Annotated in this window: 48 protein-coding genes (2 of these 48 cut by a window edge); 21 read left to right on the top strand and 27 right to left on the bottom strand. The window is 42.5% G+C overall.

Features of this window, described 5'->3' with window-relative positions; all coding sequences use genetic code 11:
- The 3 genes in view from DDR33_RS01640 to DDR33_RS01630 are tightly spaced (at most 11 nt apart) and all read left to right on the top strand, a layout consistent with a single transcriptional unit that may run on beyond the window.
- Positions 1 to 2,592: the 3' portion of a SusC/RagA family TonB-linked outer membrane protein gene (locus DDR33_RS01640; RefSeq protein WP_109414009.1), read on the top strand. The gene continues 540 nt to the left of window position 1, outside the view; the window shows 2,592 of its 3,132 coding nt (coding positions 541–3,132); its start codon lies off the left edge, out of view; the stop codon is at positions 2,590 to 2,592.
- Positions 2,593 to 2,603: 11 nt separating this feature from the next.
- The gene (locus DDR33_RS01635) at positions 2,604 to 4,655 is read left to right on the top strand and encodes a RagB/SusD family nutrient uptake outer membrane protein (RefSeq protein ID WP_109414008.1); all 2,052 of its coding nucleotides are present in this window, start codon (positions 2,604 to 2,606) and stop codon (positions 4,653 to 4,655) included.
- Positions 4,656 to 4,666: 11 nt separating this feature from the next.
- Complete coding sequence (locus DDR33_RS01630; protein ID WP_109414007.1) at positions 4,667 to 5,650, top strand: DUF4973 domain-containing protein; 984 nt, start codon at positions 4,667 to 4,669, stop codon at positions 5,648 to 5,650.
- A gap of 113 nt (positions 5,651 to 5,763) precedes the next feature.
- Here the strand turns inward: DDR33_RS01630 and DDR33_RS01625 are convergent, their stop codons facing one another.
- The 3 genes from DDR33_RS01625 to DDR33_RS01615 all read right to left on the bottom strand — a co-directional run bounded on the left by DDR33_RS01625 (position 5,764) and on the right by DDR33_RS01615 (position 9,779).
- Positions 5,764 to 7,035: a Na+/H+ antiporter gene (locus tag DDR33_RS01625; RefSeq protein ID WP_109414006.1), complete on the bottom strand. Its 1,272-nt coding sequence runs from the start codon at positions 7,033 to 7,035 to the stop codon at positions 5,764 to 5,766.
- 111 nt (positions 7,036 to 7,146) lie between these two features.
- Positions 7,147 to 8,964: a mechanosensitive ion channel family protein gene (locus DDR33_RS01620; RefSeq protein WP_109414005.1), complete on the bottom strand. Its 1,818-nt coding sequence runs from the start codon at positions 8,962 to 8,964 to the stop codon at positions 7,147 to 7,149.
- Between the two features lie 119 nt (positions 8,965 to 9,083).
- Complete coding sequence (locus DDR33_RS01615; RefSeq protein WP_109414004.1) at positions 9,084 to 9,779, bottom strand: GNAT family N-acetyltransferase; 696 nt, start codon at positions 9,777 to 9,779, stop codon at positions 9,084 to 9,086.
- 161 nt (positions 9,780 to 9,940) lie between these two features.
- Here DDR33_RS01615 and DDR33_RS01610 point away from each other — a divergent pair, with 161 nt between their 5' ends.
- Positions 9,941 to 12,379 (top strand): TonB-dependent receptor domain-containing protein, encoded by a 2,439-nt coding sequence (locus DDR33_RS01610; RefSeq protein ID WP_109414003.1) that lies wholly within the window; start codon positions 9,941 to 9,943, stop codon positions 12,377 to 12,379.
- An 83-nt stretch (positions 12,380 to 12,462) separates the two neighbouring features.
- Positions 12,463 to 13,224 carry an N-acetyltransferase gene (locus tag DDR33_RS01605; protein ID WP_158280607.1) on the top strand — a complete coding sequence of 254 codons (762 nt, stop codon included), beginning with the start codon at positions 12,463 to 12,465 and terminating at the stop codon, positions 13,222 to 13,224.
- A 23-nt stretch (positions 13,225 to 13,247) separates the two neighbouring features.
- On the opposite strand, the gene DDR33_RS01600 is transcribed toward DDR33_RS01605, so the two are convergent.
- From DDR33_RS01600 to DDR33_RS01580, 5 genes are all read right to left on the bottom strand, one after another.
- Positions 13,248 to 14,180 (bottom strand): hypothetical protein, encoded by a 933-nt coding sequence (locus DDR33_RS01600; RefSeq protein WP_109414001.1) that lies wholly within the window; start codon positions 14,178 to 14,180, stop codon positions 13,248 to 13,250.
- A gap of 69 nt (positions 14,181 to 14,249) precedes the next feature.
- The gene (locus tag DDR33_RS01595; RefSeq protein ID WP_109414000.1) at positions 14,250 to 14,783 is read right to left on the bottom strand and encodes a lipocalin family protein; all 534 of its coding nucleotides are present in this window, start codon (positions 14,781 to 14,783) and stop codon (positions 14,250 to 14,252) included.
- A 100-nt stretch (positions 14,784 to 14,883) separates the two neighbouring features.
- Positions 14,884 to 15,228 (bottom strand): MmcQ/YjbR family DNA-binding protein, encoded by a 345-nt coding sequence (locus tag DDR33_RS01590; RefSeq protein ID WP_109413999.1) that lies wholly within the window; start codon positions 15,226 to 15,228, stop codon positions 14,884 to 14,886.
- 31 nt (positions 15,229 to 15,259) lie between these two features.
- Entirely contained in the window at positions 15,260 to 16,978 is a 1,719-nt protein-coding gene (locus DDR33_RS01585; RefSeq protein WP_109413998.1) for a S41 family peptidase, read from the bottom strand.
- A gap of 158 nt (positions 16,979 to 17,136) precedes the next feature.
- Positions 17,137 to 17,352, bottom strand: a complete 216-nt coding sequence (locus DDR33_RS01580; protein ID WP_109413997.1) for a hypothetical protein — start codon at positions 17,350 to 17,352, stop codon at positions 17,137 to 17,139.
- 213 nt (positions 17,353 to 17,565) lie between these two features.
- Here DDR33_RS01580 and DDR33_RS01575 point away from each other — a divergent pair, with 213 nt between their 5' ends.
- Positions 17,566 to 18,165 carry a porin family protein gene (locus tag DDR33_RS01575; protein WP_109413996.1) on the top strand — a complete coding sequence of 200 codons (600 nt, stop codon included), beginning with the start codon at positions 17,566 to 17,568 and terminating at the stop codon, positions 18,163 to 18,165.
- Positions 18,166 to 18,229: 64 nt separating this feature from the next.
- Here the strand turns inward: DDR33_RS01575 and DDR33_RS01570 are convergent, their stop codons facing one another.
- The gene (locus tag DDR33_RS01570; RefSeq protein ID WP_109414182.1) at positions 18,230 to 19,408 is read right to left on the bottom strand and encodes an anhydro-N-acetylmuramic acid kinase; all 1,179 of its coding nucleotides are present in this window, start codon (positions 19,406 to 19,408) and stop codon (positions 18,230 to 18,232) included.
- A 175-nt stretch (positions 19,409 to 19,583) separates the two neighbouring features.
- Between DDR33_RS01570 and DDR33_RS01565 the strand changes: the two genes are divergently transcribed.
- A complete protein-coding gene (locus DDR33_RS01565) occupies positions 19,584 to 22,424 on the top strand; it encodes a M16 family metallopeptidase (protein WP_109413995.1) in 2,841 nt (946 codons plus the stop codon).
- A gap of 57 nt (positions 22,425 to 22,481) precedes the next feature.
- Here DDR33_RS01565 and DDR33_RS01560 read toward each other — a convergent pair whose 3' ends face one another.
- Entirely contained in the window at positions 22,482 to 24,020 is a 1,539-nt protein-coding gene (locus DDR33_RS01560) for a glycoside hydrolase family 10 protein (RefSeq protein WP_109413994.1), read from the bottom strand.
- Positions 24,021 to 24,327: 307 nt separating this feature from the next.
- On the opposite strand from DDR33_RS01560, the gene DDR33_RS01555 reads away from it, so the two are divergent.
- Complete coding sequence (locus DDR33_RS01555) at positions 24,328 to 25,245, top strand: coiled-coil domain-containing protein (RefSeq protein WP_109413993.1); 918 nt, start codon at positions 24,328 to 24,330, stop codon at positions 25,243 to 25,245.
- A 4-nt stretch (positions 25,246 to 25,249) separates the two neighbouring features.
- Here the strand turns inward: DDR33_RS01555 and DDR33_RS01550 are convergent, their stop codons facing one another.
- The 4 genes from DDR33_RS01550 to DDR33_RS01535 all read right to left on the bottom strand — a co-directional run bounded on the left by DDR33_RS01550 (position 25,250) and on the right by DDR33_RS01535 (position 31,022).
- Positions 25,250 to 28,945, bottom strand: a complete 3,696-nt coding sequence (locus tag DDR33_RS01550; RefSeq protein WP_109413992.1) for a sensor histidine kinase — start codon at positions 28,943 to 28,945, stop codon at positions 25,250 to 25,252.
- Between the two features lie 80 nt (positions 28,946 to 29,025).
- A complete protein-coding gene (fabD, locus tag DDR33_RS01545; protein WP_109413991.1) occupies positions 29,026 to 29,910 on the bottom strand; it encodes an ACP S-malonyltransferase in 885 nt (294 codons plus the stop codon).
- A gap of 36 nt (positions 29,911 to 29,946) precedes the next feature.
- Complete coding sequence (folE, locus tag DDR33_RS01540) at positions 29,947 to 30,588, bottom strand: GTP cyclohydrolase I FolE (RefSeq protein ID WP_238387617.1); 642 nt, start codon at positions 30,586 to 30,588, stop codon at positions 29,947 to 29,949.
- Positions 30,589 to 30,596: 8 nt separating this feature from the next.
- The gene (locus DDR33_RS01535; protein ID WP_109413990.1) at positions 30,597 to 31,022 is read right to left on the bottom strand and encodes a 6-pyruvoyl trahydropterin synthase family protein; all 426 of its coding nucleotides are present in this window, start codon (positions 31,020 to 31,022) and stop codon (positions 30,597 to 30,599) included.
- An 81-nt stretch (positions 31,023 to 31,103) separates the two neighbouring features.
- On the opposite strand from DDR33_RS01535, the gene mqnB reads away from it, so the two are divergent.
- From mqnB to rfaD, 3 genes are read left to right on the top strand one after another with little or no spacing between them, the layout of a single operon-like run.
- Positions 31,104 to 31,748 carry a futalosine hydrolase gene (gene mqnB, locus DDR33_RS01530; RefSeq protein WP_109413989.1) on the top strand — a complete coding sequence of 215 codons (645 nt, stop codon included), beginning with the start codon at positions 31,104 to 31,106 and terminating at the stop codon, positions 31,746 to 31,748.
- Positions 31,745 to 32,611 (top strand): menaquinone biosynthesis family protein, encoded by an 867-nt coding sequence (locus DDR33_RS01525; RefSeq protein ID WP_109413988.1) that lies wholly within the window; start codon positions 31,745 to 31,747, stop codon positions 32,609 to 32,611. The genes mqnB and DDR33_RS01525 overlap by 4 nt, the downstream gene beginning before the upstream one ends.
- Before the next feature lie 50 nt (positions 32,612 to 32,661).
- Entirely contained in the window at positions 32,662 to 33,627 is a 966-nt protein-coding gene (gene rfaD, locus DDR33_RS01520) for an ADP-glyceromanno-heptose 6-epimerase (RefSeq protein ID WP_109413987.1), read from the top strand.
- Here the strand turns inward: rfaD and DDR33_RS01515 are convergent.
- From DDR33_RS01515 to DDR33_RS01490, 6 genes are all read right to left on the bottom strand, one after another.
- A complete protein-coding gene (locus DDR33_RS01515) occupies positions 33,622 to 34,848 on the bottom strand; it encodes an FtsX-like permease family protein (protein WP_109413986.1) in 1,227 nt (408 codons plus the stop codon). The genes rfaD and DDR33_RS01515 overlap by 6 nt on opposite strands.
- Positions 34,849 to 34,903: 55 nt before the next feature.
- Positions 34,904 to 35,542: an MBL fold metallo-hydrolase gene (locus tag DDR33_RS01510; protein ID WP_109413985.1), complete on the bottom strand. Its 639-nt coding sequence runs from the start codon at positions 35,540 to 35,542 to the stop codon at positions 34,904 to 34,906.
- Between the two features lie 64 nt (positions 35,543 to 35,606).
- Positions 35,607 to 36,209, bottom strand: a complete 603-nt coding sequence (gene gldD, locus DDR33_RS01505; protein WP_109413984.1) for a gliding motility lipoprotein GldD — start codon at positions 36,207 to 36,209, stop codon at positions 35,607 to 35,609.
- Positions 36,185 to 36,967: a shikimate dehydrogenase family protein gene (locus tag DDR33_RS01500; RefSeq protein WP_109413983.1), complete on the bottom strand. Its 783-nt coding sequence runs from the start codon at positions 36,965 to 36,967 to the stop codon at positions 36,185 to 36,187. Before DDR33_RS01500 ends, gldD begins: the two co-directional genes overlap by 25 nt.
- A 23-nt stretch (positions 36,968 to 36,990) precedes the next feature.
- Positions 36,991 to 37,755 carry a phosphosulfolactate synthase gene (locus DDR33_RS01495; protein WP_109414180.1) on the bottom strand — a complete coding sequence of 255 codons (765 nt, stop codon included), beginning with the start codon at positions 37,753 to 37,755 and terminating at the stop codon, positions 36,991 to 36,993.
- Between the two features lie 80 nt (positions 37,756 to 37,835).
- On the bottom strand, positions 37,836 to 39,239 hold the full coding sequence (locus DDR33_RS01490; protein WP_109413982.1) for a tetratricopeptide repeat protein: 1,404 nt from the start codon (positions 39,237 to 39,239) through the stop codon (positions 37,836 to 37,838).
- A gap of 334 nt (positions 39,240 to 39,573) precedes the next feature.
- On the opposite strand from DDR33_RS01490, the gene DDR33_RS01485 reads away from it, so the two are divergent.
- The 3 genes from DDR33_RS01485 to DDR33_RS01475 all read left to right on the top strand — a co-directional run bounded on the left by DDR33_RS01485 (position 39,574) and on the right by DDR33_RS01475 (position 41,593).
- Positions 39,574 to 39,921, top strand: coding sequence for a hypothetical protein (locus tag DDR33_RS01485; protein ID WP_109413981.1), 348 nt, complete (start codon positions 39,574 to 39,576; stop codon positions 39,919 to 39,921).
- Positions 39,922 to 40,007: 86 nt separating this feature from the next.
- Positions 40,008 to 40,718, top strand: a complete 711-nt coding sequence (locus DDR33_RS01480) for a peptidylprolyl isomerase (RefSeq protein ID WP_109414179.1) — start codon at positions 40,008 to 40,010, stop codon at positions 40,716 to 40,718.
- Between the two features lie 107 nt (positions 40,719 to 40,825).
- The gene (locus DDR33_RS01475) at positions 40,826 to 41,593 is read left to right on the top strand and encodes an exodeoxyribonuclease III (protein ID WP_109413980.1); all 768 of its coding nucleotides are present in this window, start codon (positions 40,826 to 40,828) and stop codon (positions 41,591 to 41,593) included.
- On the opposite strand, the gene DDR33_RS01470 is transcribed toward DDR33_RS01475, so the two are convergent.
- The 6 genes from DDR33_RS01470 to DDR33_RS01445 all read right to left on the bottom strand — a co-directional run bounded on the left by DDR33_RS01470 (position 41,590) and on the right by DDR33_RS01445 (position 47,463).
- Positions 41,590 to 42,159, bottom strand: a complete 570-nt coding sequence (locus DDR33_RS01470; protein WP_109413979.1) for a 5-formyltetrahydrofolate cyclo-ligase — start codon at positions 42,157 to 42,159, stop codon at positions 41,590 to 41,592. The genes DDR33_RS01475 and DDR33_RS01470 overlap by 4 nt on opposite strands.
- Before the next feature lie 72 nt (positions 42,160 to 42,231).
- Positions 42,232 to 42,792: an elongation factor P gene (gene efp, locus DDR33_RS01465; protein ID WP_109413978.1), complete on the bottom strand. Its 561-nt coding sequence runs from the start codon at positions 42,790 to 42,792 to the stop codon at positions 42,232 to 42,234.
- Between the two features lie 114 nt (positions 42,793 to 42,906).
- A complete protein-coding gene (lpxA, locus tag DDR33_RS01460; protein ID WP_109413977.1) occupies positions 42,907 to 43,689 on the bottom strand; it encodes an acyl-ACP--UDP-N-acetylglucosamine O-acyltransferase in 783 nt (260 codons plus the stop codon).
- Positions 43,686 to 45,095, bottom strand: a complete 1,410-nt coding sequence (locus DDR33_RS01455; RefSeq protein ID WP_109414178.1) for a bifunctional UDP-3-O-[3-hydroxymyristoyl] N-acetylglucosamine deacetylase/3-hydroxyacyl-ACP dehydratase — start codon at positions 45,093 to 45,095, stop codon at positions 43,686 to 43,688. The genes lpxA and DDR33_RS01455 overlap by 4 nt, the downstream gene beginning before the upstream one ends.
- A gap of 26 nt (positions 45,096 to 45,121) precedes the next feature.
- On the bottom strand, positions 45,122 to 46,153 hold the full coding sequence (lpxD, locus tag DDR33_RS01450; protein WP_109413976.1) for a UDP-3-O-(3-hydroxymyristoyl)glucosamine N-acyltransferase: 1,032 nt from the start codon (positions 46,151 to 46,153) through the stop codon (positions 45,122 to 45,124).
- A 77-nt stretch (positions 46,154 to 46,230) separates the two neighbouring features.
- A complete protein-coding gene (locus tag DDR33_RS01445; RefSeq protein WP_109413975.1) occupies positions 46,231 to 47,463 on the bottom strand; it encodes an HD domain-containing protein in 1,233 nt (410 codons plus the stop codon).
- A 104-nt stretch (positions 47,464 to 47,567) separates the two neighbouring features.
- On the opposite strand from DDR33_RS01445, the gene porX reads away from it, so the two are divergent.
- From porX to DDR33_RS01420, 5 genes are all read left to right on the top strand, one after another.
- Entirely contained in the window at positions 47,568 to 49,121 is a 1,554-nt protein-coding gene (porX, locus tag DDR33_RS01440; RefSeq protein ID WP_109413974.1) for a T9SS response regulator signal transducer PorX, read from the top strand.
- An 85-nt stretch (positions 49,122 to 49,206) separates the two neighbouring features.
- Positions 49,207 to 49,623 carry a tRNA (adenosine(37)-N6)-threonylcarbamoyltransferase complex ATPase subunit type 1 TsaE gene (tsaE, locus tag DDR33_RS01435; protein ID WP_109413973.1) on the top strand — a complete coding sequence of 139 codons (417 nt, stop codon included), beginning with the start codon at positions 49,207 to 49,209 and terminating at the stop codon, positions 49,621 to 49,623.
- Positions 49,624 to 49,684: 61 nt separating this feature from the next.
- A complete protein-coding gene (locus DDR33_RS01430) occupies positions 49,685 to 50,899 on the top strand; it encodes an alanine dehydrogenase (RefSeq protein ID WP_202913624.1) in 1,215 nt (404 codons plus the stop codon).
- A 16-nt stretch (positions 50,900 to 50,915) separates the two neighbouring features.
- Entirely contained in the window at positions 50,916 to 54,662 is a 3,747-nt protein-coding gene (locus tag DDR33_RS01425; protein ID WP_109413972.1) for a transglutaminase domain-containing protein, read from the top strand.
- A 91-nt stretch (positions 54,663 to 54,753) separates the two neighbouring features.
- A complete protein-coding gene (locus DDR33_RS01420; protein WP_109413971.1) occupies positions 54,754 to 55,743 on the top strand; it encodes a YihY/virulence factor BrkB family protein in 990 nt (329 codons plus the stop codon).
- Between the two features lie 18 nt (positions 55,744 to 55,761).
- Here DDR33_RS01420 and DDR33_RS01415 read toward each other — a convergent pair whose 3' ends face one another.
- Positions 55,762 to 56,490 (bottom strand): DUF4197 domain-containing protein, encoded by a 729-nt coding sequence (locus DDR33_RS01415; protein ID WP_109414176.1) that lies wholly within the window; start codon positions 56,488 to 56,490, stop codon positions 55,762 to 55,764.
- A 283-nt stretch (positions 56,491 to 56,773) separates the two neighbouring features.
- Between DDR33_RS01415 and DDR33_RS01410 the strand changes: the two genes are divergently transcribed.
- Both DDR33_RS01410 and DDR33_RS01405 read left to right on the top strand, forming a co-directional pair.
- Positions 56,774 to 57,355: an RNA polymerase sigma factor gene (locus DDR33_RS01410; protein ID WP_109413970.1), complete on the top strand. Its 582-nt coding sequence runs from the start codon at positions 56,774 to 56,776 to the stop codon at positions 57,353 to 57,355.
- Positions 57,342 to 57,671: the start of a carboxypeptidase-like regulatory domain-containing protein gene (locus tag DDR33_RS01405; RefSeq protein WP_109413969.1), read on the top strand. It continues 900 nt past the right edge of the window; only the first 330 of its 1,230 coding nucleotides appear in the window; it begins with the start codon at positions 57,342 to 57,344; the stop codon falls past the right edge of the window. The genes DDR33_RS01410 and DDR33_RS01405 overlap by 14 nt, the downstream gene beginning before the upstream one ends.

The following is a 57,671-nucleotide window of genomic DNA, read 5'->3' as shown; positions in this document are numbered from 1 at the left end:
TTAGTTCTGGTAGACAATATCGAGCGGAGTATCAATGAAATTAATATCGAGGATATAGAGTCTTTTTCTGTATTGAAAGATGCAGCTGTTACAGCGATTTATGGATCAAGAGGAGCAAACGGCGTTATTCTGATCACTACCAAACGTGGCAAGCAAGGTAAGATCAGTATTACTTTCAAAGATGAGAATATCTACAATACGCGCACTATTACACCGGAATTCGAAGATGGCCCTACTTATGCCAGCTTGTTAAATGAATCACGTATCACCCGAAATCAGGCGCCAGTTTACAAGCCGGAAGAATTGGAGATTCTGCGTTTGGGTTTGGACCCGGATTTATACCCCAATGTGGACTGGAAAAGTCTGTTGCTAAGGGATGGGGCAATGACTTACCGGGCCAACTTGAATTTGAACGGAGGAGGAGCCACGGCCCGCTACTTTGTTTCGGGTAGTTATGTGGATGAAGGGGGAATGTACAAAATTGATGAAACGCTAAAGAACGATTACAATACCAATGCAAATTACAAGCGCTGGAACTATCGTTTGAACACTGATATTGATATCACAAAAACAACGGTAGCGAAAGCGAGTGTAGCTGGTTCTCTCGGGAAACGAAACAGCCCGGGGCTTGGTGACAATGATTTCTGGGGTGCTCTTTTCGGATATTCCCCTGTGAGTATGCCTATTCTGTATTCTAATGGTCGTGTACCTGCATTTGGAGCCGGAGGTCAGACAAACCCTTGGGTTGTGGCCACCCAAACCGGATATAATGAAAACTGGACTAATCAGGTACAGACTGACATTACCCTTGAGCAGAATTTTGACTTTATTACAAAAGGTTTGCGTTTCAGAGGGATTATCGGCTTCGACATAAATAACTACAATGATATATTGCGTCGTAAATGGCCTGAACAATGGCATGCCCAGCGTTCCCGTACTGAGACAGGGGAAATTGTATGGGACCATGTTTCCGATCCCCGAGAATTATACCAGTCGAGCAGTGCCGGTGGTGTGAGAAGAGAGTTCTTCGATGGGATGTTTAATTATGATCGCGGTTTCGGGAATCATAATTTTGGAGCAGTAGTTAAGTTCACCCGTGATGCGCTTGTACAAACTGTTTCTCTTGGCGACGACATTAAGAATGGAATAGCCAGAAGAAATCTTGCTTTGGCTGGACGCGCCACCTATAACTGGAAGTCCCGTTATTTTGCTGATTTTACTTTCGGCTACACGGGCTCTGAGAACTTTGCTCTGGGAGAACAATACGGATTTTTCCCTGCTGTCTCTTTTGCTTGGAATCTTTCTGAAGAGCCTTTTATTAAAAATAACCTGCAATGGATGAATCTGTTCAAAATTCGCTACTCTCATGGTAGGGTAGGGAATGATCAATTAAACGGACAGCGTTTCCCATACTTATATACAACGGAAGAGATCTTCCGAAGGGACGGAAACGGAAATTTAGTACTTGATAATGGAAACAGGATACCGGATGGCGGATATCAGTGGGCTGATTTCGGTTTAAACAGGTACTATGGAGGCTTGAGGTATTCTCAGGTGGCTTCTCCCTATGTTACATGGGAAGTTGCAGTGAAGAAGAATCTGGGCTTTGACCTTTCTCTTTTCAGAGACAAGATCGGTGCCAACCTTGATTTCTTTGATGAGAGAAGAACAGGTATTTACATGCCTCGGTATTTTCTGCCGGAAATAGTTGGATTAGAGAGCACTCCCAGTGCGAATGTTGGAGCCGTAAAGTCACGAGGGTTTGATGGCCGATTCGAATACAAACAGAAACTGGGAGAGTTCAATGTAGTTGCAAGAGGCAATATAACATACAGCAAGAATGAGATTCTTGAAAGAGATGAAGAGAATAACGTTTATTCCTATTTGAATCAGGAGAACTACCGCGTAGATCAGGCGAGGGGATTGATTGCATTAGGAATGTTTAAGGACTACGATGACATCCGGAATAGTCCGAGACAAACATTTGGAGACTACCAGCCGGGGGATCTTAAATACAAGGACGTGAATGCCGATGGTGTGGTTGACGATCTTGATCGCGTGGCCATTGGAGCTACGAGAAGACCGAATCTCATTTACGGATTGGGTGCTTCTGTCAGTTGGAAGGGGCTGGATGTTAACGTTCACTTCCAGGGGGCTGGCAAATCTACATTTTTTACCTATGGAAAAACCGTTTATGCCTTCAGTGAAGGCGAGTGGGGCCAGGTAATGAAGGGTGTGATGGGTGATAACCGCTGGATTTCTGCCGATATTTCCGGAGATCCTTCTACAGAAAATCCGAATGCATCCTATCCGCGTCTGAGTTTCGGCGGGAACGCAAACAACTACAGGGAGTCGACTTTCTGGCTGCGGAACGGTCAGTATCTGCGTTTGAAAACTGTAGATATTGGTTATACGCTTCCTAAGCAATTGGCGAACAGAATAAAAACCAATAACATTCGTATTTTCATGGTGGGTACCAACCTGGTTACCTGGTCCAAATTCAAACTTTGGGATCCGGAACTTGCCAGCCCGAGAGGAGAAGACTATCCCTTACCTAAATCCATTACTTTAGGCCTAAGTGTTAATTTGTAAATAGAGAAGAGATGCAAAAGAAGATATATTTTGTGCTATTGCTTGTGATCGGAACCTGCGTGCTTTTTTCCTGTAAAGACGCATTGAAATCCGATCAATATTTCAAAGACCGGCTTACCACAGATAAAGTGTTTAAAAGCAAGGTGTATACGGAAGAGTGGCTTGCCCATGTATTCAACGAGTTCAGAGACATCAATGCCGATGTGGCGAGTAAGGGCTTCACGCCGCATTGTTTTGCCGACGATATGTTTTACGGCGACAGGGACAAGGATTTTGATCCTTCAAAGAATGAAATTTCGTATAACATGTTTAAAATGGGGCAATATACTGAAGGCGACAAACAAGGTACCTGGACGCAGTGCTACCGCGGGATACGTAACGCCTCTACTTTCATTCAAAATGTGTATATGAACACGGAAATGAAGCCGGCTGAAATAGAAGATTACAGGGGGCAGGCCCGTTTTGCAAGAGCTTATCTGTATTGGCTGCTGTTGCGTAAATACGGTCCTATTCCTTTGTTGCCTGACGAAGGAATTGACTATACGGACAGTTATGATGAGATAGCCACACCCCGCAGTACGTATGAGGAATGTGCGGAATATATAGCCAACGAAATGTTGCAGGCTGCGAAAGAAATGCAGACTTTGGGCATGAAACGCGGTCAGGATGGGTCGGCCCGTCCTACATGCGGAGCTGCCCTGGCTACCCGCGCCAAAGTTTTACTTTATGCAGCAAGTCCTCTCGCAAATGGAAATAAATCAGGTTTTGCTGCCAGGCTGACTAATGATACTGGCAAACGCCTGCTTTCTGAGGAATACAACGAAGAAAAATGGGCAAAAGCAGCTGCAGCGGCAAGGGATGTGATCGAATTGGGAGTATATAGCCTTTATACGGCTCCCTTTCAAACGACGGGAACAGATGCTACCGTAGTACCCCCGAAAGACAATAATTTTTCTGAAAAAAACTGGCCGGAAGGTTGGGCCAATATTGATCCTGCAAAGTCTTATGCCCAGGTATTTGATGGTACGCTTCAGGCTTCAGGAAACCCTGAACTCATATTTACCAGAGGAAATAATCAGGGTGGAGAAAGTGTTGCTGCTATGGTTATCCATCAGTTGCCCCGTTCTGCTACGGGGTGGAACACACATGGCTTAACGCAGAAGTTGATTGATGCCTATTCGATGAATGATGGAACGGACGCTCCTGGAAAGGATAAGGAAATCGGACGTGGCAATGGCTCAGAACGTGTCAGTGGGTATGTTACTCAGCAGGATTACGATCAGGGCAGGTACAAACCTTTGAGGCCGGGTGTTTCTTTACAATATGCCAACCGTGAACCCCGATTCTATGCCTCTGTAGCATACAACGGCAGCTTCTGGACCCTGCTTAACGAGACGCGACCGGAGAACCGAAATCAGCAAGTATTCTATTATGTTGATGATAACAAGGGAAACGGAATGAACTCGGCCAATGCGTATTGGCTGCGTACAGGTTTTGGAGTTAAGAAATTTGTTCATCCGAATGATACCTATGAGGGCGGAAATAACAGCCGCGTCGTGCCGAAAACCGAACCCGCTATCCGCTATGCAGATATTTTACTTGCATATGCAGAGGCCTTGAATGAAATTGACGGTTCTTATAATATACCATCCTGGCGTGGTGAAACCTATACCATCCGCCGCGACATCATGCAAATGCAAAGAGGCATTCACCCTGTACGCATTCGCGCTGGTGTACCTGACTATCCGCTTAGTGTGTACAATAATAAGAATGAAATGCGAAAAGCATTGAAACGGGAACGTTTCATAGAACTCATGGGTGAAGGGCAGCGCTATTACGATTTGCGGCGGTGGATGGATGCACCGGCAGAAGAATCTTTACCGATCTATGGATGTAATGTTATGATGGGCAGCCAGGAGAGAGATCTTTTTCACAAGCCTGTAGCCGTATGGACGTTGAAGACCACTTTTGCCGACAAGATGTGGTTCTGGCCTATCAGTCTTAGTGAACTTAAGCGTAACAACCGGCTCACACAAAACCCAGGATGGAACTATAACGATTAAAAAAAGAAAATATGAAAAAGTCATATATACAGATCTTTCTACTTTCGTTGCTAATAATCTGCGGCTCCTGCAACGACGAATGGAAGGATGAGCAGTACAGAAGATATATTGGTTTTAAAGCTCCGTTGTCAAATGAGGGGGTGACTAATATTTTTGTACGATACAAAGACGATGAGAAGACCACTTTTTTGCAGCCCTTGATAGTCAGTGGATCAACTGTGAATGATAAAGACATCACAGTGCATATTGGATTAGATCCGGATACCCTGAAAGTACTAAACTTTGAACGTTTTCAAAGCCGGACAGACTTTTACTACAAGGAACTGAATAGTAACTATTTCTCTATGCCTCAGACGGTAGATATTAAGGCTGGAGAGAATACGGCGTTACTGCCGATAGATTTTACATTTAAAGATATTGATCTCGTAGATAAGTGGGTGCTTCCCTTAACAATTCAGGATGATCGCTCTTATGGCTATACGGCGCATCCCAGGAAAAATTACCGTAAAGCACTTTTGCGTGTTAATCCATTCAATGACTATTCGGGATCTTACAGTGGAACAGCTTTGAAAACTGCTATGGTTGGTCATGAGAACGAAACAGCACTTGTTAAAAATGAGATCCGCACCTATGTTGCCGATGAAAATACCATTTTCCTTTATGCCGGAAATATAGACGAGGAACGGCAGGATCGCCACAACTATAAGATCTTTTTTACTTTTAGTCCTACCGGAACGGTATCTCTGCGGGCAGATAATCCTGCCATTAAGTTTAAAATTAATAAGGATGCCAGTTATACTATATCTGAACAGATGGATGCAGTGCGCCCCTATCTGAAGCATCGCTACATAACGATCAATAATATTGATTACAATTATACTGATTATACAAGGATTGCCGGCGTTCCTATTGAATTCCATGTTGCCGGTTCCCTCATCCTTGAACGGAAACTAAATACTCAGATTCCAGACGAGGATCAGGCTATAGAATGGTAATCTTCAAATAGCAAAGCTCATAATAGAAGGGGGTATTCCTGATATTATGAGCTTTGCTATCACATATTTTTCCTTAAAGCTCTTTCGCTGCTATACCATTTTTTCCTAATTTTCTACAAATCTCCACTGCTCTTATTCAGCTTCTTTATCAAAAACGGCAACAATAAGCCTTGTCCCACAATAGACACCAGCACAGCTACCGTTGTAATATAGATTATTTCACTGCGCATGGGAAATGGGGTTCCGTCTTCCAGAACGTGGGGAAGTCCTATTGCCACAGCCAGGGATACAATCCCACGCATTCCTGACAGACTTATGATCAGGCTTTCTCTGGTTGTAAAGAGAACGGAGGCTGGAATTTCTCTTCTTGTATTTTTAAATTTCGGATGATTAAAGGCCCGTTGCAGAGAATTTTTCTTTAGGAATACACGGAGGGTTCGGATTAAAACCGCCACAAGGGTGATCAGGAAGGCATAAGCGCTATATTGAAGAAGGGGGCTTGCGGGAATGCTTTTTATTACAGCCGGGAGCTCGAGGCCGATTAGAATGAAGATTAGTCCATTAAGTAAAAAAACGACTATTTCCCATATTGTCCTGGATTGCTGACGAAGCGATTCCGGAAACTTTAGGCTACTTAAACGGGAGATCCCAAAGCCAAGGACTACAACCGCAATTACCCCGGAACAATGGAGCTCTTCTGCTATAAGATACGTTATGAAAGGGGCCAGAAGAGTAAAGCTAAGTACTGCCATGGTGTGGCCTCTGACAAATCTTAAGAGAAACTGAAGTGTTTTAGCCATCACTACTCCTACCAGAAAACCGCCTGCCATTAATATCAGGAATGTTAAGGACGCTTTCCATAAAACAAATGCGGTGCCGGTCACCGCAGCTACGGCGAAGCGGTAAGCAACCAGGGCAGAGGCATCGTTAATCAGGCTTTCTCCTTCCAGAATGGTTGTCGTGGTATGTGAAAGCTTTAATCCCTTCGTAATGCCTATCGCCGCTACAGCGTCTGTTGATGCCAGGATTGCCCCAAGAACGAACGCAAGCGGCCAGTCTATACCGGGAATGAGGAACCGTGCGAATACCGCTATACCGGCAGTTGTCAGGAAGACGAGTCCGATAGCCAGGGAACTTATTGTACCGAGGTGCTCCTTAAAGGCTTTAAAAGAGATATTAAATGAGGCGTCATAGAGTAACGGCGGCAGGAATAGTAAGAAAATGATTTCAGGATTGATTGAAAGAGGGGGAATGTCCGGTATAAATCCGAGCCCTACTCCTCCCAGAACAAGGAAGATCGGGGAGGAGATCTTTACTCTGTCTGAGATCACGTGAAGGATTATCATAATCCCAAGCAGGGTCAAAATGGCGGTGTAGTTTTCCATTGCCGTCGTATATTAAAGAAACCGGTCAGATGCTCGATCTGCCAAATCTAGTATTTCTGAAAAATTATGCAAGATCTAATAGCTAGATAGTTTGTACTTATCAGGCTCATTTCAGGACTTCCCTGCCTGTTTAGCATTTTTTGCCGCTACTGAGCCTTCCGGCGGATAGGGGATGGAATTTTTGAGTTCTCCAATCCTTTCGGGACTAAAATAGGGGATAGGCATTTCACCTGCTTCCTTCCATTTGCGCACCTGCTCTGCGGCTTCTGAGGCCTTCTCTTCTGATATACCTTTATCTCTGCTAAGGTATACAGTTTGTGAGGGCATTGCCAGGCTTGTCCCGCTTTTTTCTATGACGTCCATCATCCGCAGATAAATATCTTCCTGAATCTCGAGAAATCTGTCAAAGTCAATTGCATCAACATAGGCGAATACTTCCAGTTTGAGGCAATCCGTTGATATTTCTATAAAACGGATCCTGGCGGGATCCGGGTTGACTTTTGGATGGGCATAAAGAACTGTCCTTAGTTCTGCCAGGAGGAAGCGGATTTGGTCAGGGGTTGAATCTAACCGGATGCGGAAGACAGGATGGAACCAAAAGCGTTCGCGAGGTGAAAAGTTCTCGATTTTAAGGGAGGAAAATTCCCCGTTTGGTATGGTAACTATCGTGCGATCGAGCGTTCTGATCTGTGTTGACCTCATCCCGATTTGTTCTACAGTCCCGACAATGTCTCCAACTTTGCAGAAATCGCCTACACGGATTGGCTGATCTGCAATTAAGGTAACGCTTCCAACAAAATTCTCCATGGTTTTCTGAGCGCCGAGGGCAAGGGCGATACCTCCTATTCCCAAAGCGGCAATCCCCGTGGTAACGTCGAAGCCAAATGTGTCGAGGACGATAATCAGCGCAATTCCAACAAGCGCAATTTTGGCAGCCCTTCGCAGGAATAGCAGTGCAGAGATCCCGGCCTGGTTGCGGTGACGGGCAAGCCGTTTTTCAATAAGACGTGTAATGAAATCTACCAGCTGCCAAAGCAGCAGGAAAACGGCTATTACAAATGCAATCAGGGTGAGGCTGTTAAATCGCTGCCTGACAATTATTGAAATCCCGGCAGCCTGGCTGCCAAATATGAGCAGCCAGATAGTTAAGTATAACCTTACGGGAAGTACGAATGCTTTTATAATTCCTTCCGCGGATTCGCTTCGGGCTTTACGCCAGATGAGTGGAATCAATAATAGTACTACGTAGGTAAGCCCGGTGGCTCCCAGATATGCGAGGATGAGTATGGTTACGAACGCAAGCCAATGTGATATAGGAACACCTCCCCATTGGTTTTCTTCGAGTATTTCAGGTGCGACTTTGTTGACGAGTGCTTTTTCTCCTGCATCTTCTATTTTAGGCGGAATGCGTTCGATTGTTTGAGAGGAGAACAACCAGACAGGACCGTTCTCGCTTTCTACACTTTCGAGTATTAAATCAAACGGTTCTTTGTTTACCGTTGCTGTGCCTACTCTTTCCAGGTTCGGCCCGAGATTGTCGTTTTGCGTTCCTTCGGGTTTATCACTGATCATCGAATAAGGAAGGATGCTGCCCTGCTGGTCGAGCAGGAGCTGAAGATTGCGCGCCAGTTTTACAGAGTCCTGATCTTTTTTTAGTTCTTTATCGATCCGCAGGTAGAGAGATGCTTTGCTATAGTCGCCTTTTGCCACTGCTGCAATGAAGCCTTCAACTGTTCCTCTCGGGTCCCTTCGACCCAGGGAGTCGGGGGGATAGCCTGCCTGAGAGCTGTTTTTTTCAGATGTATCAGGGTGTAGTGACGGTATTTGTGCAAAACCGGATTGAACCAGGATGCAGTAGCAAAGAGTGAAAAAAGCTGCGGGTAAAAGAGTTTTTGAATGTATGCTTTTTAGTTTAAATAGCAGATTCATAGGCGAATGTATAAATTGGCAGAGCTTGCTTGGCAATCGCGTCTGCTGATTATATTTTACCTACCCAACAACTTTTTTGCCGACATGTTTGTCAGTGGAAAGTATGGCTTACAGAACTGCTATTGACTCTTTTCAATTACATATACCCAAAGCTCTTTCCTTACAGTAAATCCTAACTTCTCGTAAAGCTTGTACGCCGGGCTGTTGTCCGGCAGAACATGGAGAAATGGAATCCTGCCCTCTTCCTTTATTTTTCTGATCTGACTGCGGATGATCCTGGATGCATATCCTTTTCCCACATGATCGGGATGACTGCATACTGCGCTGATCTCGGTATATTTTCCGGGCTGTAGCCGCTGCCCCGCCATTGCTACAAGATTTTCTCCGTCGAATATACCTTCGTAATTTCCGAATTCAATAGTTCTGTCGAGAAAGGGGCCAGGATTGGTTAAGGAGGTGAGCCGGAGCATCTCACCGATATTCTGTTCTCCCAATGGAAGGATATCATCCTCTTTATAAGATGGGATTTTGCAATTCTCACCCGTCAATTGCAGGAGTTTCTTTTCTACACTGATGGTCCATTCAGCCGGGATTTTTATCGTTTCGGGCAAAAAAAGAACAGCGGGCTCCTTTTCGCGGAAAAGTAGATGAAGCTCCCGGAAGTCCTGTTCGGAATTGTTTTTCAACCCGGCAAAGAACGCTATATCTCGTCTAAAATATTTCGCATTGCCCGTTCCCCTTGATAGATCTTTGTTCCCGCTTGCGAGGGCGTTCCATATCGGATTGTCGAGCAGATGTTCTTCATTCTTGTCCATTTTGACTTTTTCAGTTTAAGGCAAAAGAACGGATTTTATATCAGAAATATTTTACCGGTTTAAATCCTGTTTTTACCGAGGTGTCTTGCCTGTACACCTAATTCTGGTATGAAGGCTTATCATGGCTTTATAGTTTTGATCCGGATCATACGAAAAAGAACATGAACATTTTTACAAATACTATTCTGACATCAACATTTACCCTAATTCTTTCAGCAGGCTATTGTTTTTCGAAAGGGAACGATGTAGGCGGTAAAGTGGCGGACTTTCAAAATAAAGCGCTTGATTATGTTACAGTATCTCTTATTCGCTCAAAAGATTCAACACTTGTGAAAACGGAGATAACTGACGATAAGGGCGGATTTACTTTTAAAGATATCCCGCAGGGAACTTACAGAGTTGTATTAACTCAGGTTGGCTTAAAAAAGTACTATAGTCAGCCTATTACTGTAATAGCCGGGAAGGAGGACATTGATCTTGGAACCATGGTAATGGAGCCCGATAATAAGAAGCTTGACGAAGTGATGATTACTGCTCAGAAACCTCTTGTTGAACGTAAAGGAGATAAGTTGATTGTTAATGTGTCGGTCAGCAGCGTTTCTGCGGGGTCATCAGCACTTGAAGTGCTTCAAAAGGCTCCGGGTGTAAGTCTGGATAAAGATGATAATATTTCTCTCAGGGGGAAGCAGGGCGTTTTGGTACTTATAGATGGAAAGCCGACTTATCTGAGTTCCGCTGATCTCACCAGCATGCTGCGCAACATGCAAAGCAATGAAATAGAATCCCTGGAGATTATAACTAATCCATCTGCCCGATATGAGGCTGAGGGGAAGTCGGGAATCATAAATATCCGGCTTAAAAAGAGCAAAAATTTCGGTACTAACGGAACGGTTACTGCTGGAGCTGGTTACTCTGGATACAGGAAAACGAACGGAGGGATCTCCATTAATAACCGGAGTGAACACCTTAATTTCTTCGGCAACTATAATTACAGTAATAACAGAGGCGAGCAAAGTACTGATATCGACCGGATCAATGATAATATGGGTTTACGCAGCAGGTTTGCCCAAACAGGTTCCGGGGTGCGTCACTGGTCTAATCACAATTTTAAGGCAGGAGCAGACTTGTTTATTAATAAAAACCATACTGTAGGAGTTATTGTGAACGGGTATTTTAACAGATGGAATGAAAACTATGGTAACTCTACCATGATCAGTTCTCTTTCCGGAGTTGTGGATTCTGCTGTCAAAGCCACGAATACCGGAAATTCAAGCTATCGGAATGTAAGTTATAATCTGAATTATAAGGGGATCCTTGATTCGAATGGAAGAGAACTTAGCATTGATGCTGATTATTCTAATAACCATAGTGACGACAGGATGCAATATGATAATCTGTATCTTTACAATACAAACAAAAACGAGGTGCAGGAACTGCTGAAGAACTACAGTCCTTCGTATATCGATATATATGCTTTTAAAGTCGACTATACTCATCCATTATCAAAGTCTCTGAAAATGGAAGCTGGTTATAAATCCAGCTGGGTCGAAGCGGATAATGACTTTCGTTTCAACCGGTTTGAAGGCAACGGGTGGAACAACGATCCGCGAAGGAGTAATCACTTTCTCTACACTGAAAATATAAACGCAGCTTACGTCAATTTGAGGAAGGAAACCAGGAAGTGGAACTTGCAGGCTGGAGTGAGGGCTGAACAAACTAATTCAAAGGGCGACCTGGTTACTACGGGAGAAGTATCCAGGCGGCATTACCTTGATTTTTTTCCGAGTGCCGCTGTTAATTTTGCCGCAAATGAAAACAACAGCGTGGGGTTAACCTATAGCCGGAGGATCACCCGGCCTGAATATGAAGCCCTGAACCCATTTGAGTATTTTCTTGACCGGTATACCTTCAATAAGGGAAACCCTTTTCTGAAGCCAGAGTATACAAATACATTTGATCTGTCGTACACTTTTCAAAAGAAGTATACCGTATCTGCAGGTTACACCCGGACTACAGATGGGATTACCCAGGTATTGTTGCCCGATCCTGAGAAAAGCGCACTTTATCAAACCAATGCAAATCTCTCTGAGCAGTTAACTTACTCTCTTAATCTAAGTGTTCCCTTTGCTTTCGCAAAGTGGTGGAACAGCAATACGAATATTAATCTATTCAAAAATCAGTTTAAATCTCCCGACCTGAATGGCCAGGTGCTTGATAACGAACAAACTGCCGTCCAAATTTACAATAGTCAAAATTTTGTAGCGGGCAAGGCTCTATCATTTGAGTTAAGTGGAAACTATCAGTCGAAGGTGGTTTATGGGACGTTTAGTTTAAGGCCTCGTTATACGGTCGATTTTGGAATGAGCAAGAGCTTTTCAAACAAGAGAGTGAACCTTAAGCTTACCGTAAATGACCTGTTCAAAACCAGGTATTCCAAAATAAGCAGTGCTTATCCGGGATTGGATTACAAACTGTTTCAAAGGGGGGATAGCAGAACGGCACGTTTAACCTTATCTTATAAGTTTGGAAATAATGAGGTTAAGGCTGGCAGAAGCCACCGAACCGCCCTCGAAGAGGAAGCGGGGAGGTTGAAAAAGTAACACAGGTAATTTTTGTACTGACATAGGGTTGACATCATGCTATCATAATTTAGCTTTGTTTTCTGATAAAAGAGATGATCCCTATGAGTATTTCTATTACAACTCTGACTGACACAAATATAGAGAAGGAGCATATTTGCTGTGCCATCAGTGATGTTAAATGCAGAGCCGGATATAATGCGAAAAAAAGATGGCTTCAGGATCAGTTTCGGGATGGCTATAAGTTTAAGAAAGTGGAAGTAAGAGGTAAAGCGTTTATTGAATATGTGCCTGCTGAAAATGCATGGGTTCCTCTTGTTGCCCCGGGTTATCTCCTTATCAATTGCTTTTGGGTTTCCGGGCAGCATAAAGGAAAGGGATACGGAAAGGCTCTCTACCTTGAATGTGAGAATGAAGCAAAGATGGAGGGAAAGAATGGAATAGTGGTAGTTACGGGAAATTCAAAACAAGCTTATATGTCAGACCGGAGGTTTTTTCAAAATCAGGGCTTTGAATTGTGTGATACGGCTCAGCCATATTTTGAGCTGTGGTATAAGTCCTTGAATGAGAATATATGGAAACCCGAATTCAGGGACTGTTGTAAAACGGGCGAATGCGACGTTAAAGAAGGCCTTGCCGTTTATTATACAGATGCCTGTCCGTTTACAGGGTATTACACAGAGGAGTTGGAAAGGATGGCCTGTGAGAAAGGGTACAAGATCAGCAAAATAAAGCTTGAGAGCAGGGAAATGGCTCAAAACCATTTTAGTCCGCATACCATTTACAGCTTGTTTCAGGACGGAAAGTTCCTGACCCATCAAATTTTGAATGAAAAGTCTTTTGAGAAGCTTTTGGGGGGAGGTTGAAACTGCACCGGATATTTCTTTTTTTATTTCCGGCCTTTTACGCTCAGGCTAATCTCACTGGTATGAGCCATTCCAAGTGTAGTTCCTGGCTTGATCACAAGAAAACGTTTCAGATATACATCAATAATACCTTCCAGAACCCTCCTCCTTGATTCCTCGAATTCAGGACTAACGATGAATTTTGAAAGGTGCATATCTCCTTTATCATCGACGAGGACAGAAAAGTTATAGGAGAAATCCTTATAAGCCTTATCAATGGATATGGAATATTCGGGATAAAGATATTCGTCGGACGGACTTTTATGAAGGAGATCGTGAGGATCAAGTTTTACTTTCAGCTTATTAACGGTGATTTCTTTTATCTTGCTTGTGAGGACAACCGGAATACGCGCGGCGAACGCACTGTCTTTGTTTGCCGGGTTTCGGTTAGCTCTTTCCGACTTAGCGCGTATGAATGCGGTATCTCTTGCTGAAGGACGCTTCATGAGTTCAGGATCCCATTGCCTTTTCTTGAGGTATTCATAGGAGTAAAACTTCATAAAGGCGTTGGAAAATTCTTTAGACACTTTTTTTTCTTCGACAGAAAGTAACTGAAAGATAAGGCTATCCTTGCTTATGTGCCTGATTCTCATCCAATGTCTCGCGATATTGAAAACCGAATCATGATCGTGATAGATGGGGTAATGGTAGAACACTTTTGCCTGAGGATGGTAGATCATCAAAGAATCATCTGATAGAAGATACATCTTCCAGGATGGTTCAAGCTCGTAACCCTGCTCATTAAAAGACAGCCCGTTTGTAAAATACCGGTCAGTCTCGATATATTGCATCCCGAGAACATTTTTGAAGGTGGGCTTCACCTTGCCCTGCTTCTCCTGATTGCAAGAACTCATTACAAGGAAAAGCAGTACAAACAGAGTATAGCCGGCAACCGGAATTGGAGTTCTTCTTTGCATAGGCAGCTAAAATAGTCAATTCTGCAAATCGCAGAGAATGTCCTGCGGATTACCGGCAGGGGATAGTGATCAATCCCCTGACTTTTGGGGTGTTATTCTGAGTTTAGAAATATCAAACCCTTTGCTTAGTGCAATTATGAGAAGCTCTTTATAGGTTTCCTTTTCCATCCAGGGTTTTCTGCTCAGGATCCAGAGGCTCTTCCTGTCAGGATTCCCCACCATTGCATAACTGTAATCCGGCGCCAGGGCAATGATCCAGTATTTGCCCTTGAACGGCCAGAAGAATTCTACGTCGAGTTTGGCATTGCTGACAGGATCGGAAACAAATGCCTTTCCTGTTGCCACCCTTTCTTCCCCTTTGGAGATACAGGAATTTTTAACTTCAATAGTACCGTCTTCGTTTAGTGAATATTGTGCAGTTGTGTAAGTACATCCTTTTTCGAATCGTTTGGGGATAGCTGCAATTTCATACCACCTTCCCAGATATTTGTTTAAATCAACTTTTGGCACAGTTTCAAGAGGTTCATCAAGAAGCTTTTTAATTACTAATGCTGCAGCCGTCAACACTAATCCAGCTGCAACTACGGGAACACTTTTCTTCATTCGTTTTAAGCACTAACCTGTTTTAAGAAAATTTGTTATTGATGGTATTCATCATCCGATAACAAAAAGATATCCGGATAGTTTCCCGCTGGGCAGGATGTTAAGACAGGTCAGACCGTTCTTTCAATGGCAGTCCTTTTACTACGAGAAGATATGAGTCGAGTATCCACTGGCGCAGGAGGGCATCGCTGACTGATCCGTTTGGGATGATGGTATTCCAGTGTTTTTTATTCATGTGGTAGCCCGGGAGTACTTCGGAATACTTTTCCCTCAGTTCAACCGCCTTTTCCGGGTCGCATTTGACATTGAATGTGAAATCCTGAAGAGATGCCAGTGCAAATATCTTTCCTTTTACTTTCATAACCAGGGTGTCTTCTCCGAAGGGAAAGCTTTCTGTAACCCCCGCAAGTGAAAGACAATAATACCTGTATTCCTCAATATTCATAAAAGAACAATTCTGTATCTAAGATAGTATCTTAATTTTTGCCGGTATTTGCTGAAAACCCGGTACTAGGTTTTCCAATTGATTTATAGATGCCTTCCCCATGCAATATGGCGGCAAGAGCTGATTTGTTCGTCAGGACTGAAACCGCACTTTTTAGATCTTCATCGTGCTTGAACGCTTGTTCTATTCTTCCTCTCTGGAAATAGTACCTTGAGGCGATTTCATTCTCCAGAATACGGGAAATCTCGTCCTTAAACTGAATAAGATCGTTCTTCTTACTAACTGAAACTTTATTCTTCAGTGCTTCAAACTCTGTTTTGATCTCAGCAAGCTTACTTTCCTTTTCTGCCTCGGTTTTCAGGTCGCTCAGGATCTTTTCAGTCCGGGTATCGTAATTGTAGTCTTTATCTGAAAGATAGTTGACAAAATCGTTGTATTCATTATCACTTAACCTAAAGATTTTGGCATCGGGTATATTATTCTTTTGCCTGCGGTAATTGGTTGCATAGTCAAAGAAATAGTACCGGCTTGCAAGAGTCTGCGAGATGGGACTGTATTTTACAGGTTTTATGAAAATGTCGGGATAAATTCCGCTGCCATCATACACCGTTCTGCCTCCGGGCGTTTTATAAGCAGAAATTAATGAATCGGCCACTTTTTCAACATTTCCTTCTGCTGTACGGTGGGTATAGTCGAGTGACTGTATGCAGCGACCCGAAGGTGTATAATATTTCGCTACGGTTACTTTTACCAGGCTGTTATAAGGAAGATTAAATGTTTGCTGAACGAGGCCCTTTCCAAAGCTCCTTTGCCCGATCACAACGGCTCTGTCCATATCCTGAAGGGAACCAGCTACAATTTCTGATGCTGAAGCCGAGCGGTTATTTACCAATACTACCAAAGGAAGATGAAGGGCAATTGGATTATTGTAAGTGAGATAGGTGTAGTTTTTTTCAGGGCTTCTGGCTTTTTGGGTAACCACCTTCGTATTAGACGGAACGAAAAGATTAACAATCTTTACGGCTTCCTGCAGAATGCCCCCGCCGTTTGAACGAAGATCGAGAATAAGGCCGGCAGGCTTATTCTTCTGAATTGTGACAAGGGCATCCCGTACCTCGTTTCCGGAATTTTCCAGGAACTTATCTAACTTGATATAACCAATGTTGTTATCCAGCATGCCTGAATAAGCGACGTTCGGTTGAAAAATCTCCGCTCTTTCGAGGCTTTTCTCAAGAGGGGTTGTTTCGCCGGGGCGCATGATGACGAGCTTCAGTGGGGTGTTTTTGGGACCTTTTAGCATAGAACTTACCTGTTCGTAGGGCCGTCCTCTCAAAGACACATTGTTTATTTTGATAATTTCATCACCTGCCCGGATATCTGCCTTCTGAGCCGGGAAGCCTTCGAATGCTTCCGCGACCATGAATCGTCCGTCCCGGTTTTGAATGCTCGTTCCAATTCCGCCATACTGGGTGCTTACATACTTCATCTTGTAATCTTCCATCTCCGACTCCGGAACGAATTCGGTATAGGGATCAAGACTCTGGAGCATTGCATCAATACCTGTCTGCATCAGCTTAGAAGAATTGACCTCGTCTACATAGTTTATATTCAGTTCTTTATATAGCGAGGAGAAAATGTCAAGGTTTTTAGACGCCTGAAAATAGTCATCTTTGAACCCCGCTAAAAGTAATGCTACTACAGAAAAAGCCATCAGCTTTCTTTTGGTAATCAGTTTTTTCAGTTTAAGCATAATGTTTTTCTATAATAGTAAACGGAAAACGCATGTTAAAAGTACTAAATATAAATATAACTGTTGGGTATGAGAATATTACAATATTAATTTACTTTTTCAGTAAGCCGGGTGGGAAGGGATAAGAAAAGAAAAGCTCCGAATGGGAGCTTTTTGTACTATAGTCGGTTGTTGTCTATGTTGACGAGTCCTTTTTTTAATGTAAACACCACATATTCCCTGCTTCGTTTCAACCGGTTCATCAGGAACTGGATAAGCTGTTCTTCTTCGCCTGGTGTGTATGCCAGTTCTTCGTTTGACAGCTCCCTGTATTTTCTTTTTATCTTGAGCTTAAGTCTTTCCCAATCGGAATTATTAATAGTGATCTCAGCCATAATGTTCTTTATGTAAATTGCTTTTTGAGCTGTAACCTGTCACGAGCGTCATAAATATATATTTAATACCCATGATAGTTTCTTTGTTACAAATTTATAAATTTTGTCGTCTTGTTAAAAGTTAATGCGGGGAGATGTACCGGCAACTTTTTTTTCGTTTGAATGTTGTAATGGTTATGTCCCCCCGGGATAGAAATTTAAGATTATGAAATTATGAAAAAGATCATTTTACTAAGCTGCTTTTTTGTTGCCCTGGGCGCAACAACTTATGCCCAGCTTCCAAAGCTGGGATTTGGTATTAAGGGAGGACTTAATATTGCGAAGCTGAAGAACGATTTTGCAGATCAGCAGAACAGGCTTGGCTATAACGCCGGCTTCTGGGCCAGGGTAAGTACACCGGCTTTCTTTGTACAACCAGAGCTGTATCTCGGAACAAAAGGGAGCGAATTTGAAAATGAAATAAGTGCCGACCGTATTGCGAAAGGTGAAGTTAAATTTACCACCCTGGATGTACCGGTACTGATAGGAAAAAGGTTTGGCCCGGATCTGCTTGGTGTACGTGTGATGGCAGGCCCTGTCATATCGTTCATGTTAAGCAACGATGCTGACTTTGATACTGCTTACGATGATGTAACGAATATCTCTGATTACAAGAATCAGGCATGGGGTGGTCAGATTGGAGCCGGGGTAGACATCGCCAGTTTTTCGGCTGATCTGAGATATGAAGTTGGGTTCTCGAATGTTAGTAAGAGCAGCAAATACGATCAGAAGCAGAATCTTTGGATTGTAAGTTTAGCTTACAGGATCTTCTAAAAATATATAAGCATCAGCAGGGAGTGAAGACTGTCGGCTGATGCTTATCCGTTTTAATCTTCCTTTAGTCGGGAAGTGATATCTTACCCATTGTTAAACTTGGCTCTATGCCAGCACAGACCTTCGAACCACACAATGTTTCGTTTGCGAGAAGAGCGAATAAAGCAGCTTCTTTTGCATCCGGATTTATCCCCAGTTCTTCCGTTAGCCTGACCGCCACAGAAGGAAGTTCGTTTTGGATTTGTTCCATGAGATAAGAATTATGGCATCCTCCTCCGCTTACGTATAAAGTAAAGGGCATATTAAGAATTGTTTTCTTTATTCCCAGGGTGATCGTTTTTGCTGTAAGTGCTGTGGCTGTAGCGATTAAATCCCTGGGATCAGGCAGATCAAGTCCGGAAGCAGCCAGGGCGGCTTCAATAAAGCCTGTATTGAATAATTCCGGGCCTGTCGTTTTGGGAAATTCCTCCAGGAAGAAGGGATGTGCCAGCATCGTTTCCAGCAATTGCCCGCTGACCTTGCCTGACCGGGCAATGGAACCTTCGGGATCGAAGGGTTTATTAAAATACTGCATGCACAAGGCGTCGGTGAGTGTATTGCCGGGACCAAGATCCGAGCAGATGACATCCACTCCTGTTGCCAGTAATTTAGTGAAGTTTGCTATTCCACCTATGTTAAGCAGGATACGGTTTTCATCCTTACAGGAGAACAGGATATAATCTCCATAAATTGCCAGGGGGGCTCCTTCTCCTCCTCCCGCTATATTCTTTTGCCGGAAATCGCTCAGGGTGATAATCCCGGTGTTTACAGCAATGTGGTCTCCATCTCCGATTTGCAAGGTGGCGTCAGGGTAGTTTTCTAATTTATGCAGGCGTTTGGGAGCATGATAAATTGTCTGTCCGTGACTTGCGATGCAGTCGATATCCTCCGGATGGACTCCCCATTGTTTCATTGCAGACAGTACTAAGCCGGCATGAAGTTGTCCTATTTTTGCGTTTAAGAGAGTGAGCTTTTGCAGGTCGATCTGTTGTCTGGAAAAGATCCCGCGAATATCATTTTTAACTTCTTCGGTATAAGATACGGTTTCGAACTTTTCAATAGTAAGCTGTGTATTCAATCCGCTTCCGCTGATCTTGCATAGGGCAATATCGAGTCCGTCAAGGGACGTTCCCGACATCAGGCCGATAATTCGCCGGCTTTCTTTTTCCGATAACTCCAGTAACTTTTGAATTTTCTGATTCATTCTAATTAGGTTATATACCGCACTTAAGGGAGGAAAGTACATAAAATATGCGATTTAGTACATAAGAATTAAAGGAAAAGCTTATTACATTTACGCTCTTGTAGAGCAATGCAAAAAACGGAGCCGGGGTTTGATGGCGCCGTAACAAACAGAAATTTAATTCTTCTAAAACAATATGAAAAGATCCAATAAACTCTGGGTTTACCTGGTGGCCTTATCCTTATTTACGGGTGGGTATACACAGGCCCAAACAAAGAAAAACTTAAAAGGCAGTACGGTATCCGCCTCTTCTGAAGTGATCCCTCTGGATACTGCCGTTAAAACGGGAAAGCTGGCCAATGGATTTACGTATTATATTCGCAGGAATACTGAGCCTAAAGAACGTGTCCAGCTCTATCTTGCGTTAAAAGCGGGATCTATCCTGGAAAACGAGCAGCAACTTGGACTTGCCCACTTTATTGAACATATGAGCTTTAATGGAACGAAGAACTTTCCTAAAAATGATCTCGTAAACTATCTTCAGAAGTCGGGCGTACGGTTCGGTGCAGATTTAAATGCCTATACAAGTTTTGATGAGACGGTGTATCAGTTGCCATTGCCTACAGATGATCCGGTTCTGTTTAAAAACGGGATGCAGATAATGCGTGACTGGGCTCAGAGCGCACTTTTAGATCCCGCAGAAATAGAAAAGGAGAGAGGTGTGATCCTTGAAGAAAAGAGATTAGGGAAAGGTGCTCAGCAAAGGATGCAGAACAAATATCTTCCTGTGCTTTTTAATGGTTCGCGTTATGCTAATCGTCTTCCGATCGGAACGGATGATATTTTGAAGAACTTTAAGCCAGAAACCTTAAAAGGCTTCTATAATACCTGGTACCGGCCGAACTTACAGGCTTTAATTGTAGTGGGCGACATTAATGTGAAGCAGGTGGAGCAAATGATCAAAGAGATGTTTTCTGACCTGAAAAATCCGGCAAAGCCTGCGGAGCGTACGAAGTATTCTATTCCTCTCCTTAATAAGAATCAATTTATCGCGGTTACAGATAAGGAAATGCCTTACACTGTTGCGCAGGTTCTCGTGAAGCATCCTGCTGCCGATTTGAAAACAAAAAATGATATGAGGAATAGTATCATCAGATCTCTTTACAATCAAATGATGGGTGCCCGGTTCTCTGAGTTAATGAAGCAGGCAAATCCTCCGTTTCTTCAGGGAGAAAGCAGTATCGGAGATTTTATGGCCGGTCTTGATGTGGCTGCTGCTGTTGTGGTGGCTAAACCGGGTGAGCTCGAAAGTGGTTTCAAAGCTGTATTTACGGAGATTGAAAGAGCCCGCAAATTTGGATTTACTTCTACTGAGCTGGATCGTGCGAAACAATCTTATCTGACAGGTATGGAAGCAGCCTACAAGGAAAGGGATAAAACCTCTTCAGAACAATACGTGCAGGAGTATCTTCAGTACTTTTTGAAAGGCGAAGCCAGTCCTGGTATTGCATATGAATACAATTTTTCAAAAGAGGTTATGCCGGGCATTTCCCTTGAAGAGGTAAATTCTATTACCACCAGGTATCTGACAGACCAGAACAGGGATGTTGTGATTATGGCTCCTGAAAAGGAGACAGCTACTCTTCCTGTAGAGGCGACGGTAAACAGCTGGATCCAGGCTGTTAAAAACAGTACGATAACTGCTTATGTTGATCAGGTATCAGATAAACCTCTTCTTGAAACGAAACCTGCCCCCGGAAAGGTAGTTAGCGAAAAAAAGATAAGTGAGATTGGTGTTACCGAACTTAAGCTCAGCAATGGCGTAAAGGTCGTTTTAAAGCCCACGGATTTTAAGAACGATGAGATACTTATTAATGCATTTAGTCCCGGCGGTACTTCTCTTTATTCTGACGCTGATTATCAGTCGGCATCGGCTGCTTCTGCTCTCGTGGATGCAAGCGGCATTGGAGAATTTAACCCGATTCAGCTTCCAAAAATGCTCACAGGAAAAAGGATATCGGTAAGTCCGTACATTTCAGAACGTTCTGAAGGGATTTCTGCTTTTTCTGCGCCAAAAGATCTTGAAACCGCGCTTCAACTGGTGTACTTGTATTTTACAAAGCCAAGGAAAGATGAAGAGATATTTAAGTCGCTCATCCAGCAGCAGAAAGGCTCTCTTGCAAACAGGGAAAGTGATCCTGCAAGTGTGTTTTCGGATACGGTTTCTGCGGTTCTTGGGGGGTATAATGTTCGCCGTACAGGCCCGAGCATTGCGAAAATTGAGCAGATTGATCTTGATAAAGCCTATTCGATTTATAAAGATCGTTTTGCCGATGCAGGCGATTTTACGTTTACAATTGTAGGAAGCTTTAAGGAAAATGAGATCCGGCCCTTGCTCGAACAATATCTGGGAGCGCTTCCTTCTTCAGGCCGGAATGAAGAAGCAAAAGATCTCGGGATCCGTCCTCCGTCGGGGAAATTAACCAAGGCCGTTTACAAAGGACAGGAAGACAAGGCGACGGTAAGGCTGGTCTTTCCGGGAAGTTACACGTATAATGAAGAGAATAATCACCAGTTAGATGCGCTGGCTGAAGTACTTCAGATAAAGCTGATAGAACGTTTGAGAGAAGAGGAAAGTGGAGTGTACAGTCCTGGCGCAGGAGCAAGTTATAGTAAATTTCCAAGTAACAGGTATGCTGTGACTGTAAGTTTCGGTTGTGCACCTTCTAATGTAGATAAGCTGGTGAACGCTACACTGGAAGAAATCGGAAAGATCAGGAAAAACGGGGCACAGGCAGTAGACATTGAAAAATACCTGGCAGAAGAAAGAAGGACAACAGAGACCCAGTTGAAACAGAATCGTTTTTGGTCTGGATATCTTGCTTCAAGCTATCAGTTGAATGAAAACCCTTTAAGAGTTCTTACATACCTCGACTCTTTAAAGAAAATTACACCTGAAAGCCTGAAATCTGCTGCTAATACTTACTTAAGCGGGGACAATATGATTAAGTTCGTTTTGTTGCCTGAGAAGAAATAAGGATATTTCTATAAACGGGAAAGGGCTGGATTAATCCGGCCCTTTCCCGTTTATAGATTAATTTGCATGTGGAAGTGATATCAGGACGTGGTTAGACGCAGGGCTTTCATTTTTCAAATGATCCAATGCGGTAACTACATAAAAGTAAGAGCCATTCCCTGCTGTCTCATCCTTATAACTCGTGTTATTGTTAAAACTTATCTTCAGGATCTTCGAGGCATCCTGAAGATTTATAACCCCTGTAGAAGGAAAACGATATACAACGTAACCGGAAGCGCTTTCTCCATCCCTTCCTTTCATCGGTTCTTCCCATTTTAGAGAAACAGCATTATCCACAACTGTTGCCTGAAGGTTCATCGGAGCCAGCGGAGGAACATCATCCAGCCATAGCATCTGAGGCGGTAATGCCGGATATTTATAAAAATCGTTCCTTAAGGAGTCCTGAACTCCCGCATAGTTTAAGGTGACGGAGCGGGAACTGAAAAAGACACTCCCCTGAACACGGGTATTCTGACGGGCATAACGGATCTGATCCGGAATTTGCTTCCAGTCATTCCATCCTGGCCTGCGTTCTATCGCACGGTAGGCAGCGTGGCCAATATAAAGATGTCTTCCATTTGTATGGTTACTCCACCAATCCACCAGCTTTTCGTACGGTGCGGCCCTGTAATAAAAAGGGAAGTATATCTGAGGATTAATGTAGTCGAGCCATTGTTCCCGCATCCATTTCCTTGCGTCTGCATAAATCGTTCCGTAGCTGTCAAGCCCGGCGCTTTCAGAACCCTCGGGATCCTGTCCTTTGTTTCTCCATATGCCAAATGGGCTGATCCCGAATTTTACATATTTTTTGATGGAATGGATTTGAACGGATAGTTCATGGATAAGGGTGTCGACATTATGACGACGCCAGTCGCCTATATTCTGGAAGTTGTTTCCGTATGTTTTAAATGTTTCCCTGTCCTGAATGACCTGGTTCTTTTCGGGATAAGGGTAGAAGTAGTCATCAAAATGAACCCCATCAATATTGTAATTTTTTACAACATCTGTTACTACCTGTATAATATAACTTCTTACTTCGGGGATGCCGGGGTTGAAGAGTTTACGGCCCGCATAATTGAAAAACCATTCCGGATGCTTTTTGGTGATATGATCGGCACTGATATCTGAGGGAGAGAGGGTCGTGGAAGCTCTGTACGGGTTAAACCAGGCATGCAGTTCCATTCCCCTTTTATGGGCTTCCTCGATGGCAAATTCGAGAGGATCATAATAGGGTGCTGGCGGTTCCCCTTGTCTCCCCGTAATAAACCTGCTCCACGGCTCCCTGCCTTTTGCGTAAAAAGCGTCTGATGCAGGCCTGACCTGGAACATGATAGCATTTATCCCGTTCTTCTGATGTTCGTCAAGAATTCTTAAAAGCTCTTCCTTTTGTTTGTTTGCAGACAATCCGGGCCGTGAGGGCCAGTCAATATTTGCTACGGTTGCCACCCATACGCCGCGAAATTCCCTTTTAGGGGGGGCCGGACTAAGATCGCTTTGCCCGGTTGCTTTATAACAGGAAGCAAAAAAGATAGCCGTCATCAACCAAAATCTAAACATTCCTTCTCTCTTTTTATTTAAAACCATAGATGCTTATCCCGATATTGACCTTTAGCACAGGATGTTAATTGTTTGGGAGGCAAAGATAAGGTAAAAAAGTAAATATGCTGACGGAGCTTCCGCTGATATGATAGGGTGTAGCCTTCGGAAGGACTGTAAAAGTGCTTTTAAATATTATATTTGTCTTCAGTATAGATTGACGCAATATTTATTTCCAAATTTAGTTATACTGAGAGAGCGCATAGTTTGCAGGGCAAGCTGTTTGATCTAAACTCTTGGTATTTAAAAAGCTCAAAATAAGAATATTATGGATGTTGTTAATTCAGAGCCGACTCCCCGAAGAGACTCAAATAAGGTGTATTTTTTAATACTTGTTATTGTTGCTCTTTTAGGAACCAATGCGTATCTCCTCGTTAAGGATAAGAAGTCTAATAACAAGATTATTACATTAACTGATGAGAAATCCAGGATGGAAATTGAGATAGATAAGATTGAGGCTGAACTGGATAAAGCAAATAATTCAAATGTGAAGTTATCAACCCAAATGCAAAGCGATCAGGAGCTTGCCCGGCAGAAGATCAATGAACTCCGGGAGCAGCTGAACAGGGGGAAGCTTACACAAACTGAACTGGCAAAGGCTCAGAAAGAGATAAAGGAGCTTCAGTCTTTTGTTACCCGATATACTGCTGACATTGAAGGGCTGCAGAAAAAGAACAGGGAGCTTACAGTTGAAAGAGATAGTTTGAAGACTACTATTGCAAACGTGAGTGAGCAGGCTTCAAAGCTGGAGCAGCAAAACACAGAGCTTAATGATAAGATGAAAGTTGCTGCTGCTTTAAAAACCGGGAGCCTGAACGTTATCCCCCTTAAAGTCCGTGGAAATGGTAAGGAAACAGATGTGAGCAGGGCAGGAGCAGCAAAGAAGCTGAAGATAAGCTTTACTGTGGCTGATAATGCTATTGCTGTAAAGGGAATGCATGATATTTATGTCAGAATTGTCGATCCGAATGGAAATCTCATCGTTACGGACAATGGCAGCTTGTTTACGTCTGACGGCGATGACCTTCAATATACTTACAAAACCTCTATTGAGTTTGACAATTCACGCGGAAAGGTGTTTAATATAGACTGGACTAATCCAGTATCTTTTCAAAAAGGATCTTACACGGTGATCCTCTATTCTGATGGTTACACTATGGGTACGGGAACTGTGAGCTTGAAATAAACCGTCAGGAGGTTAGGGGCAAATCAATGTGAAATATAGTCCCTTTTCCCGGTTCTGTCGTAAAATGAATACTTCCCAGCATGTTTTCGACAGCCTGTTTCACAAACGCCAGGCCTAGCCCCGTTCCTGATGTTTTGGTTGTAAAGTTAGCATTGAAGATTTTCTCCCTGAGTTCTTCACTAATGCCGTTGCCATTGTCTTCCACTTCGATGTGTACCTGCCTGTTTTGCGGGTAAAGACGGATCACGATTTTCTTTTCACGTTCTTCAGGTATCGCTTCTATTGCGTTTTGTACCAGGTTGTTAAATATTCTAAGAAGATGATCCTTGCTTCCGTTTACTATCAGAGGCTTCTCTGTAAATTCGAATGGGATGGTATGGCCGTTTAACCTGAATGAATCTACAGATTTTTCGATTACTTCTATCAGATCTATATTCTCAAGGGGGGCATCGGGCAGCTTGGCGAAATTGGAGAATTCGGAAGCAATGAGCGCCAGGCTTTCTATCTGCTCGATAAAGGATCTGCTGAATTTTGCAAATTTCTTATCAAAGTTAGGATCTTTTTCTCTCCATGATTTTTCAAGCAACTGAACGCCGAGTTTTAATGGTGTAAGTGGGTTTTTGATTTCATGTGCCACCTGTTTAGCCATTTCGCGCCAGGCGGATTCTCTTTCCGATCTTGCCAGCTTGCGTGCACTTTCTTCGAGTGCAGTGATCATGTTATTATACTCTTTAATTAATGTTCCAATCTCATCGTTACTGTTCCATCGTATTGGCTCATTTCTGCTGCCGATCCGGATTTCACTCAGACTCTTGCTTACCAGGATAAGGGGATATGTAATCTGGTTTGCCAGGAAAATCGCAAATAATGTTATGGCAACCAATACAAGAGCGTAAACATTGATAATAGTATTCAGGTATTGACCGATGCGCTGGTCGTAATCCGTTTCATTCGAGAAGTAGGGAAGAGACAGGTAAGCGATCGTTTCATTTCTGCTGTTGCGAAGAGGTTTATAAGCTGAAATAAATTTCATTCTGCCAACCTGTTCGGTATTGATAAATTCTGACCTCTGGAATTTGTTAAGAAAGATATAGGCAAAAGCGTTCATTTTGGGTTCCACGAAGCCGTTCTCATAGATCTTGTTCTGAGTGGTATAAATCAGTTTTCCCTGGAGGTCGAAGAGGTTGAGGTCGGTTGCATTTATATCCGCAAAGGAATGCAGGGCATCTTCATTATCGGCTAAAGAGCCTTCCTTAAAGATCTGATTTTTCTCAATCCCGGTGGTAATCTGGTCAATCTGCTTTACAGCATCTTCCTGGAGCTGTTGTCTGAATTGCCTGCTAATGCTGATATAGGTGATAACTCCGACAATGAGAAGCGTAAGAATAATTGCAGAGACCAGGGACGCCTGTATTCTTGTGCTATAGAGTATCCTTTTTCTTGAAAAGATATGAGCAAGTTTGTGAGCTGTTAACTTGAAGTTTTCGTCGTGTATTACCAGCCACACCTGATGAATTCCCAATATTACGACAGACAACACGATCATCACCAGGAAGAGGAATGAAACAGAGCCAAGTTTCATAATCCAGGTAGTTACAGGCTGACTCACTACAATAACTTTTTTGGAGTTAGGCTTATAGATAAGATGGTTGTATCCATTTTTTTCCATAAAGACAAAACTGTTGTCCTTCCCTTTAAAGTCATTGTTTACCAGGTTGTATATGTAGGTGCCATTTTGATTGAGCAGTAATCCGTTAAGGTAAAATGCGAATGAATAGTTCTGAAGGTCCTTATCCACATACATTTTATTGTCTACCAGGACTTCCGGTACTTCCCTTGGGTTCTTCACAGTTGCCGACTTCAGGGTAAGCAAGAGGGTTCCGAGAACCTGTTCTCCTTCTCTTACTGGAATAATGGCGAAATAGTGCTGATATCCAAACGTGTTGTTGATTCTGTAGAAGTTCTCAGATACTTTTATAGAACCAGCGAGCACGAAATTTCTGAATATTCTGATTTCTGCACTATCGGGAGATGTACTTTCCTGTCCCGGGAAATAAGTATGTACGTCAAATTCGTAACGTGAAAGGTAGCCGTCAAAATATAGCTTGCGTAGTTTGTCTTTAAGTGAAGATCTGTCTTTGCTGCCTGCTTTAAAATATTCTTTAACGAAATTGTCTTTCAGGATTTCCTGTTCTAGGGAAAAAAACAGGAGAACGGCATTGGGATCATCTGCCGACTCGAGCCGGTATGCTATCACCTGCCGGTGATCTCTTTCTTTGATGTACTGAAATGATGATAGTTTTATAGATGCTATAATGGAGAAAAGCAGTACAACTAAAACGAAAATAAGGTAATTGTAAGCTTTGTTGTCAGTGTAAAATGCCCAGCCCTTTATGAAAACGATTATGCTGAAGAGGAGTGTGTAAACAGCAAAAGTTCCGCTTATGGCCTGCGCCAGCAAAATAACCCCTATTGAAATGAGGAATATCTTTAGTTTTTGGTTGTTGGAAAGTGGTAACCCGGCTCCTAGTGCCAGGAAAATCTCAAGGAGCAGATACAGATTAAATGCGCCGATACACATCAGCAGGATACCGATCCAGCTGTAGATGTCGAGATAAAGGATATTTGTTAGGTTGAAATTAATATTCGAGTTTACGATAAGTTGGTAAAAAATATCACTTTGCTGATTAGCTATTGCGTAAATAACCACGCCTAAAGCGATAAATATGACAGCTCCTGCTTTGTCAGGTATAGGGTGACTGGCAAGCGTGATCTTCTTACGATAGCTGTAAAAAAAGCATAATAACCAGCTCATGGCAATAGTAGTCAGGAGGAAGTCACCCAGTGATCTGAAAAAATAGCCCCCTGAATAATGCCTGGGATCAAAAAGACTGAGATTAAAATAGGAGGAAAATACCGGAAACTCGACTGAAGCAATCTTCAGGATCAGGAAATACAGAGCAAATAATCCGATAGCAGATTTAATATGTCCCCTCGATGCCATGAATGTACTGACCTGGTTGACAAAGATCGTCATAAACAAGACGGTCAGAGCGATCATCCATAGCTCAAGCTTCGAATAAAAACTATTTATGACAGATGATTTGAGCTTAACAGACAGAATAAAATGCCCCTCGCTGTTTTTTATATTATATACTTTTTTATCGTTCAATCCTGCGATATCAAGATTGTTTTCTTCTATGAGATCAGGAGCAAAAGAGTTTTTCAGGTACCGGTTCTGAAATGGGTACTCTGCCTTAATCGGAATGATACACACTACAGAGAATGGTCCTTCAGATTTCCTGATGGCTTCATACCATCCATTTCTTGTTTTAAGCCTGTTACTTCCTTCTTTCAGTCCCGCATCCGTAGTAGGAACGATTCTGTTTGCTCCCCAGAAAACGAGTTGCTCGTTGTAATAGGTATGGAGATAGATAGATCGCTTATCCCTGAAGTCCTTAATTAACTCTGCTGCTCGTGCCGGATTTTTGTGAATGGACTGCAAGGCCTTAAAATTTGCTTTGTTGTTTAAAAAGCTCTTCACGAACCTTTCTTTTTTCTGAAGGTTTTGCTCAATGGTGCGCGCATCCGATTCCAGTATCTGGCCTTTATCGAAGTTGAAATGCACAGATATAGCGGTTGCAGCAAACCCTATTGTGAGAATAAAGAGGAGTAAACGTATTTTAAAGGCTGAAGTCACAGAGAGGATGATTAGGATGAAACTCTAGCAGATAACAAAAGGATACAGGCTGTGTTTGACAACCGGTATCCTTTATATTTTTATGCTGTGGTCTGGGCGCTTGCGGTTTCCACAGACCGGTCTACTTTTTTCACCAGGCCCTGTAATACATTTCCTGGTCCTACTTCTGTAAATGATGTAGCTCCGTCTTCCAGCATTTTTTTGACAGTTTGCGTCCATCTTACCGGGCCGGTAAGCTGAGCTATAAGATTGGCCTTTATCGTGTGCGGATCGGTATGCGGTTTTGCATCGATATTCTGATAAACCGGGCATACCGGCGATTTAACCTGAGTTGCTTCAATCGCGCTTTCAAGTTCGGCACGGGCAGCTTCCATTAAAGGTGAGTGAAACGCACCGCTGACATTTAATTTCAGTGCTCTCCTGGCTCCGCGTTCTGTCAGTAAAGCGCATGCCTTTTCTACGCCTTCGATACTGCCCGAAATGACAAGCTGGCCGGGGCAATTGTAATTAGCCGGAACCACTATTTCGCTTACCATTTGACAGACTTCTTCAACCGTATAATCATCCAGTCCAAGTATCGCAGCCATGGTTGACGGCTGGATTTCACATGCCTTTTGCATGGCATTCGCCCGGGCAGAAACGAGCCTTAGTCCGTCTTCAAAAGTTAACGCGCCTGTTGCAACCAGAGCGGAGAACTCTCCCAGTGAATGACCCGCTACCATATCGGGCTGGAAATATCCGCCAAGTGAATCAGCTAGTATGACAGAGTGAAGAAAGATTGCTGGTTGTGTTACTTTTGTTTGTCTGAGCTCTTCTTCGGTGCCATCAAACATAATGTCGGTGATCCTGAATCCTAATATTTCATTCGCTTTTTCAAAAAGCTCTTTTGCTTTAGCATCCTGGTAGAGCTCTTTTCCCATACCGGGAAACTGGGATCCTTGTCCCGGAAATATATATGCCTTCATATACTTTTATCTATAGGCTGTTAATAATAAAAAAATCTAATCAAGACTTGCTGTAATAAGCCGTAAGAATTCGGCTCTGGTTCTCTCATTTGCAAATGCGCCTGTAAATGCGGATGTAGTGGTTACAGAATTTTGTTTTTGTATCCCCCGCATAGACATACATAAATGCTTGCATTCGATGACAACAGCTACCCCAAGAGGATTGAGTGTTTCCTGGATGCAATCCCTGATTTCATTGGTAAGGCGTTCCTGTACCTGGAGTCTTCTGGAATACGCTTCTACTACTCTGGGAATTTTACTAAGACCAACTATATGTCCGTTGGGGATATAAGCTACATGTGCTTTTCCGAAGAAAGGGAGCAGGTGATGTTCGCACATAGAATAAACTTCAATATCCTTTACTACTACCATCTGGCTGTATTCTTCTTTGAACATGGCGCTCCTTAGAATTTCATGTGGTTTCAGGTCGTAGCCATGTGTCAGATATTGCAGTGCCTTAGCCACGCGTTCGGGCGTTTTTAAAAGTCCTTCTCTTGAGGGGTCTTCCCCTATATCGGAAAGGATTTCGCTATAGTGTGAGGCTATCCGTTCAATTTTAACAGGATTATAACGATCAATTTTAACATAACCGTCAAGCTCATTTTCTTCTGCCATGTGATTAACTTCGTTCTCTTTCATGTTATATTTTATAATGGCTGATCTTGGCCATAGTATTCTGCATAATTATTTTCTGTTTCAACGAGTTTTACTTTGTAGAGGGTTACTCCGCGTTGTTCAAGCGGCAACTTTAGTTGATTAAAGATCTCCGTTGCCAGCACTTCTGTGGAAGCCATCTTATCTTTCATAAAGTCGACATCAAGATTGACATTTTTGTGGTCGAGTTTGTCCGTTACGTGCAGCCGGATGATTTCTTTGAGCGTCTTGAGGTCTATAAGATATCCGGTATCGGGATTGATCTCTCCTTTCACGGTGACGAAAAGCTCGTAATTATGGCCATGCCAGTTAGGATTTGAGCATTTTCCGAATACCTGCATGTTTCGCTCATCGCTCCATTCCTCCCTGTATAACTTATGTGCGGCATTGAATTGTTCTCTTCTGGTAATGTATATCATTTAAATATAATAAAGTACAAATATACTTAAAACTGAGTGCACGACTTACCCGCTACGTGTTGCAATCTGTATCTTCGCGATATGAAATTGCTTCTGGTAACTGCTACCCCTGAAGAAATACAACCCCTTTCCTCGCATTTTGATTTCAGGGAAGGCCCGAATATAGTGAATGGCAATGAGATTTTTATTTTGGTGACAGGGGTTGGAATGGTGGCTACTGCGTGGTCAATGGGGCAGGCTCTTGCTTCGGACACGTTCGATTTTGCGTTTAATGCGGGTATAGCAGGAAGCTTTAGCCGGACCTTGAACCCTGGTGATGTTGTCAACGTTGAAAAAGACTGTTTTTCTGAGTTAGGGGCGCAAGACCATGATGCCTTTTTATCCATCGATCACTTAGGATTCGGACGGGGCACTGAGTATCCTGTTTCGGGACACCTTTCTGATGCTCTTTCTGATCACCTGCCAAAAGTTTCTGCTATCACAGTAAATACCGTGCATGGCAATGAAGAAAGCATTGAACAAACAGTAGCAAGGCTCAATCCGGATATAGAGACAATGGAAGGCGCTGCCTTTTTTTATTGCTGCAGGATGAAATCACTCCCCGGGCTACAGGTTCGTGCTGTCTCAAATTATGTGGAGAGACGAAACAGACTGGCCTGGAATATACCCCTCGCTATTGCTAATCTCAATAAGGAACTTATATATCTGCTTAATAAATTAGTATGAAACTCACACTTGGTTTTTCCCCCTGCCCGAATGATACATTTATCTTCGATGCTATGATCCATCATAAAATTGATACAGAAGGTCTTGAATTTGAAGTATTCTATGATGATGTGGAGACACTTAATCATAAGGCGTTTGATGTGAACCTTGATATCACGAAACTTAGCTTTCATGCTTTCGCTTTTGCCGTGGAGGATTATGCTCTTCTCGATTCGGGAAGTGCCCTCGGCTTTGGGGTCGGCCCGCTTCTGATTTCCAGGGATAAAATTACCCCGGATCTTTTAAGGCAGGATCCCGCCGGCTATACAGAAGGTGGACGGCCTCTGAAGATTGGTATACCCGGCAGGTTTACAACAGCAAATTTTCTTTTTAGCCTGGCATTTCCTCTTTTGACGAATAAGGTGGAGATGGTATTCTCTGAAATTGAGGATAGCCTGCTAAAGGGCGACATTGATCTTGGCCTTATTATTCATGAAAACAGGTTTACTTACCAGGATAAAGGACTGAAAAAAGTAATCGATCTTGGTAGCTTTTGGGAGGAACAGACCGGGTGCGCAATACCTCTTGGGGGAATTGTAATCAGGAGAGAACTGCCCGGCGAGATAAAGCAGAAAGTGAACAGGGTTTTAAAGAAAAGTGTTGAATACGCGTTTGAAAACCCTAAGTCGGGGATAGAATTTATCAGACAGCATGCGCAGGCGATGGATGAGGAAGTGATGTATAAGCATATCGAGCTATATGTAAACAAATATTCTGTAGATTTGGGCGCAGAAGGGCGTAAGGCGATAAAACTTCTTTTTGATACGGCATTGTCGAAAGAGATTATTCCTGATCTGAAAGAGGATATTTTTTTAAATGAATAATGGGCCTGAAGTTCAGTGCTTATTATTCTTCACAGATTAACATATAACACATGATCATAGTTACCGGAGCTGCTGGTTTTATTGGAAGTTGTTTAGTAAGTAAGCTAAACGATGAAGGATATTTCGACCTGATATTAGTGGACGATTTTTCGGATCCCGGGCAGAATAAGAATTTCGAAGGAAAGCGTTATTCGAAACTGGTAGACAGAGAGGATTTCATTGAATGGATACGGTCCAATCATCTGCACATCCAGTTTATCTTTCATCTGGGAGCACGGACAGATACTACAGAGTTTGATTACGAGGTGCTTAACCGGCTTAATCTGGAGTATACTAAACAGGTGTGGAACGCGTGTGTTGAATTTGGCCTTCCTCTTGTTTATGCATCTTCTGCTGCAACTTACGGATTGGGTGAAGAAGGATATGAGGACGATGAGAATAAGCTGGACAGGTTAAAACCGCTAAATCCTTATGGTGAGTCTAAGAATGAGTTTGACAAATGGGCTTTGACTCAGGAGAGAAAGCCGTATTTCTGGGTTGGACTGAAATTTTTTAACGTTTACGGACCTAATGAATATCACAAAGACAGGATGGCTTCCGTGATATTTCACACCTATCGCAATATAAAAGAAACCGGGAAGATGAAGCTTTTTCAATCTCACCGGCCCGACTTTAAAGACGGCGAACAGATGCGTGATTTTGTATATGTAAAAGATGTAACAGAGGTACTTTACTTCTTTATGCATCACAGAAAAGATTCTGGTATCTATAATCTTGGATCGGGTAAAGCACGTACATTTTATGACCTGGCCTCCGCCACATTCAGATCGGCAGAATTACAACCTGATATTACCTTCATTCCTACACCGGAAGATATAAGAGAAAAATATCAGTATTTTACTGAAGCGAAGATGGATAAGCTCTGGTCGATTGGGTATCATAAGCCTTTCCACACTCTGGAAGAAGGCGTTGATGATTATGTCAGAAATTATCTTATTCCGGGAAAGTATTTATAACTCGTCTTTCATATTTCCCAGGTTTTTTACACTGAGCCTGGAGGCAATGCCGGAAGTAATTAGCGAAATTCCGGTAACGGTAAAGAATACCAGTACAAAATCCAGAGGATTGATGCCTACGGGATAAGATTCTGTTATCAGGTTCGCCTCCGCCATTTTGATCAGGCCAAAGTGTTGCTGAACAAGGCAGAAGATAAGGCCTGTAAACATTCCTGCAATACATCCTGCAACTGTAATGATCATCCCTTCCAGAAAGAATATTTTCCTGATTAGTCCCCTGCCTGCACCTATACTGCTCAGGATAGCTATATCTTTTTTCTTGTCCATAACCAGCATGGTTAAAGAGCCAACGAGGTTAAATACAGCAATGATCAGTACGAACGTCAGTATGACGAAGATAGCCCATTTTTCGGAATTCAAAATTTTATAGAGAAGTGCATTTTGTTGAACCCTGTTCTTTACTATGAACTGTTTCCCCAGTTTTTGAGAAATCTCGTCCTGGAAACGATCTATTTGTGAGTCGTCTTTCAGATATATTTCTATGAAGGAGACTTTCTTTTCTTCTTCAAGCAACTGCCTGGCGAAATGTAACGGAACTATCAGTGATTCATCAAATTGTTGCTGGATTTGAAAAACGCCTGACGGGTGGATTGTTTTGACAATAAACTCATCGGCCGGATTGATAGAGTTGCCTGCTCCTTTACGCGGAGAATATATCTCAAGATCAGTAAAGTCGTCTTTTAGGTTGAGATTAAGGTATCCCTGAACAAGTGATCCGGCCACAGCGAAGTCGACGCCATTTTTGTTCAGTGTAAAGCTGCCCTCTATCAATGTACTGTCGAGCCGCTGTCTTTTCAGAAAGTCGTTGCTCACCCCTTTAACCATCCCGATATATTGACCTCCTTTATATCTGAGGAGAGCCTTTTCCTGAAGTACCTCGGTATAATTCTCTATTCGCTTGTCTTTTCTTAGTGCTGTAAAGAGTGCAGACCCTGGGTCGAACGCTTTTCCGGAAGATGGCTCAATTCTAATCTCAGGCGTGAATGTATTGTACATAGAAAGCACTACATTTTCAAACCCGTTGAATACAGACAAAATGATGACGAGCGCTGCACTCCCCACAAAGACTCCCAATACGGAAATTCCTGAGATAAAATTTATCGCATTCAGAGACTTCTTTGAGAACAGATACCTTTTGGCTATATAGAATGACGTGTACATTTCCCGTTATCTTTCTTTAATTACAGCATTCCCCGATACCTGTTTTTGTATACTCTTAATTTAAAAAAGGATTGTATTGTTTTTCATAGCCGATGGAGGTGGCTTGGCCGTGACCAGGATAGACTACGCAGTTTTCAGGAAGCTTGAATAGCTTTTCGCGGATACTGGTTATCAGTTGTTGATAATTTCCTCCGGGGAGATCTGTTCTTCCGATGCTCCTGTAGAAGAGGACATCTCCTCCTATGAGGAAGTTACTGGCAGCACTATAAAAGCAGGTGTGTCCGGGTGAATGTCCCGGAGCAAGAATGATTTCAAGTCCGGAGTTTCCGAAGTTAACCTTCCCGCCTTCCTCCAGGTAATGTTCAGGGCGGGGGGAGAGCTCATACCGGATCCCCATGGGCGCAGCAAATGCGCTCACCGACTCAAGCATGGGAAGTTCTTGTTCATGCGTTTGGGGCAACAGGTCAAACATTTCATTAACAAACTTATTACCCAGTACATGGTCTATGTGGCAATGGGTGTTGAGAAGAAGTACAGGGCTGAGTTTTTCCTCTTTTATGTATGAAACTATTTCGTTCTGCTCTTCTCCGGTATACATTCCGGGGTCAATGATCACACATTCACCTGTTTCATCTGAAAGTATATAGGTATTTTCCCCGAAAGGATTACATACAAACGCTTTAACTTTAATCATTCCCGATCTCTGATTTTAGCTGTGCAAGTTACAATTTCGAACGTTGCTGAACAATCAGCAATATTCACTTCCATTTAAAGGACCGGATCATTACATCTATGTCTTTTTTCACAAAGTCCAGGACGGGTTTTATTGAATCTACCCTGGGCACTTCGTTGAAATAAAGCGCACCCCTCAGATAATGTCGGGTACTGTCGGTCAGAAAGAATTGTATAGCAGATGCCGTGTTCCCTTCAATAGTGTAATAAATGCCATAAACCTTTTTATCCGGATAGGCAATACGTGCTTCGTCTATGGCAGTTGCCTTTACTGTGTGCTTAAAAACAAATGTACGGGAGTCTTCAACCAGCTCATTAAAGATTTTGCGCGAATCTACGGAATGGTAGCTTAAATGTATTTTTCCATTGAAGTCAGGGAAATTAATGTTGAGCCAGCAGGGCTGTGCGTCCCGTGAGCTATCTCTCGTAATCTGCGAGTAAACGGGGTACTGGAAAGTGTATGGGCAGGAGCCCTGATATTCCTGGTATGATTTTGCCGGGAAGGTTATCCTGTAATAACCTCTGGGTTTTGGCGAATAATCCTTATTTCCGCATGAATTGCAGGATACTGTTAAGCATACCAGTAAAATCAGAGTTGTAAAACTCAGCCTTTGTTCCAGATTTCCCATGATCTTTCCGCCTGAAGGTGAAGCATCTCTTCTCCGTTTTTAATTGTGGCGCCTTGCTCCTGACCCCTTTTTAGAAATTCTGTCAGAGGGGGATTGTAAATGAGATCGTATAACAGGTGATTACTCGTAATATGCTCATAAGGGATATCCGGATATGTTTCAACAGCAGGAGACAATCCAAGAGGAGTAGTATTGATGATCAGATGATGGTCAGACATAGTGCTTTTTTTTATGTCTGAGTAGGTGATCTGTTTCCTCGCTTTACGTCTCGAAACAACCTTGTAATCGATCCCGAGTTTAGAAAGTACATAGGTAACAGCGCGGGACGAACCTCCGCTTCCAAGTACAAGAGCCTTATTATGATGCTTTTTGAGCAGAGGTTTCAGCGATTGCTCAAAGCCATAACTATCTGTATTAAATCCCTCCAGCCGCACTTTATTTGACGAAAGTTCGCCTGTGAAGAATGATTCTACGGGCTTTTGCTTTATTATTTTTATACAGTTTACAGCGTCTATCGCTTTTGCGGCCGGATCAATCTTATCAAGATAGAACATGACTCCGATTTTATGGGGGATGGTCACGTTCAGACCACAAAGATCGGGGTTTGATGAAATCAGCTTTTCAAAGTCACTGAGGTTTTCAAGCGGGAATAATTCGTATGAATAGTCTGTTAATCCCTCTTTTTCAAATTTTTCAGAAAAGTACTTTTTCGAAAACGAATGGCTTAATGGATAGCCTATCAGCCCGAACTTCTTCATATTTCTTTGTAACGAGAGAGAGGCTAAATTGTGTTAATGAAATGATTAAAAGTGTCTCCACGCAGCCCAAGGCGTATCGTTTCGAGTGGAATCACTTCGGCTGGTGCAATATTACCAAGGTTGACGTTCGCTCCCAGTAATTTAATAAACCAAACCTGCTGACCTTTCTGGGGGGCTTCCCATATTATTTTCTCTTCTGGTATCTGGGTGAGGATTTCGTCCACTAGCCCTTCCCTCACTTCTCCTGAATCCCGGTAAATACCAACGTTGCCGCTTTCCCGGGATTCGGCTATTAGCTTCCATGAGCCTGCTTCGAGTTCAGCAGTCATCATTTTGATCCATTTATAGGGTGCAAAGATCTTTTGAGCATCTTTTGAACCCACTTCCGAAATGACCGTGACCTGCGAACTCAGCTTTGAAATATACTCACACTTCTCATCGTGAGGAATTTCAATGGAGCCATCGGATACTTCGGCAAATTGCAGGCCGTATTTATCCAGTACACGGCGGTAATCGTCAAACTGGTTTCTTATTACAAAAGCTTCAAACAGCGTTCCTCCGAAATAGACCGGTATTCCTGCATTTTTGTACACTTTGAGTTTCTCGCTGAGGTTGGGGGTAACGTAAGAAGTTGCCCATCCTAACTTTACAATGTCGATGTGCGGACCAGCTACTTCTATTAAGTTCTCAATTTCACGGACACTTAACCCTTTGTCCATCACCATCGTCAATCCGTTTTGCCGGGGTTTTGACGTACGGAAAGGAATTTTCTCTAAATCGAAATTCATCATACGCTGCAAATCTTAGAAAAAAATCCAATACATTCTTAAAGTACCGGATTTTATTTCTTCTTTTTGACGGAAATTTCCTAGATAAGGTACTTGTTTATAATATCAATAATTATCTTATTGTCCTGAAGTTGAGGGAGATATTCAAATAGTATTTCATGCTTGGCCGGATCAATTTTTAAAGCAAGTTCAAGAAAGTTGAGAGCTTCATTATATTGGCCGGACGCAAAGAGGTATGCAACCATTCTATAGTAGAGCTCTGCAGCGTCTGTATTATGTTTAATTGCTTCAGCTATGGTCTCAATGGCGTTTTCTAACTTACTTTGCTCATAGAGGATAGAAGAATAGTCAAGCCACGCTTCTATATCCACAGGATTAAGTTCAATAACCTTCGTGTAGGCTTTTTCTGAATCTTCCAGTTTTCCCAGCTTATAATAGGCATCAGCCATGGCAAACCAATAGTCCGGATTGCTATCGTCAAGCGCGAGTGCCTTTTTGTAGAAGTGCAGAGACTCAAAGTAACGGTCTTCGAAATCCAGTGTCACCCCGATACCAAACCAGGCATCAGAAAGCTTGGTGTCAAGCTTAACTGCTTTTTTGTAGAAAGAACGGGCTTCTTCCATCTGTTCAAGCTTTTCATAACACTCACCTATAGCGCAATAAGTATCAGCATTTGGCGGTTCATATTCAAATGTTTGTTTGTATACATCTATGGCATCGCTGAACTTATCCAGATGGATCAGGGAGTTCCCTTTATTAAAATATGCAGAGGCAAAGTTTTCTTTGATCAGTATGGCATAATCATAGGCGTCTATAGCCTTTTCATAAAGGTTCAGCTTGTGATATGCATTGCCGAGATTATACCAGGCAGCATAAGAATAAGGCTCGTTATCGATATACTGCTTATAGAACTGGATGCTTTCTTCCTGCTTGTCGAGCACATCATAGCAGAATGCCAGTTCATATAAAGCATCCTGATGCTCCATATTATGCTCAAGACACCTTTTAAGATTCTTTACAGCGCTTTCGTAGTCACCTGTGTTTTGATAAACCAACGCGATCATCAGGTATATCTCATCTTTGTTCTCTGCTAGTGAGAGGGCTGTTTTATAGTTTTCCAGCGCTTCTTCGGGCCTGTCGAGTGCTTCAAAGATATTGCCTCTGATCAGGTAAATATCGCCTTCAGAGCGTTCCAGTGTTTCCGCTTTGTTTAAGGCTTCAAAAGCATCATCCAATTGGTTGGTAGCTACAAACAGCTGAGCCTGTTTTATGAAGAAGACTGCAGCAAATGGATGCTGGCTAACGGCATAGTCAACTACCTGAAGCGCTTTTATGGGGTCGTTTTTCTCAATGTAATAATCTATGATGTTCTCAAATGCCTGTGAATCAAAAAAATATTGATCCTCATTCCTGATCATCTCCTCATATCTCTCTACTGAAAACCTTGGATCTTCAGAGAATTCAAATTCAAAATCTTCTTCCATTAATGATAAATTTAAGAACGGTTTCCCCGGATATGACTGCCAGAACCTGGTATTTCATCGATTAACTTTATTAAATTAGTTAAAATAGAGTTTTCCCTGGCTGCTTAATTTTCAACATCCGGTGAGGATCTGGTTAATTAACTAAATAACAGTTGTATAGCATTTTGTTTTTGTTGATAAGTTAATCTTCTATCCGTTCTTACGTGTGCATTTTAAATAAATATATGAAAAATTAATCGAATACCAGCTATTTGCCGGACTTTTGCGTAACGTGCAGTTTTTGCCCGGCGGATAATTATGTCTGTTAATTAACGTTAAAATACAAACAATTTATATGTCACCCGCAGAAGTAAATACAAGATGGAAGGAGTTGCAGGAAAAAATATCAGCCGACTTTGATACAGAGAAGCCCGACATCAAGGTGATGCTTTTTCTGATTGGAGTCCAGGAGTTGGGAAAAGGGCCTCGGAAATTTTCAAAACGTCAGAAGGAGGAATTGATGCATATTGCTACCTGCCGCCTGTTGAGCGAAATGGGATTTTATGAGCTGCAAGGTCTTGATCAGGATGGATGGCCACACTGGAAACTGGTAAAACCTATTCCTTCATATGCTTTACTTGAGCAGGAGATGCTTTTGAAATCTCTCATTGTATCTTATTTTGATGAATATTCTGTTAATTAGTAATTTGATTGATTGTCTTCAATATGCTGATCCAAAGTTCTAAGTATGCAATAAAAGCTCTGTATTTTACAGCTCTCATCATCATAATGTCTGTAACATTGCCAGTACAGGCACAAGGAATTCTTGATTTTCTGAAAAAGCCTAAAAATCAATATGTCCGGATATCTACGGCTAAGGGTGAGTGTATAGTGAAATTATATAACGAAACCCCGCTTCACCGCGATAACTTTATAAAACTTGTTAAGAAGGGCTTTTACGACGGAACTCTTTACCACCGTGTCATCAAGTCTTTTATGATACAGGGAGGTGATCCAGACTCTAAAAATGCCACTCAGGGACAATTATTGGGGGAAGGAGATCTGGGTTACAGGATCCCGGCAGAGTTTAATCCCGCACTGTTTCACAAAAAGGGGGCTTTAGCTGCCGCGCGGGATGATAACCCTGCGAAGTCCTCAAGCGCCTGCCAGTTTTATATCGTACAGGGAAAGACCTATACAAATGAGGAGCTAAACATAGTAGAGAAGAAAAAGCTTGACGGCCGGAGCATCCCTCCCGAACAACGAAAGGTTTATCAGACAACAGGCGGCTCGCCTTTTCTTGACCAGAAGTATACTGTCTTTGGTGAGGTAGTGAGGGGAATCGAAATGGTGGATTCTATAGCGTCACTTCCAACAGACGGAAATGATCGTCCGCTTACAGATATTAAAATGACGATATATCTTCTGAAAAAAAGAGAAGCCCGCAAACTGGAAAAAGAGCTTCTTCAGGAGAGTTTCAGAAGAAAGCTGATTATGTAAATCTGGCATTCCATATTCCTTCAGAAACAACAGATTTGATATTTTATAGGCGGTGGCTTGTATGTAAAGGAATTGCAGCGGGCCGACCGGTAAGGCAATAGTATATAATGAAAATAATAACATATAATGTAAACGGCATTCGTTCTGCTTTCGGAAAAAACTGGTTGGGATGGCTTCAGGCAGCTGATCCTGATGTAGTTTGCCTCCAGGAGATCAAGGCTAGCCGTGAGCAGCTTTCTGATCTTTTTTTACTGGAGCAAATGGGATATGAACATTATTGGTATCCAGCTCAGAAAAAGGGGTATAGCGGAACGGCAATCTTAACAAAAAAGACACCTCTTCATGTCGAATACGGCTGTGGTCATTGTGACTATGATTTTGAGGGAAGAATAATAAGAGCGGATTTTGAAGGATTATCGGTCTTGAGTACCTATTTTCCTTCCGGCTCGAGCGGAGATGAACGGCAACTTTTTAAATACCGCTTTCTTGACGACTTCCAAATGTACGTTGACAAGTTGAAGCAGGAGCGGCCCCGCCTGGTTATTTCGGGAGATTATAATATCTGCCATCGCCCTATAGATATCCATAATCCAAAGTCAAATGCCAACTCCTCGGGATTTTTGCCGGCGGAACGGGAATGGATGGAAAACTTCATTAATAAAGGATTTATTGACAGTTTCCGGTATTTTAACAATGATCCGCATCATTATACATGGTGGAGTTTCAGAGCAGGCGCAAGGAAGAAGAATCTGGGATGGCGTATAGACTACAATATGGTGAGCAAGGATCTGGAGTCCAGTCTTAGGAGGTCTGCTATCCTTTGTGAGGCAGTGCATTCAGATCATTGTCCTGTATTGCTCGAACTGGATGTTTAATTGAACGTCCAGATTCTATCAGGAGTGATACATAAGTCCAGGGGAATGTCGTGCGGCTCTGCGTCTATCTTCTCTTCAGGCCCGAAAAAGGAGATTCCTATTTTTTTTGTCTTAGGACGGCAGTCCTGGAGAAAGCGGTCGTAAAATCCTTTTCCGTATCCTATCCGGTTACCCACCTTGTCGTATGCAAGAAGAGGAATAATAATCATGTCAATTAATTCGGAAGCGACCTCATCACCTGATTCCGGCTCGGTGATTCCCCATTCATTCATGGCAAGGGGAGTGTCTTCTTTCCATATAATATTGCGGAGTGTATGATGGTGAAAATCGCTTTTAGGTAACACCAGATTCTTTTCAGGGTAATCTTTCCTGATTTTTTCAGCGATGAGGAGGCTGTTAAATTCGTGCTTTCCTATTATAGGATAAAAGATGTGCAGGTAATGAATATTTGAAAGCGGAATGTGAAAGAACTGTTCGGTAATCTTAAGGCTAAGAAGGTCTATTTCTTCCGGTTGCAGACTTTTTCGTTTTTCCAGGTATAGCTTCCTTAGTCCTTGCTTTAGCATTGTTAAAAATAAAAAAACGGTCTTAATTATTAAGACCGTTTTAACCTGAACTTTTAACTCCCTGATATGGGATTATTTTACACGTTCGATATAATCACCTGTGCGGGTATCGACTCTTACTTTCTCGCCCTGATTTATAAACAAGGGTACCCGGATTTCAACACCGGTTTCAACAGTCGCGTACTTCATAGCATTAGTAGAAGTATCGCCCTTTACTGCCGGTTCTGTATATGTAATTTCAAGCTCAACGCTGGTTGGTGCCTGCGCCATGATCGGCTCGTCACTTTCAAAAGCGACAATCACGTTCATCCCTTCCTTCATGAATCTAGCTGCTTCGCCAAACAGGAATTTCGGAATGTTAAATTGTTCATATGTATTGTTATCCATTACTACGAAGAAGTCGCCATCGTCGTACAGATATTGATAGTCGTTGGTTTCAACCCGACAGATTTCAACTTCTTCGTCTGTCCGGAAGCGGTACTCTACCAGTTTGCCCGTCTTAACGTTTCTCATCCGGGCCTGGTAGAAGGCCCGTAGATTACCGGGAGTCCTGTGGATGAACTCTTCAACTGTTACAAGTTCCCCATTAAAGCGCAGGATATTGCCGTTTTTTATGTCTGAAGCTTTTGCCATACAATTTCTTAGGATTATAGGCGGCAAAGATAGAATATTTTTTCAAAACATTAATCCACGCCGGCCTTTGTAAATCCGGTTTCTCTTACCTGGAAAGAGTTACTGGTAAACTAATTAAGCTCCTGTAAATCCTTTCATGATACCACGGTTAGAATTCCTGATAAAATCAAGAATTTCGTCTCTTATCTCTGTTGGCTGATGTTCAGCTTCTATAATGTCGAGAGCTGTTGTAATATTATACTTCTTTACAAACAGTGTCCGGTAGATATCCTGAATTTCATTTATCTGCTCAGAGGTAAAGCCGCGGCGGCGAAGGCCTACCGAGTTGATGCCTACGTAGGAGAGGGGTTCACGGGCTGCTTTTACATAAGGAGGAACATCCTTTCTGACAAGAGAGCCTCCTGTAATAAAAGCATGAGAACCAACCTTACAAAACTGGTGAATAGCTACCAGCCCTGCGAGTACCACATAATCGCCTATCGTAATATGCCCGGCCAGGGTTGTGCTGTTCGAGAATATGCAATTATTGCCAATGAAACAATCATGTGCGATATGGCAGTATGCCTGGATAAGGCAGTTATTTCCAACTACTGTTTTCCACTTATCTTTCGTCCCCCTGTTAATGGTAACGCACTCGCGGATAGTAGTATTGTCACCTATTTCGGCTGTCGTATCTTCTCCGGCAAATTTCAGATCCTGCGGAATGGCAGAGATTACTGCCCCTGGAAAAATACGGCAGTTCTTTCCGATACGTGCTCCATCCATGATGGTTACGTTCGGTCCTATCCAGGTTCCCTCGCCGATCTCAACGTTTTTGTGTATTGTAACAAAAGGCTCGATTACTACATTATCGGCAATTTTCGCCTGAGGGTGTATATATGCTAGAGGTTGGATCATTGTTCTTCGTTTTTCACTTTTACAATCTGAGCCATTAGTTCGGCTTCTACTACAACTTTTTCACCAACCATCCCAACGCCTTTCATTTGCGCTATTCCACGGCGGATAGGTGTCATGAGATCACATCTGTATATTACGGTGTCGCCCGGCGTAACCTGTGCTTTAAACCGTGCATTCTCAATTTTCAGGAATAAGGTAAGCCAGTTTTCAGGATCCGGTACCGTATTTAATACAAGGATGCCACCTGTTTGTGCCATTGCTTCAATATGTAGTACCCCTGGAAAAATAGGAGAACCAGGAAAGTGACCTCTGAAGAAGTCCTCATTCATAGTTACGTTCTTTAATCCCACTACATGGTTTTTAGTGAGCTCGAGGATCTTATCAACAAGAAGAAAAGGTTGCCTGTGCGGCAATATATTCATGATCTGAGTCGTATCATAAACAGGAGGCATGGTAGGGTCGTATACCTTTACCGTTTTTTTACTCCTTTCTCTCTTAATCTGTGCTTTTATCCGTTTTGCGAAAGCAACGTTAGCAGCATGTCCCGGTCTGGCCGCCATGATGTGACCTCTCAAAGGAGTCCCTACCAATGCCAGGTCGCCGATCATATCAAGAAGCTTGTGCCGTGCCGGTTCATTTTGATGGCGTAGTTCTATATTGTTGAGTATTCCTTCTTTTGCAACATCAATATCTTCCCTGTGAAATAGTACTGCCAGGTGCTTTAGTTCATCTTTACTCACCTCCTTGTCTACCACAACAATAGCATTATTCAGGTCGCCGCCTTTGATCAGGTTGTGTTCAAGAAGCATTTCAAGCTCGTGAAGGAAGCAAAAGGTGCGGCTGGAGGCCACCTCTTTCTTGAATTCAGAAATACCTGTTATAGCTGCATGCTGACTGCCCAGTACCGGCGAATTATAGTCAATCATACAGGTAAAACGGTAATCATCCTCAAGAGGCATTGCTACCATTTCCACACGCCTGTCGGGTTCTGTATAATGAATATTGTTCGGAATGACATAATATTCACGGTCCGCTTCCTGTTCTACTAAACCAGCTTTTTCAAAAGCCTCAATGAACTGGATCGAGCTTCCGTCCATGATAGGTGTTTCAGGGCCGTCGAGTTCAATTAATACATTGTCAATCTGGAAACCGACAAGTGCGGCAAGTACGTGTTCAACAGTGCTTACACTGGCACCGTTCTGTGAAATAGTTGTACCCCTTGATGTATCAGTAACATTGTCAACATCGGCATCAATTATAGGCTGACCGTCTATATCAACCCGTTTAAATTTGTAGCCATGGTTTTCGGGAGCGGGCTTAAATGTCATATTTACAGGTTGTCCTGTATGTAGACCTGTTCCTGAAATGGTAATCTCTTCCCTTATAGTTCTTTGTTTAACATTCATGTCCTGATGCATGTATCAACTATTTTTTAAAGTTTGTCTTTGAGTGCTTTTTCAAGTTGTTCCAGTTTTCGTTCCAGGTCTGGAAGCCTGTTGAAGATGACCTGTGCACGCATCTGATTGGTATAGCTGGAAAATGGCGTTCCTGCCCACTTCTTTCCTTCTTCCTCAATTGATCGGTTTACACCGGATTGGGCCTGGATCTGGCTGCCTTTAGCTACCGAGATGTGACCGACAATTCCTACCTGTCCGCCAATGATACACTGTTCTCCTATCTTCGAACTGCCGGAAACGCCTGTTTGGGCAGCAATGACAGTGTTCTTTCCAATCTCAGCGTTATGAGCTATCTGAATGAGATTATCCAGTTTTACTCCCTGCCGTATGATGGTTGAACCCATAGTGGCACGATCGATAGAGGAGTTCGCACCAATTTCTACATCGTCTTCTATAATTACATTCCCAATCTGGCTGATCTTATTATAACTGCCGTCGGCCTGAGGCGCAAAGCCGAATCCGTCGCTCCCGATAACAGAACCAGCATGAATGACAACGCGTGATCCTATTTTGCAATCATGGTAAATCTTTACCCCCGGGAAAAACGTACAATCATCACCGACTTCTGCATTGTCTCCGATGTAGGTCTGGGGATAGATCTTACAATTATCGCCCACAATTGCACCTGCTCCGATATAAGCGAATGCTCCTATATAGGCATCTTTTCCGATTCTTGCAGAAGGATGAACAAAAGATGGCTGCTCTATCCCAACCTTGTTCAGTTTAATAGTGTTATATTTCTCCAGTAAAATGGAAAAAGCACTATATGGGTCCTTTACCCTTACCAGGGTAGCATTTACTTCTGAAGATGGGACGAAATCCTCGCCAACAATCACGATCGAAGCGTTAGTTTGATATAAGAACGACTCGTATTTTGGATTGGCAAGAAATGAGAGGGAACCCGTACCGGCTTCTTCAATTTTGGCCAGCTCATTTACTGTAACGTCCGGATTTCCATCCACATTTCCATTCAGTAAAATTCCGATCTGTTGGGCAGTAAATTGCATCGGGCAAATTTATATGTTATTAGTTTATGAACAAATTTGAAAAATATTAGTTCTTACCGGGCTTAAACTCAGTTAAATCACACTGATTTTAATTCCTTTGTATAGCAAAGAATGTGTTTTTTTACCGTTTGTGCAAGAGCTTCCAGTGTAGAATTATCGGATGCCCCCGTTATGTCTTTAACGGATACGTCTTTCGTTAAAATGTAAATATTCCCGTCACCCACTTTATATGCATTATTTATAACAGTGTCTGCAAAAACAAAATAACTTGTTTCCGCTTCGGTAACCGGATAAAGATTCTTTGCCATGGTCCGCAACTCTGTTATCTTGCCTTCATCCGGAAGATCATTCGTCATCTCTGTTTTATAAAGAGATCTGCTTAGTAAACTTTTACATAGATAGGAAAGAACGAAATCATCCGCTCCTGCCCATACCTTAATAGATGTATAGATGTCGTAATCATCCAGTGATGAAAAACATTCCAGATGCACCGGGTCTTCTTCAAAATCCTTCTTCGTGACAGACTTTACCAGGAAATGACGAAAATTAGGTGTCGCAAATAAATCTTCTCCGTGAGAGGCAAGAAACTTTGCCCTCTTCAGGATATTAACCAACATGTGTTCCGCAGATACGGATGTTTTATGAAGATATACCTGCCAGTACATCAGCCTTCTGGCAATGAGGAATTTTTCAATTGAATAAATGGCTTTTTCCTCAACAACAAGCTGCCCGTCAGATACATTCAGCATTTTTATAATCCTGTCAAAACCAATTATACCTTCCGAAACCCCCGTGAAGAAACTGTCTCTGCTCAGGTAATCCATCCTGTCGCAGTCAAGCTGACTTGATACCAACTGATGGAGGAACGGTTTATGATACCGGTTATTGAAGACTTCAAGGGCCAGTTCAAGTTTATTGCCGAATTGCCGGTTCAGGTTATTCATCAGAAGTGAAGAAATATGTTCATGCGAAATTCCTTCCACGATGGTATGCTCCAGCGCATGAGAGAACGGGCCATGACCGATATCATGCAGCAGGATTGCCACATTAGCAGCTTCTTCCTCTTCCACGGTGATCTCGTGTCCCTTCCCTCTCAGTGTTTCAATCGCCATTCCCATAAGATGCATAGCGCCAATAGCATGGTGGAAACGTGTATGAATCGCTCCCGGGTATACCAGGTAAGCCATTCCCATCTGTTTGATATTGCGTAGCCGCTGGAAATAAGGATGCTCAATTAAATCAAATATGAGGCCCGCTGGTATTGTAATAAAACCGTAAACCGGATCGTTAATTATTTTTTTCTTGTTCAAGTTAATGTCCCCTCTGCAAAATTGTTAAAATTCCCTAATACAAAAACATGTATTATTGTTATAAGTTGTTAAAATAAAATAACCCACATAATTATTAAATAGAAATGCAGGAAACCACAATATTATGGGCAGATGATGAAATAGACTTTTTAAAGCCCCATATAATGTTTCTCAAAGAAAAGGGATACGAAGTAAAAACGGTAACTAACGGGCGTGATGCTGTCGAGGCTTTTAAAGAGGGATATTTTGATATCATATTTCTTGATGAAAACATGCCTGGGCTTACAGGCCTCGAAACGCTTGCCGAAATCAAAAACCTGAATCCCGACATTCCGATAGTTCTCATAACGAAGAACGAAGAAGAATATCTTATGGAAGATGCAATCGGTTCAAAGATTGACGATTATCTGATCAAGCCGGTAAATCCACGGCAAATCCAGTTGACCATCAAGAAGCTGACTGAAAATAAAAGGCTGATCAGCGAGAAAACATCCATGGCCTATCAGCAGGACTTCCGTAACCTGGGCATGACGCTGAATGACAACCTGAATTTTACCGAATGGGTAGAAATTTATAAGAAACTGGTCTTTTGGGAATTGTCGCTTGAGAAGCTTGAGGATGCAGGAATGCATGAGATTCTGACTATGCAGAAGGCGGAGGCAAATGTTCAGTTCTCAAAATTCATTGAAAAGAATTATCTCAGCTGGATAAAAAACCCGGATGAAGGGCCGGTTATGTCGCATCAGTTACTCAGGCGGAAATTGTTTCCTTCGCTGGAAACGTCGAAGCCTACATTTTTTATTCTCATAGATAACTTACGCTATGATCAATGGAAGGTGATCAACTCGATTATAACCGAGAATTTTAGGGCAGACGAGGAAGATACTTATTACAGCATACTGCCTACGGCAACACAATATGCAAGGAATGCGATCTTTTCCGGTCTATTGCCCCTTGATATGGAGAAACGATATCCGTCGATGTGGCAGAATGACGAAGATGAGGGGGGAAAGAACTTATTTGAAGAACAGTTTCTGGCCGATCAGGTACAAAGGGTTGCACGAAGGGAGTTAAAACATTCTTATAACAAGATCCTGACTTATGAACAAGGAAAAGAGCTTGTCGACAATTTCAACAACCTTATGGGAAATGAACTCAATGTCATCGTGTATAATTTTGTTGACATGTTGTCGCACGCCAGGACCGATATGGCCATGATCAGGGAACTGGCGAATGATGAAGCAGCCTACAGGTCACTGACATTATCCTGGTTTATACATTCTCCCCTGCTTGAGCTGCTCAAAAAGCTCGCTCAAAAGAATGTAAAGCTTGTCATAACCACCGACCATGGTACGATCCGGGTAAAGCATCCAAGCAAAGTCATTGGAGACCGGAATACAAATACAAATCTTCGTTATAAACAGGGAAAGAATCTCAATTTTACTCCTAAAGAAGTCTTTCACATTAAAAACCCTCATGAAGCTTTATTGCCGAAACTTCATGTCAGTTCAAGTTTTATTTTCGCGAAAGAGGACAGCTATTTCGTTTATCCGAATAATTACAATCACTTTGTTAATTATTATAATGAGACCTTTCAACACGGGGGAATTTCTTTAGAAGAGATGATCGTTCCGTATGTTTCGTATAGCCCGCGGTAGGCATATAAGACTAAGAAGATAAGAATCAGGAATAAGAAACCAGCAGCTCTTAATTCCCGGTTCTTAACTTTAACTATCTTTGTATATGGAATCTGGAATTTCTAGTCTGGAAGAATTGCCGGGAGTGGCTGAAAAACTCATCTCATTTGCCGCAGATGAGCGCATATTTCTTTTTTTCGGTGATATGGGAGCCGGCAAGACCACTTTAATTAAGGAGATGTGCCGCATCCTCGGTGTGAAGAGAACCGTTTCGAGCCCAACCTTTTCCATTGTCAATGAGTATGAGTCGGATGCAGGAGTGATCTTTCATTTTGACTTTTACAGGCTCAAAAATGAAACGGAAGCACTTGATCTCGGATATGAGGATTATTTTTATTCGGGCAACTATTGTTTTGTCGAATGGCCCGAAAAGATTCCAGGCCTTATTCCCGATCATCATGTAAAAGTGAATATAGCATCCCTGGGAGAGACATCAAGACATATCGCCGCAGGTAAACATTAAACGATTTTTTTGGTAACTTTAAACGCAGAATCTAAAATTCTGTTCAAATTGACCTGATCTGATGATAAATGAACTATCTGACATTGCAAAGCAAGCTATGATACAGCCGCAGGAGGCAATGCTGGAAATCAAGACCAGAAAAAACAGCATTTTTATAGGTATCCCCAAAGAAACTTCTTTCCAGGAGAACCGTATTGCCTTAACGCCTCTTTCTGTTGCGCTTTTGGTGAACAACGGACACCAGGTAATGATAGAGACAGGAGCAGGTGCCGGAGCAAATTTTTCTGACAAGGACTATAGCGAGCAGGGTGCCCGGATCATTTATGATAAAAAGGAAATATTCAAGACGGATATCATTATCAAGATCGGACCTCCTACACAGGAAGAAATATCGATGATGAAGCCCTACCAGGTGCTTTTTTCTACTTTGCAAATGGGTTCTCTTAAGGCGGAAAGCCTGGAGGCCATGATGAAAAAGAAGATCACTGCATTATCGTATGAGTACTTAAGGGATGAAGGGGGGATACTGACGGTCATAAGATCTATGAGTGAGATCGTTGGTGCCACGTCTGTCTTGATCGCTGCTGAGTACCTCAGCAATGTATTCGATGGCAAAGGTTTGATGCTTGGAGGAATTACGGGAGTGCCTCCCACAGAAATTGTTATTCTGGGAGCAGGCACGGTCGGCGAATATGCAGCCCGTACGGCTATATCACTCGGTGCTGAAGTAAAGGTGTTTGATAGTTCCATTTATCGTTTGCGCCGCCTTCAGAATAATATCGGAAACAGGGTTTTTACTTCTGTGATCCAGCCTATCGTGTTGAATAAGGCCATTACCAGCTGTGATGTTGTGATTGGTGCGATCCGTTCTTCTCACGGCCGCAGCCCATGCATTGTTTCAGAAGAAACAGTAAGCAAAATGAAGCCCAATTCAGTAGTCATTGACGTGAGCATTGATCAGGGAGGTTGTTTTGAGACTTCCCGGATTACCAACCATACTCACCCGGTTTTCAGAAAATATGATGTTATTCACTACTGTGTGCCTAACATTGCTTCAAGGGTAGCACGTACGGCCACCTATGCGCTGACTAATATTTTTACACCCATTCTTATGGATATAGGAGAAATGGGCGGCATTATGAATGTTATCTGGGAAAAACCAGGCATCCGTAATGCGACATACCTTTATCAGGGGCATTTAACCAATAAGGACCTGGCAGAGCGGTTTAATATACCCCCAAGAGATCTCGAATTACTCATTATATCACATCGTTAAACAGACCTTATACACAATGAAGTCTTTTTTATTATCACTGGGTATCTTCTTCTTAGTCTTACCCTGCACAAGCTATGCACAAACTACTGTTTCCAAGGGTTGGCAGGCTTTTTTGAAAAATGACCGCCAGTCGGCCAAAACAGAGTTTACAGAGGCGCTTAAAAATCCTGAGCAAAAAAAAGAAGCTCTTCTGGGGCTCACCCTTCTGTATGCCAACGATACCTACCTGGGGAATTCATTTACCTGTTTTAAGCAGTTTGTACAGGAAGAGAAAAATGCTGCACCTTATATATTTTCATTGTGGTTTTCGGGACTGCTGAATAGCGATGATCCGGCAACAAATCAGGAAATCATCAGATTCCTCCAGCAGCTTGCCAGTGATCCGTCTTCTGATGGTACTCTCAGGGCAATGGCTTGGTCGCGTTTGGGAAAGGCTTATTCCGACAGTAAAAAAAGAGAGGAAGCGATAAAAGCGTTTAGCAAGATCGGCGCTATAGAAAACTGGGCGATTACCGGTGAATTTGAGAATATCTCAACCTGTGGTTTTGACAAGAGCTACCAGACTCTTAAAAATGCCGGGCCTGATGCCTCTTTTGTCAATAAGTTCGGGGCCAGCGTGAAGTGGTTCGCCCCTCCTTATCAAAGAAGGGATAAATGGTTTGATTTTACGTATTACTTTAATTTTGAGAATTCTGTTGTTTTCTCACAGACATTTGTAAATAGCCCTAAAAAGCAGGAGGTTGAACTTCGGGCGGGTGTCTCCGGCTCTATGAAGGTTTGGGTAAACGACAAACTGATAATATCTGAATCCGAGGAGAGAAATAATGACCTTGATAGTTATATTCAAAAAATTACGTTGAATGAGGGGTATAACAGGATCCTGGTACAGGTTGGCGAGAGTTATGCAGGAAGGTCTAATTTCCTGCTAAGGCTCACAGATCAGCAGGGTAATCCGGTAGCTGGTTTAACATCTCAGTCTTCATCTCAAGCGTATAGCCCGGCAGAGCCTTATAAAAACGAAAAAGTTGAGTCTGCATATGAGAAATTCTTTGAAGATAAATTGAAAGCCAGTCCCGACGATCCTCTTAATCAAATCCTCCTCGCCAAGATCTATCTGCAGGCAGATAAAACATTTGAAGCAAGGCATGTCCTCGACAAGCTCAAAGCTTCTTATCCCGGGAGTACTGCAGTGAATATTCTCTTTATGGAACTGTTTAGTAAGACCGATAACAGAACAGGACTGGAAAGTACCCGCGAGGCGATTAAAATGGCTGATCCAGGACATCCCTGGGCCCTTAATTTCTTCTATAACAGTGCACTTGAAAAGGACGACTACAAGCAGGCTGAAGAATACACTGATAAGCTGGAAGCATTGTACGGTAAAGATGACGGGCAGGTACTTTTAAAAAGAATTAATCTCGCCGGAAAAAATAAAAATCAACCAGAGCTGGTGCGGCTGGCAGAATATGGCTACAGTAGATATCCTCAGGATAAGTCATTTATTGAATATAAATATTTAATAGAACGCGACTTACGGAAGAATAATAAAGCTGTAATTTCATTGTTGAGAGAATACCTGAAGGATCACGATGATTACGATATAGCAAAGGCTCTTGCCAAGACGTATTTTGATTCCGGAAATGCGGACGCAGGAATTAAGGTATATCTTGCAGAGATAGAGAATGATCCGGTAGGTGTTGGGATTTATACAGCTTTATCAAATATATACGCACAATTGCAGAACTACTCTAAAGCGGAGGAAATGCTGAGAAAAGCGATTGCAATAGCTCCATATATCCCCGCATACCACACTGATCTTGCACGCTTACTCAACAGTCAGGGGAAAAAGGATGCTGCGATTGCAGAGTACAAGTCGGCCCTTGATCTTTATCCCAATAGTTACCTGGCTATCAGGGAGCTCAGGAAGCTTGAGGGAAAGAAAGATGTATTTGACTATTTTAAACCTTATGATGTTCAGGCGATGATAAAAGCGGCCCCTGCTGCATCTTCATATCCTGATGATAATGCCCTGGTACTGAATGAAAGTACCCAGGTTGTCATATATCCGGGAGGAGGTTCTGAAGAAAGACACACCATGCTCACGAAGATTTTGAACAGTACCGGAATTGAAGGGTGGAAGGAGTATGCCGCGGGCGTTAAGAACTGGCAGAATTATATTATTGAAGATGCTGAAGTGATCAAGGCAAACGGGAGCAAAGTGCCGGCTGAAGTAAACCAGACGCAGATGGTATTCACCAATCTTGAGGTGGGTGATTGTATTTTTGTGCGCTACAAATTGTTTAATTATTCACAGGGACAGCTTGCTAATAAATTCTGGGACAGTTTTTATTTCAGTCATGGAGCCCCTTCCCTTAGAACGGAGTATAGCGTTCTGGCCGCTAAGAACCAACCCCTGTATTATAAATTTTCCCAGCAGGATATAGAAGTTCAGAAGTCTGATGCAGATGAATTCGTTCTATATTCCTGGGCGAAGGAGAATCAGCCATCATTAAAGTATGAAGATAAAATGCCTGCGATGGACGATGTTGCGAACGTGTTTAATGTGACGACTATTCCGGACTGGAGTTTTATATCCAACTGGTATAACGACTGGGCTTCCGCTAAGGCTAAACCTGCATACGAAGTAAAAGAAGCTGTGAATTCTATTCTTCCGGCCAAAGACAGGATCAGCGATACGGAGAAGGCGGAAAGGATCTATAATTATATCACCAGCAATATCACTTACAGCTCTGTGCCCTTTCGTCAGGGCGGATTAATTCCTCAAAATCCCTCAGCTGTTTTAAATACAAGGATAGGCGACTGTAAGGACGTGTCGACGCTTTTCGTTTCTATGGCCAGGGAAGCAGGGCTAAACGCCCAGCTTGTTCTTGTGAACACAAAGGATGCAGGAGTAAAGGGCATGGTACTTCCCTCTATTAATTTTAACCACTGTATTGTTAAAGTGAATACGGATGGAGCAGACCGTTACCTCGAACTCACTTCTAACTATCTGCCCTTTAGTACACTCAGTGGAAATGAACTTAATTCAGCCATTCTGGATATAGATGGAAAGCAGGATGTAAAGGCCATTAAGTATCTGGATCCTCAGACGCGGAAAGCAAACAATATTGAAAGAAAAACCACCATTTCAATTGATCAGCAGGACTTAGTCATAAAAGAAAAGAACTATCGTGTCGCTGCTCCGGCCGCCTATCTCCGGGAAGCGTATGTTAATTTGAGTGAAAATGATCGCAGGAAACAGATGCAGGAAGCACTGGGGAAATCGTTTCAGTCGGCTGAGCTCAGCAGGCTCTCCTTCAGGAACCTTGCAAATAGCGGTGCGCGCGATACTCTCTATACGGAAATTGACTACCGGATCAGGGATGATGTGAAGAAGGTAGGAGGATTGAACATTTTCTCACTACCATGGACGGATAAAGCAGCTGCAGGGGATTTTACTTTGTCATTTCCCAGAAAATTCCCGCTCGATCTTTCTCAATTGTACTATTTTGACTCGGAAACAGAGACGATTACACTTCAGATACCCGCTGGTAAAAAGTTAATCGAGAACCTTACTCCAATGAAGATTTCGAATGAATTTATGGACTACAGCCTGAGTATGAAACAGAATGCCAATGCTATAACTTACACCAGGACCGTTAAATTGAAACAAACAAATATTCCGGCTGATCAGGTGCAGGCATTTCAGGAGTTTTATAAAAGGATCATAACGGTCGATAATAAGCAACTGGCTTTTAGATAATAAATTGCAGAAATGCCTTCCGCTGAATCATAAATTTCTAAAACACTTTTCCTTTATATTTTCTTCTTATGGGAGGAAAATATAAAGGTTTATGAAGCTAAACAAACAATACTTTAAAGATCTGTGGCAGGTTGTATTAGGGGCTGGGAGTGCGTTCTCTCAGGACAAAGCTCTGAAGTATAGCGGTTCTCTTGCTTATAGTACTATTTTTGCTTTATCTCCTCTTCTCGTATTGATCATTTCCGTTGCCAGTATATTTTATCCGGAAAGGGCAGAGGTTCAGAACAAGCTTTTTGGTGAGATCAGTGCAATGGTAGGGCCTGATACAGCCTTACAGTTACAGCAATTGATTGAAAAAAGTGCTGTATCAGGAAAATCAACTATTTCCCTCGTCATTAGTATTGTTATCCTGTTAATTGGTGCATCCGCTATTTTCACTGAGATTCAGGACACCCTTAACATCATTTGGCGGGTAAGGCCGAAACCCAAAAAGGGAATTCAGAAAATGCTGATCAACAGAGTGCTCTCTTTCTCCATGATCATCAGTCTTGGGTTTTTGCTTGTCGTATCGCTAATCATCAACGGGGTCGTAGCTGTGATAAGTGAACGGCTGAAGATGTATTTCCCTGATATAACCGTGATACTGGTCCTTGCTTTTAATATTCTACTTACCTTTCTGATCATTTCCTTCCTTTTTGGGATAATTTTTAAGTTTTTACCGGATGTTAAAATTTCCTGGAAAGATGTAAGAGTAGGAGCAATAACTACAGCATTATTATTCATGCTTGGGCGTTATCTGATTGGATTATATATGGAGCTTGCTGGTACAGGATCTACCTTTGGTGCCGCCGGTTCTCTCATTGTTATATTGACCTGGGTATATTACACCGCTGCAATTCTTTATTTCGGTGCAGAATTCACACAGGTATATGCTGAAAAGTTTGGAAATGCTATCCGTCCCGCACCGTATGCTGTTCACGTCGTTCAGCGGGAAGAAGAAGTTGAGGTCGATAAGCTTCCCCCGCAGGGATATTGCAAAGTAGACGAAAAGGGCAATCCAACAAAAGACTGTGAATCATAAGCGAGTGACAGACGGGGGTTATGATCCCTGTCTGTCCGCATATCCAAATACCTTTTGAAGAAGAGATGTATTTCTGGCAGAGATGTTCTGTCTTATTTTTAGTTCTTCTTTCGCAATTTCAATGAATAAGCCATCGATCGCTTTCTGTGTTACATAAGAAGTAAGATCGGGATTAATGTCGGTAACCAGGGGAATTTGGTTATATCGGGACACTGCTTCTCCCCAATATTTGGTTGCTCCCGCCTGACCGAGACTATTTTGAATGACCGGTTTAAACTTCTCTGTCAGCTGCGCATTCGTGACGCGCTTAAAGTACTGTGTAGCCGCATCGTCTTGTTTTCCAAGAAGGATATTAGTTGCGTCTGCAATTGTCATTTGTTTGATCGCAGAGATGAAAATTGGCTTAGCTTCAGCAGCTGCACTTTCTGCGGCTCTGTTGAGGCTGGTTATAACATTGTCGCAGAGCTGATTCAGACCTAGCTTCCGCAAAGTATTTTCAGCCTTTTGTGCTTCCGGAGGAAACAGGATCTTTACCGCCAGGTTTCCCAGAAAGCCGTCCTGCGCATGGAGCCTGCTGGTACCGTTATTGGTCCCTGCTTCCAGTGCTTGTTTGAGGCCTAGTGCTATCTCCGTTGCAGTCGGTGTTCCAAGTGACTGGTTTAAAACCTTTGCCGTTTGATTTAACGTTTCGCAGCTGCTTAGCAGAAGACCTGCGCTGAGGAGGGTGATAGTAAATATATGTTTCATTTTCATTAAATTTCTTTAATAACAGCAATTTTTTTGCCACAGAAGATGCTGGCTTAATGTATTAAAGCATTCCTCTGAATATTTCTTACCTACGGGTGCAAAAAAAGGACTATTTAATGTTATGAGGAAGAAAAACAGTAAATTTGTTTCCTGTTCCCGTGTAAATGCAGGAGAAGAGAATAACCGGTAATTGTAGTAAATATTGATGTCCGGGTGGTCGGAATAGAGGAGCTTGCAAAATATAGTAAGCCATCTGAATTAATTTATAAAGCAAATCTGTACCTTGAAGTTTGTCAAAAATAAGTATCCGCGTGGAGAGGCCGGAGAGGCACAGATGCTTGCTGAATATCAGCGGACTGGTGATCTTGAGATCCTTGGAGAGCTCTACCAGAATTATATGGCTCTTGTATACGGTTTGTGTCTGCGGTACTTTAAAGATGAAGATCAGAGTAAAGATGCTGTAATGCAGATCTTCGAAGAGCTTGTAGAGAAATTACGGAAATACGAGGTTACCAATTTCAAAAGCTGGCTTTATACTTTGGCCAGGAATTATTGTCTCATGGTATTGAGAAGTAATTCTAAGCATACCTTTATATCTGTAGAAGACGGCATTGTGGAAAAAGCCGAAATAGTGCATCTTAATATAGATGACTCTAAAGAGGGGGCTCTCAACTCAATGGAAAGATGCATGGAGAAACTTCCTGAAGAACAAAGGCTTAGTATAGATCTCTTTTATCTCCAGGAGAAGTGTTATAAAGAGGTTTCCGATATTACGGGTTTTGATATGAACAAAGTAAAAAGTTACATTCAGAACGGTAAGCGGAACCTGAAAATTTGTATGGAAAAGAATAGTGGAAACGAATAATATTAAATATAGCTTAATTCAACAGTATCTGGAAGGCAAACTGGATCCTAAAGCGATGCATGAATTGGAGAAGCAGGCACTTGAAGATCCTTTTCTCGCTGAAGCTATCGAGGGGTATTCTTCTGCCGGGGAATCTGCATATCACAACCTGAGCATATTGCAGCGGCAGTTGGAAGAGCGCATCGTCCGGAAAGATGAGAATAAGAGTATTTTTTATTTTACCTGGCAAAGGCTGAGTGTTGCAGCAGCGGCAGGCCTGATGTTTGTGTCTGCTGGTATTCTTTTCTGGATGAAGGGAAGCCATCGTGACACGCAA

The organism is Pararcticibacter amylolyticus, assembly GCF_003130405.1.
In the GTDB taxonomy this organism is placed as follows: domain Bacteria; phylum Bacteroidota; class Bacteroidia; order Sphingobacteriales; family Sphingobacteriaceae; genus Arcticibacter; species Arcticibacter amylolyticus.
Note: the sequence above shows the minus strand (reverse complement) of the source record. Positions and strands in the feature narration are given on the sequence as shown.

Coding starts and splice junctions, on each gene's coding strand:
- DDR33_RS01485 (WP_109413981.1), top strand. CDS start 39,574: ATGTCACCCGCAGAAGTAAATACAAGATGGAAGGAGTTGCAGGAAAAA.
- DDR33_RS01555 (WP_109413993.1), top strand. CDS start 24,328: ATGGATGTTGTTAATTCAGAGCCGACTCCCCGAAGAGACTCAAATAAG.
- DDR33_RS01500 (WP_109413983.1), bottom strand. CDS start 36,967: ATGAAGAAGTTCGGGCTGATAGGCTATCCATTAAGCCATTCGTTTTCG.
- DDR33_RS01605 (WP_158280607.1), top strand. CDS start 12,463: ATGAGTATTTCTATTACAACTCTGACTGACACAAATATAGAGAAGGAG.
- DDR33_RS01580 (WP_109413997.1), bottom strand. CDS start 17,352: ATGGCTGAGATCACTATTAATAATTCCGATTGGGAAAGACTTAAGCTC.
- DDR33_RS01570 (WP_109414182.1), bottom strand. CDS start 19,408: ATGAATCAGAAAATTCAAAAGTTACTGGAGTTATCGGAAAAAGAAAGC.
- mqnB (WP_109413989.1), top strand. CDS start 31,104: ATGAAATTGCTTCTGGTAACTGCTACCCCTGAAGAAATACAACCCCTT.
- DDR33_RS01490 (WP_109413982.1), bottom strand. CDS start 39,239: ATGGAAGAAGATTTTGAATTTGAATTCTCTGAAGATCCAAGGTTTTCA.
- DDR33_RS01630 (WP_109414007.1), top strand. CDS start 4,667: ATGAAAAAGTCATATATACAGATCTTTCTACTTTCGTTGCTAATAATC.
- DDR33_RS01590 (WP_109413999.1), bottom strand. CDS start 15,228: ATGAATATTGAGGAATACAGGTATTATTGTCTTTCACTTGCGGGGGTT.
- DDR33_RS01565 (WP_109413995.1), top strand. CDS start 19,584: ATGAAAAGATCCAATAAACTCTGGGTTTACCTGGTGGCCTTATCCTTA.
- gldD (WP_109413984.1), bottom strand. CDS start 36,209: ATGGGAAATCTGGAACAAAGGCTGAGTTTTACAACTCTGATTTTACTG.
- DDR33_RS01480 (WP_109414179.1), top strand. CDS start 40,008: ATGTCTGTAACATTGCCAGTACAGGCACAAGGAATTCTTGATTTTCTG.
- DDR33_RS01600 (WP_109414001.1), bottom strand. CDS start 14,180: ATGCAAAGAAGAACTCCAATTCCGGTTGCCGGCTATACTCTGTTTGTA.
- DDR33_RS01620 (WP_109414005.1), bottom strand. CDS start 8,964: ATGAATCTGCTATTTAAACTAAAAAGCATACATTCAAAAACTCTTTTA.
- DDR33_RS01415 (WP_109414176.1), bottom strand. CDS start 56,490: ATGAAACATATATTTACTATCACCCTCCTCAGCGCAGGTCTTCTGCTA.
- rfaD (WP_109413987.1), top strand. CDS start 32,662: ATGATCATAGTTACCGGAGCTGCTGGTTTTATTGGAAGTTGTTTAGTA.
- DDR33_RS01425 (WP_109413972.1), top strand. CDS start 50,916: ATGAAGTCTTTTTTATTATCACTGGGTATCTTCTTCTTAGTCTTACCC.
- lpxA (WP_109413977.1), bottom strand. CDS start 43,689: ATGATCCAACCTCTAGCATATATACACCCTCAGGCGAAAATTGCCGAT.
- DDR33_RS01535 (WP_109413990.1), bottom strand. CDS start 31,022: ATGATATACATTACCAGAAGAGAACAATTCAATGCCGCACATAAGTTA.
- DDR33_RS01595 (WP_109414000.1), bottom strand. CDS start 14,783: ATGAAGAAAAGTGTTCCCGTAGTTGCAGCTGGATTAGTGTTGACGGCT.
- fabD (WP_109413991.1), bottom strand. CDS start 29,910: ATGAAGGCATATATATTTCCGGGACAAGGATCCCAGTTTCCCGGTATG.
- efp (WP_109413978.1), bottom strand. CDS start 42,792: ATGGCAAAAGCTTCAGACATAAAAAACGGCAATATCCTGCGCTTTAAT.
- folE (WP_238387617.1), bottom strand. CDS start 30,588: ATGAAAGAGAACGAAGTTAATCACATGGCAGAAGAAAATGAGCTTGAC.
- DDR33_RS01610 (WP_109414003.1), top strand. CDS start 9,941: ATGAACATTTTTACAAATACTATTCTGACATCAACATTTACCCTAATT.
- porX (WP_109413974.1), top strand. CDS start 47,568: ATGCAGGAAACCACAATATTATGGGCAGATGATGAAATAGACTTTTTA.
- DDR33_RS01635 (WP_109414008.1), top strand. CDS start 2,604: ATGCAAAAGAAGATATATTTTGTGCTATTGCTTGTGATCGGAACCTGC.
- DDR33_RS01475 (WP_109413980.1), top strand. CDS start 40,826: ATGAAAATAATAACATATAATGTAAACGGCATTCGTTCTGCTTTCGGA.
- DDR33_RS01575 (WP_109413996.1), top strand. CDS start 17,566: ATGAAAAAGATCATTTTACTAAGCTGCTTTTTTGTTGCCCTGGGCGCA.
- lpxD (WP_109413976.1), bottom strand. CDS start 46,153: ATGCAATTTACTGCCCAACAGATCGGAATTTTACTGAATGGAAATGTG.
- DDR33_RS01510 (WP_109413985.1), bottom strand. CDS start 35,542: ATGATTAAAGTTAAAGCGTTTGTATGTAATCCTTTCGGGGAAAATACC.
- DDR33_RS01615 (WP_109414004.1), bottom strand. CDS start 9,779: ATGGACAAGAATGAAGAACATCTGCTCGACAATCCGATATGGAACGCC.
- DDR33_RS01430 (WP_202913624.1), top strand. CDS start 49,685: ATGATAAATGAACTATCTGACATTGCAAAGCAAGCTATGATACAGCCG.
- DDR33_RS01495 (WP_109414180.1), bottom strand. CDS start 37,755: ATGAATTTCGATTTAGAGAAAATTCCTTTCCGTACGTCAAAACCCCGG.
- DDR33_RS01625 (WP_109414006.1), bottom strand. CDS start 7,035: ATGGAAAACTACACCGCCATTTTGACCCTGCTTGGGATTATGATAATC.
- tsaE (WP_109413973.1), top strand. CDS start 49,207: ATGGAATCTGGAATTTCTAGTCTGGAAGAATTGCCGGGAGTGGCTGAA.
- DDR33_RS01455 (WP_109414178.1), bottom strand. CDS start 45,095: ATGAATGTTAAACAAAGAACTATAAGGGAAGAGATTACCATTTCAGGA.
- DDR33_RS01585 (WP_109413998.1), bottom strand. CDS start 16,978: ATGCTTAAACTGAAAAAACTGATTACCAAAAGAAAGCTGATGGCTTTT.
- DDR33_RS01560 (WP_109413994.1), bottom strand. CDS start 24,020: ATGTTTAGATTTTGGTTGATGACGGCTATCTTTTTTGCTTCCTGTTAT.
- DDR33_RS01470 (WP_109413979.1), bottom strand. CDS start 42,159: ATGCTAAAGCAAGGACTAAGGAAGCTATACCTGGAAAAACGAAAAAGT.
- DDR33_RS01525 (WP_109413988.1), top strand. CDS start 31,745: ATGAAACTCACACTTGGTTTTTCCCCCTGCCCGAATGATACATTTATC.
- DDR33_RS01515 (WP_109413986.1), bottom strand. CDS start 34,848: ATGTACACGTCATTCTATATAGCCAAAAGGTATCTGTTCTCAAAGAAG.
- DDR33_RS01420 (WP_109413971.1), top strand. CDS start 54,754: ATGAAGCTAAACAAACAATACTTTAAAGATCTGTGGCAGGTTGTATTA.